General features: G+C 56.8%; 55 protein-coding genes and 1 tRNA gene (1 of these 56 only partly in view). 21 read left to right on the top strand and 35 right to left on the bottom strand.

Annotated elements, in window-relative coordinates:
- Window positions 1–515 precede the first annotated feature (515 nt).
- Entirely contained in the window at window positions 516–989 is a 474-nt protein-coding gene (locus CU102_RS20620; protein WP_106713072.1) for a hypothetical protein, read from the top strand.
- Between the two features lie 95 nt (window positions 990–1084).
- On the opposite strand, the gene CU102_RS29465 is transcribed toward CU102_RS20620, so the two are convergent.
- Window positions 1085–1249, bottom strand: coding sequence for a DUF1127 domain-containing protein (locus CU102_RS29465; RefSeq protein ID WP_133624622.1), 165 nt, complete (start codon window positions 1247–1249; stop codon window positions 1085–1087).
- Window positions 1250–1296: 47 nt separating this feature from the next.
- On the opposite strand from CU102_RS29465, the gene CU102_RS20625 reads away from it, so the two are divergent.
- Window positions 1297–2154: a GNAT family N-acetyltransferase gene (locus CU102_RS20625; protein WP_106712988.1), complete on the top strand. Its 858-nt coding sequence runs from the start codon at window positions 1297–1299 to the stop codon at window positions 2152–2154.
- Window positions 2155–2681: 527 nt separating this feature from the next.
- Here the strand turns inward: CU102_RS20625 and lepA are convergent.
- Window positions 2682–4490: a translation elongation factor 4 gene (gene lepA, locus CU102_RS20635; protein ID WP_106713073.1), complete on the bottom strand. Its 1809-nt coding sequence runs from the start codon at window positions 4488–4490 to the stop codon at window positions 2682–2684.
- 144 nt (window positions 4491–4634) lie between these two features.
- Here lepA and CU102_RS20640 point away from each other — a divergent pair, with 144 nt between their 5' ends.
- Entirely contained in the window at window positions 4635–5195 is a 561-nt protein-coding gene (locus tag CU102_RS20640) for a DUF2239 family protein (protein ID WP_106712990.1), read from the top strand.
- Window positions 5196–5259: 64 nt separating this feature from the next.
- Here CU102_RS20640 and CU102_RS20645 read toward each other — a convergent pair whose 3' ends face one another.
- From CU102_RS20645 to pgi, 5 genes are all read right to left on the bottom strand, one after another.
- Window positions 5260–7242, bottom strand: coding sequence for a PhoX family protein (locus CU102_RS20645; RefSeq protein ID WP_106712991.1), 1983 nt, complete (start codon window positions 7240–7242; stop codon window positions 5260–5262).
- 130 nt (window positions 7243–7372) lie between these two features.
- Complete coding sequence (locus CU102_RS20650; protein ID WP_106712992.1) at window positions 7373–8362, bottom strand: threonine/serine dehydratase family protein; 990 nt, start codon at window positions 8360–8362, stop codon at window positions 7373–7375.
- 154 nt (window positions 8363–8516) lie between these two features.
- Window positions 8517–9242 (bottom strand): HAD family hydrolase, encoded by a 726-nt coding sequence (locus CU102_RS20655; RefSeq protein WP_106712993.1) that lies wholly within the window; start codon window positions 9240–9242, stop codon window positions 8517–8519.
- A complete protein-coding gene (locus tag CU102_RS20660) occupies window positions 9242–10294 on the bottom strand; it encodes a M14 family metallopeptidase (RefSeq protein ID WP_106713074.1) in 1053 nt (350 codons plus the stop codon). Before CU102_RS20660 ends, CU102_RS20655 begins: the two co-directional genes overlap by 1 nt.
- 37 nt (window positions 10295–10331) lie before the next feature.
- On the bottom strand, window positions 10332–11984 hold the full coding sequence (gene pgi, locus CU102_RS20665) for a glucose-6-phosphate isomerase (protein ID WP_106712994.1): 1653 nt from the start codon (window positions 11982–11984) through the stop codon (window positions 10332–10334).
- Between the two features lie 199 nt (window positions 11985–12183).
- Here pgi and CU102_RS20670 point away from each other — a divergent pair, with 199 nt between their 5' ends.
- Together CU102_RS20670 and CU102_RS20675 are read left to right on the top strand one after the other, a co-directional pair.
- On the top strand, window positions 12184–12627 hold the full coding sequence (locus tag CU102_RS20670; RefSeq protein WP_106712995.1) for an SRPBCC family protein: 444 nt from the start codon (window positions 12184–12186) through the stop codon (window positions 12625–12627).
- Window positions 12628–12744: 117 nt separating this feature from the next.
- Complete coding sequence (locus CU102_RS20675; protein WP_106713075.1) at window positions 12745–14358, top strand: GMC family oxidoreductase; 1614 nt, start codon at window positions 12745–12747, stop codon at window positions 14356–14358.
- Here CU102_RS20675 and CU102_RS20680 read toward each other — a convergent pair.
- Window positions 14355–15986, bottom strand: coding sequence for a Na+/H+ antiporter (locus CU102_RS20680; RefSeq protein WP_106713076.1), 1632 nt, complete (start codon window positions 15984–15986; stop codon window positions 14355–14357). The genes CU102_RS20675 and CU102_RS20680 overlap by 4 nt on opposite strands.
- Window positions 15987–16910: 924 nt before the next feature.
- On the opposite strand from CU102_RS20680, the gene CU102_RS20685 reads away from it, so the two are divergent.
- Entirely contained in the window at window positions 16911–18605 is a 1695-nt protein-coding gene (locus CU102_RS20685; protein ID WP_425351583.1) for a long-chain fatty acid--CoA ligase, read from the top strand.
- A gap of 44 nt (window positions 18606–18649) precedes the next feature.
- Here CU102_RS20685 and CU102_RS20690 read toward each other — a convergent pair whose 3' ends face one another.
- From CU102_RS20690 to CU102_RS20700, 3 genes are all read right to left on the bottom strand, one after another.
- Complete coding sequence (locus tag CU102_RS20690; protein WP_106712997.1) at window positions 18650–19027, bottom strand: glyoxalase superfamily protein; 378 nt, start codon at window positions 19025–19027, stop codon at window positions 18650–18652.
- Window positions 19028–19175: 148 nt separating this feature from the next.
- Complete coding sequence (locus CU102_RS20695; protein ID WP_106712998.1) at window positions 19176–20765, bottom strand: peptide chain release factor 3; 1590 nt, start codon at window positions 20763–20765, stop codon at window positions 19176–19178.
- A gap of 88 nt (window positions 20766–20853) precedes the next feature.
- Window positions 20854–21657, bottom strand: coding sequence for a class II glutamine amidotransferase (locus tag CU102_RS20700; RefSeq protein WP_106712999.1), 804 nt, complete (start codon window positions 21655–21657; stop codon window positions 20854–20856).
- A 178-nt stretch (window positions 21658–21835) separates the two neighbouring features.
- On the opposite strand from CU102_RS20700, the gene dut reads away from it, so the two are divergent.
- The 6 genes from dut (at window position 21836) to CU102_RS20730 (ending at window position 25868) form a co-directional block, all read left to right on the top strand.
- On the top strand, window positions 21836–22321 hold the full coding sequence (gene dut / locus CU102_RS20705) for a dUTP diphosphatase (RefSeq protein WP_106713000.1): 486 nt from the start codon (window positions 21836–21838) through the stop codon (window positions 22319–22321).
- Window positions 22322–22345: 24 nt separating this feature from the next.
- Entirely contained in the window at window positions 22346–23164 is an 819-nt protein-coding gene (locus tag CU102_RS20710) for an isocitrate lyase/PEP mutase family protein (RefSeq protein WP_106713001.1), read from the top strand.
- Between the two features lies 1 nt (window position 23165).
- The gene (locus tag CU102_RS20715; RefSeq protein ID WP_106713002.1) at window positions 23166–23822 is read left to right on the top strand and encodes an HAD family hydrolase; all 657 of its coding nucleotides are present in this window, start codon (window positions 23166–23168) and stop codon (window positions 23820–23822) included.
- Window positions 23822–24826: a proline racemase family protein gene (locus CU102_RS20720; RefSeq protein ID WP_106713003.1), complete on the top strand. Its 1005-nt coding sequence runs from the start codon at window positions 23822–23824 to the stop codon at window positions 24824–24826. Before CU102_RS20715 ends, CU102_RS20720 begins: the two co-directional genes overlap by 1 nt.
- A 95-nt stretch (window positions 24827–24921) precedes the next feature.
- On the top strand, window positions 24922–25326 hold the full coding sequence (locus tag CU102_RS20725) for an ArsR/SmtB family transcription factor (protein ID WP_106713004.1): 405 nt from the start codon (window positions 24922–24924) through the stop codon (window positions 25324–25326).
- Window positions 25323–25868 (top strand): SRPBCC family protein, encoded by a 546-nt coding sequence (locus tag CU102_RS20730; RefSeq protein WP_106713005.1) that lies wholly within the window; start codon window positions 25323–25325, stop codon window positions 25866–25868. The genes CU102_RS20725 and CU102_RS20730 overlap by 4 nt, the downstream gene beginning before the upstream one ends.
- A gap of 66 nt (window positions 25869–25934) precedes the next feature.
- Here the strand turns inward: CU102_RS20730 and CU102_RS20735 are convergent, their stop codons facing one another.
- From CU102_RS20735 to ubiE, 4 genes are all read right to left on the bottom strand, one after another.
- Entirely contained in the window at window positions 25935–26459 is a 525-nt protein-coding gene (locus CU102_RS20735; RefSeq protein ID WP_106713006.1) for a GNAT family N-acetyltransferase, read from the bottom strand.
- Window positions 26460–26495: 36 nt separating this feature from the next.
- Entirely contained in the window at window positions 26496–27893 is a 1398-nt protein-coding gene (gene coaBC / locus CU102_RS20740; protein WP_245425453.1) for a bifunctional phosphopantothenoylcysteine decarboxylase/phosphopantothenate--cysteine ligase CoaBC, read from the bottom strand.
- Between the two features lie 67 nt (window positions 27894–27960).
- A complete protein-coding gene (ubiB, locus tag CU102_RS20745) occupies window positions 27961–29538 on the bottom strand; it encodes a 2-polyprenylphenol 6-hydroxylase (protein WP_106713007.1) in 1578 nt (525 codons plus the stop codon).
- A gap of 7 nt (window positions 29539–29545) precedes the next feature.
- Window positions 29546–30322: a bifunctional demethylmenaquinone methyltransferase/2-methoxy-6-polyprenyl-1,4-benzoquinol methylase UbiE gene (gene ubiE, locus CU102_RS20750; RefSeq protein WP_106713008.1), complete on the bottom strand. Its 777-nt coding sequence runs from the start codon at window positions 30320–30322 to the stop codon at window positions 29546–29548.
- Window positions 30323–30449: 127 nt separating this feature from the next.
- On the opposite strand from ubiE, the gene CU102_RS20755 reads away from it, so the two are divergent.
- Together CU102_RS20755 and upp are read left to right on the top strand one after the other, a co-directional pair.
- Window positions 30450–31469, top strand: a complete 1020-nt coding sequence (locus CU102_RS20755; protein WP_106713009.1) for an adenosine deaminase — start codon at window positions 30450–30452, stop codon at window positions 31467–31469.
- 33 nt (window positions 31470–31502) lie between these two features.
- Window positions 31503–32129, top strand: coding sequence for a uracil phosphoribosyltransferase (upp, locus tag CU102_RS20760; protein ID WP_106713010.1), 627 nt, complete (start codon window positions 31503–31505; stop codon window positions 32127–32129).
- A 26-nt stretch (window positions 32130–32155) separates the two neighbouring features.
- On the opposite strand, the gene deoA is transcribed toward upp, so the two are convergent.
- The 7 genes from deoA to CU102_RS20795 are packed head-to-tail and all read right to left on the bottom strand — an operon-like array spanning window position 32156 to window position 38873.
- Window positions 32156–33469, bottom strand: a complete 1314-nt coding sequence (deoA, locus tag CU102_RS20765) for a thymidine phosphorylase (RefSeq protein WP_166648508.1) — start codon at window positions 33467–33469, stop codon at window positions 32156–32158.
- A 6-nt stretch (window positions 33470–33475) separates the two neighbouring features.
- Window positions 33476–34276: a purine-nucleoside phosphorylase gene (locus CU102_RS20770; protein WP_106713012.1), complete on the bottom strand. Its 801-nt coding sequence runs from the start codon at window positions 34274–34276 to the stop codon at window positions 33476–33478.
- A complete protein-coding gene (locus CU102_RS20775; RefSeq protein ID WP_106713013.1) occupies window positions 34273–34677 on the bottom strand; it encodes a cytidine deaminase in 405 nt (134 codons plus the stop codon). Before CU102_RS20775 ends, CU102_RS20770 begins: the two co-directional genes overlap by 4 nt.
- 2 nt (window positions 34678–34679) lie before the next feature.
- Complete coding sequence (locus tag CU102_RS20780) at window positions 34680–35651, bottom strand: ABC transporter permease (protein WP_106713014.1); 972 nt, start codon at window positions 35649–35651, stop codon at window positions 34680–34682.
- Entirely contained in the window at window positions 35651–36796 is a 1146-nt protein-coding gene (locus CU102_RS20785; protein ID WP_245425455.1) for an ABC transporter permease, read from the bottom strand. Before CU102_RS20785 ends, CU102_RS20780 begins: the two co-directional genes overlap by 1 nt.
- The gene (locus tag CU102_RS20790) at window positions 36793–37344 is read right to left on the bottom strand and encodes a cysteine hydrolase family protein (protein ID WP_106713015.1); all 552 of its coding nucleotides are present in this window, start codon (window positions 37342–37344) and stop codon (window positions 36793–36795) included. The genes CU102_RS20785 and CU102_RS20790 overlap by 4 nt, the downstream gene beginning before the upstream one ends.
- A complete protein-coding gene (locus CU102_RS20795) occupies window positions 37341–38873 on the bottom strand; it encodes an ABC transporter ATP-binding protein (protein ID WP_106713016.1) in 1533 nt (510 codons plus the stop codon). The genes CU102_RS20790 and CU102_RS20795 overlap by 4 nt, the downstream gene beginning before the upstream one ends.
- Before the next feature lie 173 nt (window positions 38874–39046).
- Between CU102_RS20795 and CU102_RS20800 the strand changes: the two genes are divergently transcribed.
- Together CU102_RS20800 and CU102_RS20805 are read left to right on the top strand one after the other, a co-directional pair.
- On the top strand, window positions 39047–39259 hold the full coding sequence (locus CU102_RS20800) for a SlyX family protein (RefSeq protein ID WP_106713017.1): 213 nt from the start codon (window positions 39047–39049) through the stop codon (window positions 39257–39259).
- A gap of 1 nt (window position 39260) precedes the next feature.
- Window positions 39261–39734: a GNAT family N-acetyltransferase gene (locus tag CU102_RS20805; RefSeq protein WP_106713018.1), complete on the top strand. Its 474-nt coding sequence runs from the start codon at window positions 39261–39263 to the stop codon at window positions 39732–39734.
- On the opposite strand, the gene CU102_RS20810 is transcribed toward CU102_RS20805, so the two are convergent.
- From CU102_RS20810 to CU102_RS20830, 4 genes are all read right to left on the bottom strand, one after another.
- On the bottom strand, window positions 39718–40359 hold the full coding sequence (locus CU102_RS20810) for a LysE family translocator (protein ID WP_106713019.1): 642 nt from the start codon (window positions 40357–40359) through the stop codon (window positions 39718–39720). The genes CU102_RS20805 and CU102_RS20810 overlap by 17 nt on opposite strands.
- Window positions 40360–40458: 99 nt before the next feature.
- Window positions 40459–41454 carry a BMP family lipoprotein gene (locus CU102_RS20815; protein ID WP_106713020.1) on the bottom strand — a complete coding sequence of 332 codons (996 nt, stop codon included), beginning with the start codon at window positions 41452–41454 and terminating at the stop codon, window positions 40459–40461.
- A 212-nt stretch (window positions 41455–41666) separates the two neighbouring features.
- Window positions 41667–42341, bottom strand: a complete 675-nt coding sequence (msrA, locus tag CU102_RS20825) for a peptide-methionine (S)-S-oxide reductase MsrA (protein WP_106713022.1) — start codon at window positions 42339–42341, stop codon at window positions 41667–41669.
- Between the two features lie 37 nt (window positions 42342–42378).
- Entirely contained in the window at window positions 42379–42702 is a 324-nt protein-coding gene (locus tag CU102_RS20830; RefSeq protein WP_106713078.1) for a hypothetical protein, read from the bottom strand.
- Window positions 42703–43055: 353 nt separating this feature from the next.
- Here CU102_RS20830 and CU102_RS20835 point away from each other — a divergent pair.
- Window positions 43056–43146 (top strand) — tRNA-Ser (locus CU102_RS20835).
- Window positions 43147–43420: 274 nt separating this feature from the next.
- Here the strand turns inward: CU102_RS20835 and CU102_RS20840 are convergent.
- From CU102_RS20840 to CU102_RS20855, 4 genes are all read right to left on the bottom strand, one after another.
- Window positions 43421–43840: a terminase small subunit gene (locus tag CU102_RS20840; RefSeq protein ID WP_166648506.1), complete on the bottom strand. Its 420-nt coding sequence runs from the start codon at window positions 43838–43840 to the stop codon at window positions 43421–43423.
- Window positions 43841–44192: 352 nt separating this feature from the next.
- Complete coding sequence (locus tag CU102_RS20845; RefSeq protein ID WP_245425457.1) at window positions 44193–44903, bottom strand: hypothetical protein; 711 nt, start codon at window positions 44901–44903, stop codon at window positions 44193–44195.
- 615 nt (window positions 44904–45518) lie between these two features.
- Window positions 45519–46157, bottom strand: a complete 639-nt coding sequence (locus CU102_RS20850) for a hypothetical protein (protein ID WP_106713025.1) — start codon at window positions 46155–46157, stop codon at window positions 45519–45521.
- Between the two features lie 26 nt (window positions 46158–46183).
- Window positions 46184–46567 carry a hypothetical protein gene (locus tag CU102_RS20855; RefSeq protein ID WP_133624620.1) on the bottom strand — a complete coding sequence of 128 codons (384 nt, stop codon included), beginning with the start codon at window positions 46565–46567 and terminating at the stop codon, window positions 46184–46186.
- A gap of 450 nt (window positions 46568–47017) precedes the next feature.
- Here CU102_RS20855 and CU102_RS20860 point away from each other — a divergent pair, with 450 nt between their 5' ends.
- On the top strand, window positions 47018–47269 hold the full coding sequence (locus CU102_RS20860) for a hypothetical protein (protein WP_106713027.1): 252 nt from the start codon (window positions 47018–47020) through the stop codon (window positions 47267–47269).
- A gap of 669 nt (window positions 47270–47938) precedes the next feature.
- Here the strand turns inward: CU102_RS20860 and CU102_RS30495 are convergent.
- A complete protein-coding gene (locus CU102_RS30495) occupies window positions 47939–48412 on the bottom strand; it encodes a LysR family transcriptional regulator (protein WP_245425459.1) in 474 nt (157 codons plus the stop codon).
- 457 nt (window positions 48413–48869) lie between these two features.
- Between CU102_RS30495 and CU102_RS20880 the strand changes: the two genes are divergently transcribed.
- Window positions 48870–49862, top strand: a complete 993-nt coding sequence (locus CU102_RS20880; protein WP_106713030.1) for an ornithine cyclodeaminase family protein — start codon at window positions 48870–48872, stop codon at window positions 49860–49862.
- 180 nt (window positions 49863–50042) lie between these two features.
- On the top strand, window positions 50043–51026 hold the full coding sequence (locus CU102_RS20885; protein WP_106713031.1) for a threonine/serine dehydratase family protein: 984 nt from the start codon (window positions 50043–50045) through the stop codon (window positions 51024–51026).
- Window positions 51027–51388: 362 nt separating this feature from the next.
- Here the strand turns inward: CU102_RS20885 and CU102_RS20890 are convergent, their stop codons facing one another.
- Window positions 51389–52714: an NAD(P)/FAD-dependent oxidoreductase gene (locus CU102_RS20890; protein ID WP_106713032.1), complete on the bottom strand. Its 1326-nt coding sequence runs from the start codon at window positions 52712–52714 to the stop codon at window positions 51389–51391.
- Between the two features lie 237 nt (window positions 52715–52951).
- Between CU102_RS20890 and CU102_RS20895 the strand changes: the two genes are divergently transcribed.
- The gene (locus CU102_RS20895) at window positions 52952–53428 is read left to right on the top strand and encodes an Lrp/AsnC family transcriptional regulator (RefSeq protein WP_106713079.1); all 477 of its coding nucleotides are present in this window, start codon (window positions 52952–52954) and stop codon (window positions 53426–53428) included.
- Window positions 53429–53494: 66 nt separating this feature from the next.
- Here the strand turns inward: CU102_RS20895 and CU102_RS20900 are convergent, their stop codons facing one another.
- The 3 genes in view from CU102_RS20900 to CU102_RS20910 are tightly spaced (at most 2 nt apart) and all read right to left on the bottom strand, a layout consistent with a single transcriptional unit that may run on beyond the window.
- Window positions 53495–55156, bottom strand: coding sequence for an ABC transporter ATP-binding protein (locus CU102_RS20900; RefSeq protein ID WP_106713033.1), 1662 nt, complete (start codon window positions 55154–55156; stop codon window positions 53495–53497).
- The gene (locus CU102_RS20905; protein WP_425351582.1) at window positions 55156–56010 is read right to left on the bottom strand and encodes an ABC transporter permease; all 855 of its coding nucleotides are present in this window, start codon (window positions 56008–56010) and stop codon (window positions 55156–55158) included. Before CU102_RS20905 ends, CU102_RS20900 begins: the two co-directional genes overlap by 1 nt.
- 2 nt (window positions 56011–56012) lie before the next feature.
- Window positions 56013–56511, bottom strand: the 3' portion of a protein-coding gene (locus CU102_RS20910; RefSeq protein WP_106713081.1) for an ABC transporter permease. 452 nt of this gene lie beyond the right edge of the window; only the last 499 of its 951 coding nucleotides appear in the window; its start codon lies off the right edge, out of view; the stop codon is at window positions 56013–56015.

Genomic DNA, 56511 nt, shown 5'->3' on the forward strand with positions numbered 1-56511 from the left:
CTTTGACGTATCCATACCAATTCGGATAATCTGGTCCACGGACGGTCTCCTTCGATTGAGCTTTCAACGAACTCATTCTGGCACATTTGATGCCGTTGGGAGCCGTCCACCCCAACACGGGAAGGACGGGGATAGGATACGTCAGGTTTTGGGAACGTGGATAAATGGCACGATTATTTTCATGCAAAGGCACTGTGCGTGGTTCGACAAGTTCGGCAAACGGCCGATGCCGATTATCTTTCCCCTTGCGGGAGAGAATTGGATTTAGCCCTCGCTAAATCCTTAGAAAATCCAAGTGAGGGGGGTAATCCCGCCGCATAGAAACTTATCCCTCTCTTGTGATTTCTAGCACTCAGCTGCGATAAGGTGCTGAAATCATTTTCTCCCCTCAAGGGGGGAGAAAATGGCATCGCGAACAACTCCTCACCCTGACACCTCCTGACAGAAGGTTGTCAGGAGGCCTGCGCTATATTTATCCACGAAAGAGCGTAAGAACGGTGCGGGGAGGACAGGCCATGGACAAGATCGAGACACTGGGCAGCGCGGCGGATTTCGATTTCCTCATCGGCGAATGGAACATCCGCAATGTGCGGCTGAAGGAGCGTTTCAAGGGGTCTGACGACTGGGACATCTTTCCGGCGACGTCGAGCGTGCGCAAGATCCTCGAAGGCACGGGGAATATCGATGAAATGGACATTCCGGCCAAGGGCTTTGCCGGGCTGACGGTACGTCTGTTCAACCCGCGCGACGGCTCGTGGGCGCTGCATTGGGCCGACAGCCGCGCCAATGTCATGTTTCCGCCGGTCATCGGCCATTTCGACAGTGGCAAGGGCATTTTCTACGGCGACGACACGGATGACGGCGTGCCGGTGCGGGTGCGCTTCCTGTGGACGCCCTCGTCCGACATGCCGATCTGGGCGCAGGCCTTCTCCAAAGATGGCGGCGAGACCTGGGAAACCAACTGGATCATGGAGTTCACCCGGCGCTAGATCTGCCGGGCCACGCGCCTCATGCCGGGCCCGGTGAAACGGGCAGCATCCTCCCAAGCCTGCCCTTCCATCAGGACCCGGCTGGGGCGCAAAAATCAGCGGCGCGACATCTCGCGCGCAATGCGGGCGAAATCCGCCTGCTTGATGCCGATATCAGCGCGGTCACGCGCGCTCATGCCCTGCAGCATGGCATAAGCCTCACGATAGGCACTGTCATTGGCGCGGCGGCTGCGTGTGGCAAAATCAATCAGAAAGCTCATTGCCTGTTTCCTGGCTCTGTTTCAACAGGTACAGGATAGGCGCAGGGGTGGGGATTGTGCAGTGCAATATCTGCATGGGAGGTATGTCATGCAAGACCATTTCTTTAGAAAATACCCCTAATACTATCTCATCATTGCTGAAAAATCGGGTAAGGCCTAGCGATGCGATTTTTGACAGCATTCGCGAGGATTACGACGATTTTGATATATGGTTCGCAAAGTGCCGAACTGAAAAACGGAAATGTTGGATAATCAACGACGAATCGACGATAGCCGGCGTAGTCATTTTCAATGACGAGACGGATAAGCAGAAAGAATGGCCCTCGGCGGGTCGAAAAGTACTCAAAATATGCACTTTCAAGATTTCAGAGAAATACCGCGGCGGCCGTCTTGGAGAACAGTTTGTACGTCAAATACTTTGGTACGCGTATGAAAACCGCTACGAATCTGTCTATCTTACGGCGTTTGCCAAACAAGATATTCTTATAAACTTGATTTCATACTACGGTTTTCGTGAGGTCGGCCGATCCGCAAAGGGCGAGATCTGTTTCGAAAAAGAATGGGTTAACGTCAAAGCAATGGCCGACAGGTTTCTTGCTGCTAGATCCGATTACCCACGGCTGCCGGAATTTTCGTCAGACGCATTCCTGATTCCTATCAAATACGCCTTCTCACAACGTCTCTTTCCTGAAATTGATTCACTCTCGCACAAGGGGCAACTATCACTCTTCCAAGCAGTTGGTATTAATTCAGTTAGAGAAACATTGATCCCATCTACCAGCATTAGAAAAGCATACGTCTGCAATGCAGCGATGGATTCAATCGCAAGTGGTTCAGATCTGTACTTCTACCAAACTGTTTGCCAAAACGAAGGTATATCACAACATCTGGTCGCGCATGGATAGTTGACGATTATGTTACTGTACAATCAATCGAAGGCTTGGTCGCGGCCACAGCAAAGCGTACTGTTTACTCCAATTCGGAGCTTTTAAGGATCCTGCAGAAGAAAAATCCCAAACGAGTCATTCGATTTATTCACATGGGCTATCTAATGCCGCTAATAAATTTGGCAACGTTGAAGTCACAAGAGATTGTCAAAGGACACCTTCAATCGATCCTGAGGGTAAATGCTGTAGCTCACGCGAAACTTCGAGAATTGACACAGAACACGGTCCGAATCTCTCGACGTCCCGTCTGGCAAATTGCTTAGTTGGCCCCGACCTGCTCTTCCTGTTCCACGGTCAGCGGCTTGATGCCGGGCGTCGGTGGTTCGGGCTGGTCGCCTTGGGCGATGGGTGCCGCTGCGGGCGGGGTGCGCGGCTGGCTCGTGGTGCAGCCGGCAAGCGCCGCGCTGCACAGGATCAGGGCGAGAAGCGAGAGAGTGGCGGGGTACACAGGGCTCATCAGGCTGGGGAATTGAGGGCCGGAGCCCTCAACTATCGCCCATCTTCAGCGCCTGAATGAACGCTTCCTGCGGGATTTCGACCTTGCCGAACTGCCGCATGCGCTTCTTGCCTTCCTTCTGCTTTTCCAGAAGCTTGCGCTTGCGCGAGACGTCGCCGCCATAGCACTTGGCCGTCACGTCCTTGCGCAGGGCCGAGATGGTTTCGCGCGCGATCACCGTGCCGCCAATGGCCGCCTGGATCGGGATCTTGAACATGTGCTTGGGGATCAGGTCCTTGAGCTTTTCGCAAAGGTCGCGGCCGCGCTTTTCGGCGGCGGCGCGGTGCACCATCATCGACAGCGCGTCCACCGGCTCGCCATTCACCAGCACCGACATCTTGACCAGGTTGCCCTCGCGGTAATCCGACAGATGATAGTCGAAGGAGGCATAGCCCTGGCTGATCGACTTCAGCCGGTCATAGAAATCGAACACCACTTCGTTGAGCGGCAGGTCATAGGTGACCATGGCGCGCTTGCCGACATAGTTCAGATCGATCTGGATGCCGCGGCGGTCCTGGCAGAGTTTCAGGATCGAGCCGAGATAATCATCGGGGGTGAGGATCGTCGCGCGGATCCACGGCTCCTCGATGGTGGCGATCTTCATCACCTCCGGCATGTCGGCGGGATTGTGCAATTCGCGCTGGGTGCCGTCGGTCATGTTGAGCTTGTAGACGACGCTCGGCGCGGTGGCGATGAGATCGAGGTTGAACTCGCGCTCCAGCCGCTCCTGGATGATCTCGAGATGCAGGAGCCCGAGGAACCCGCAGCGGAAGCCGAAGCCGAGCGCGGCGGAGCTTTCCATCTCGAACGAGAAGGACGCATCGTTGAGGCGCAGGCGGCCCATGGCGGCGCGCAGATCCTCGAAATCCGCCGCATCGACGGGGAAAAGGCCGCAAAAGACCACTGGCTGTGCCGGCTTGAAACCGGGCAGGATTTCGGCGGTCGGGCGCTTGTCCTCGGTGATGGTATCGCCGACGCGGGTGTCGGCGACTTCCTTGATCGAGGCGGTGATGAAGCCGAACTCGCCGGGGCCGAGCTCATCGACGGCCAACATCTTCGGCGTGAATACGCCGGTGCGCTCGACCGGATATTTCGCGCCGGTGCCCATCATGCGGATGGTCTGGCCCTTTTTCAGGACGCCATCGATGATACGCACGAGAACGATGACGCCGAGATAGGCATCATACCAGCTGTCGACCAGCATGGCTTTCAGCGGCTTTGTGCGATCACCCTCGCGCGGCGGCGGCAGCTGGTTGACGATGGCTTCGAGCACATCCGGAATGCCGAGGCCGGTCTTGGCGGAGATGAGCACGGCCTGCGACGCATCGATGCCGATGACTTCCTCGACCTGCTCGCGGATGCGCTCCGGCTCGGCGGCGGGGAGATCGACCTTGTTCAAGACCACGACGATCTCGTGGTTGTTGTCGATGGCCTGATAGACATTGGCGAGCGTCTGCGCCTCGACGCCCTGCGAGGCATCGACGACCAGCAGCGAGCCTTCGCAGGCGGAGAGCGACCGCGACACCTCATAGGCGAAATCGACGTGGCCGGGCGTGTCGATCAGGTTGAGAACATAGGTCTCGCCATTGTTGGCCTTGTAGCTCAGCCGGACGGTCTGCGCCTTGATGGTGATGCCGCGCTCGCGCTCGATATCCATCGAGTCGAGCACCTGCTCCTTCATGTCGCGCAGCTCCAGCCCGCCGGTCGATTGGATCAGCCGGTCGGCAAGGGTGGATTTGCCATGGTCGATATGGGCGACGATGGAGAAATTACGAATGTGATCTAGTGGAGTGCTCATGCGCGCCACATAGAGCATTTCGGGCGGATTTGGAAGGGTAGCGTGCGGGTGGCCATAGAATAGCGAACAATAATTTTACCCGGGTATATTGACGAGGGTGTTTTACCCGGATAAAAATCTGCCATCCAACAGGTGAGCAGGATCATGGAAACGACAGAACAGACATGCACGGCCTTTCAGGGCATGCGGAAGATCGCGAGCGGCACGCGGGTAGAGGTGGCGCTGGCGCTGAGGCGCGCAGAGGATATCGGCGAGGCGATCCTTGTTTTCGACGATGCCACGGGAAAACAGGTGGAATTCGACCTGCGCGGCAGCGATGCGGAAATCGCTGACCGGCTGGACCAGAGCGAGCCGCGCAAGCCGGGCCGACCGAAGCTCGGCGTTACGGCACGTGAGGTAACGCTGCTGCCGCGGCAGTGGGACTGGCTCAACGCCCAGCCGGGCGGCGCTTCCGTTACGTTGCGCAAGCTGGTCGATGCGGCACGTAACGAAAATGGCGGGCGCGAAAGGAAGCGGCAGGCGCAAGGTGCAGCCGACAGCTTCATGATGGTAATGGCCGGCAACGAGCCGCACTACGAAGAGGCGGCGCGGGCGCTTTATGCCGGCAATGTGCAGCGCTTCACGGATTTGACGGAGCAGTGGCCCGCGGATGTGTGCGACCATGTTCGTATGCTGAGTGAACCAGCATTTGGCTGGGAGGATTGAGCGGAGCTTAAGACAATCTTGCCCTCATGATTCTGGGTACCATGAGGGCAAGTAAAGTTTCCGATCAAACGCCGATCTTGCCGCCACCCTTTTTGGTGATAGCGAGGACAGACGGGCGCACCGGCATGTTGTCCTTGAAGTCCGGCCAGCGGGTGGACAGGTCCTCGTAATAGGATGGGCGGCCGAAGGGCTTCCAATCCTCGCCGCCATCGCCCGGATGCTGGACAGCAACCATGAAAGTTGCCATGTCCGGCAGCATGAGCGGACCGCACATTTCCGCACCGACAGGCACTCGGAAGAACAGCTTTGACGTGGCGCGTGCCCCGCCTTCCGTATCGACTGCCCAAAGACCATCGGTGCGGCCGGTTTCCTTGGGTGAATTGCCGTCGGTGGATACCCAGAGGCGTCCATCCGCATCGACCGAGCAATTGTCCGGCATGCCGAACCAGCCGTTCTTGGTCGTGTCGGTGGAGAAGGATGCACCGACATCGGCGACTGATGGATCACCGCATTTCAGCAAGATTTCCCACTTGCCCTTAGTGGCGGCGAAGTTCCCATCTTCCTCGGCAATTTCGATGATGTGACCAAAGGCGTTCTTGGCGCGCGGGTTGGCACCGTCGACCTGCTCACCCGTGCGCTTGGTATTGTTGGTGAGCATGACATAGACCTTGCCATTGACGCCGTTCGGGCCAATATCCTCGGGGCGGTCCATCTTGGTCGCGCCAAGCAGATCGCCAGCCCTGCGGGTTTCGATCAGGACGTCGGCCTGGCTCTGGAAGCCGTTGGCTTCCGTCAGCGGTCCTTCGCCGAAGACAACCGGCAGCCAGTTGACCGAGCCGTCGACGTCGAACTTGGCGACATAGAGCGTGCCGTCATCGAGAAGATCCAGATTGGCAGCGCGGTCATCCGGGTTGAATTTTCCGGTGGTCACGAATTTATAGACATAGTCAAAACGCTCATCGTCACCGAGATAGAAGACGACACGACCATCCTTGGCAACGATGGAATCGGCGCCCTCATGCTTGAAGCGACCCATGGCAGTGCGCTTTTTGGGAATGGAATTGGGATCGTTCACATCGATCTCGACCACCCAACCAAAGCGGTTGGCCTCGTTCGGGTCCTTCGACAGATCGAAGCGGTCGTGGAAATTGCCCCAGTCGTAAACGCCTTCAGGGATACCCATGCGCTTGTAATTGGCGGCTTCCTTGCTGTCTGCCGGCAATTCACCGATGAAATAGCCATGGATGTTCTCTTCACCCGATACATAGGTGCCCCACGGCGTAACACCGCCTGAGCAATTATTGACCATGCCGAAAACTTTTTTGCCGGAAGAATCCGCATTGGTCTTGACGCGGTCATGCCCGGCAACAGGCCCAGACAGCTGCATTTCGGTGTTGGCGGTGATGCGGCGATTGAGCTTGCCATCCATCACGACCTGCCATTTGCCACCCTCCTTCTTGATCTCGACGACGCTGCCGCCGTGAGCAGCCATTTCAATGTCAACACGCTTTTGGTCAGCCGGTAAAACTTCCAGCTTGCCTTCGACGACCTTGACGATGCCGGGGAACATCAGATGCTCGTTGGTGTATTCGTGATTGACGACGAGAAGACCATGTTCCGACGAACCGTCGATCGGAATATAGCCCACATAGTCGTTGTTGTAGCCGAACTGCTTGGCCTGAGATTCCGGTGTCTGGTTCAGCGGATCAAACTCGGGCGAATCGGCAAAAATGCCATCACCCCAGCGCAGAAGGACATCCGCGTCATAACCGGCGGCGACATGGTGCGTCTCATCGATGCCGACCTCGACCTCCTCAAAAGTGAAAGCTGACTTGCTTTCGGCGCGCGCGTCATCTGCGAGCATCAGCGCCATGGGGCTAACAGTTGCGGCGATGGCGGATACCGCGAGTGAACCCTTCAGGAAGCCGCGGCGGGAGAATCGTGCTGCAATCAGTTCACCCATCGTCGCGTTGTCAGTCGGGTTGTGACCCGGACCGTCATTTTCCTCGAGCAGGCTGGTGCGGAATGTCTGAGATTGGTCGTTCATGGCGCTTACCTCTGGCTATCTGGCTGGGGAACGGATTGGAACCGTAATTCCCCGCTATGACGGCAGCGTAACAGTCTGATGACAAAACCCCATGTTTGTGCGCACGTGCGACGAAGGTCGCCACCAAAGATCACGCTGCCGCGATGAGCCCGCCATAAACATCGAGGTCGACATTACCCCCGGAGAGCACGACGGCGACCGTCTTGCCCTTGATATCCACTTCGCCAGTCGCCAAAGCGGCCAGAGCAACACATCCGCCAGGCTCGACGATCAGCTTGAGATAATTGGCCGCATCACGCATGGCGGATCTGACCGCGCCATCCGAAACGGCGACACCGCCGGCAAGATTGTGCTTGTTGATCGGAAAGGTCAGCTCACCCGGCTGCGGCGTCAGAATGGCGTCGCAGATGGAACGGTGGCCAGCTTCGTTGCTCACACGTTCACCAGCAATCAGGGAACGGCGCAGATCATCGAAATTTTCCGGCTCGACGCCCCAGATGCGGGTCTGTGGAGAGGCGGCCTTAACAGCAACGGAGATTCCGCTGATGAGACCTCCGCCTCCGCTCGGCACGAAGACTTCGTCAAGAGTCAAACCGCGTTCCCTCGCCTCAGCAACGAGCTCAAGGCCGATCGTCCCCTGCCCGGCCATGATCGAGGGATCGTCATAGGGCGGTACCAGGACCATGCCGCGTTCTTCTATGAAGGGTATCGCAACCGCTTCGCGGCTCTCCTTGTAGCGGTCAAAGAACACCACTTCGGCGCCGTAGGACCGCGTATTGGCGATCTTGGTCTGCGGTGCGTCGGCCGGCATGATGATAACGGCATTGATGCCGAAAAGCCGTGCCGAGCTGGCGACGCCCTGGGCGTGATTGCCCGAGGAGAAAGCGACAATGCCCCGTGCCCGTTCCTCTGCCGTGAACTGACTGATGCGGTTATAGGCGCCGCGAAACTTGAATGAGCCAGTGCGCTGCAGACATTCCGGTTTGAACAGGATGCGCGCGCCATACCTAGCATTCAGCGCTTCCGATTCTATGAACCGAGTGGGCATAAGATGGCCTTGAAGCCGCGATGCGGCCGCCTCGACATCGTTTATTCCAACGGCAAAACCCTGGCTGTCCATCCGGCCCTCGCTCAAACGCTTTATTTTTCGCAATTCCGGACGGAACCCGCATCGGAATTGTTTCTTGATGATATCGGATTGATAGCACTCTGATTGGCTTCAATCACTCAAATCATTGTCATGATAGCAATTGAAACGGGTTGCCCGAGACTGTTCAAGCACGACTTTTCAGATATTGCGGCAGTTCGGCAATGGAACCAAGGATTGCGTCGCTGAGCGGGCCAAGATCGTCGAGCGTGCTGTTACCGGACAATACGCCGATGGCCAGCCCGGCGCCTGCCGCATGAGCCATTTCGAGGTCATGGGCATTATCGCCGACCATGGCGATCACATCCGGCTTCAGGCCGGTTCTGGTAGCGAAAAGGTGCAGCTGGTCCGCATGCGGTTTGGCACGCGTCACTGAATCATAGCCAATGATGGCACTGAACAATGCCGTCAGGCCCAATGCCCCCGCGGTTGCCCGTGCTCCTGCCTCCGAATCATTGGTGGCGATCCCGAGCACAAAGCCCTGTGCCACCAGCGCTTCGAGCGTTTCCCGTAGTCCTTCGATGCCGACGGCGCGGCGGGAGCCTTCCCGTACCGCGTAGTCGTCGTAAGCGCGAATGCGTTCGCGCTTTTCAGCGAGCGTCAGTTCCGGATGCCACAGATCGACGATGTCGTGGATTGTGCCGGCGGCAACAACAGAGCCGCCACGGAACTTTTCCATTTCCCAGTCGTAACCGCCAGCTTCGACAAGTGCCCGCGCCCGTGCCTCATCGCCATCGGCAGCCTTGTGCGCCAGCTCCATGGTGATGCCGAACCAGGTGCGGTTGAAATCAACCAGTGTGCCATCCTTGTCGAACAGGATGCCGCGGATCTGTGATGAGCCGGCGGTTGCCATCAGGCTTCCAGCGAGCCGGGCCTGGCGTTGTCGGACCGTTTCGTGCCCAGCAATTTCATCAGGTCATCGCCGCGGCGCGTGTAGCGATGACTGCGGCGTGTGAGAATCCGCCCGGCCTGGGGAGCCGTCAGTGTGATGTCGCCGCCCGGATCACCAGGGATGGTCACTACTGTCACGAGCTTCGCACCGGCCTCTACCTCATCGCCGATGTCGGCATGGAACAGGATCATGCCTCCTTGTGGGGCGCGAATCATTTCGACATTCTCGAGCGGGGTGACAGGACCGTTGAAATCGACCTTCAATTCGACGCTGCTGTCACTGATGACACCGCGATGGACGAGGAAGCGATAGAGGCCTTCGGCATCGGATTTGCCCGTTTCGATGTCGACGTCGTTCAGGCCGCGGAATTCCACCGTGGTGACGGCGCGCGCCTTGCGCTGCGCCTCCGGCAGCTGGAGAACAGGATGGGTGCAGGCTTCCTCGAATGCTGCATCGGCCGTGCTGTCCCAGGACAGGATGGCCGTCGATCCGAGAGCGGAAGCGAGGTCGTACATCTCCGGCAGGAAAGCCTTGTGGACATAGAGATAGCTTTCGCTTTCGTCATCGCAATGCAGATCGAGCACGATCTCATGCGGCAAGGCCAGACGCAGAAGCTGTGCCTTCAGCCGCTCGGCGAGGGATTTCGGCGCATCGATCGCCGGGAGTGCCGCAGTGTCGAAGGTTTCAAGCAGCGGGAAGGAGCGGTTGAAGTTGACGTTGGAGAAGAATTCGAAACGGCCAAGGTGGTGATGCGCCAGCCACTGCGCAGAGCCGATTGGATTGGCCTGCGGCACCACGGTGATATTGCCGGCGACGCGGCCCTCCTTCTCGGCCTTTTCAAGCATGGGAATGAGAAAATGCAGCGCGGCCTGCCCCGGCAATTCCGAACCGTGCAAGGAGGATTGCAGATAGGCCGCCACGGCCATTTCATTCCTGCCTTCGAAGCGCAGCACGCGCAATTCGATTGAGTTGCCCGGCACATCGCCGGCCAGCGTGATCGTTTCCGTCTTCATCATTCTCTTCCCGATAACCCCGTCTGTAACCTTGGCCTTATTTATCGCGACGCTTGCGCAGGTGCGCGACAAGCCCTTGCGTGGAAGCGTCCTTGTCCTTCGGCTTGACCTCGCCGGAAACGACCGGCAGCAGTTCGGTCGCCAGCTCCTTGCCAAGTTCCACGCCCCACTGATCGAAGGCGTTGATGCCGAAAAGCTGCGCCTCGACAAAGACGCGATGCTCGTAGAGCGCTATGAGGCGCCCGAGCGTGTAAGGATCGAGCTTGTCGTGGATGATGGTGATCGACGGCCGGTTGCCGGTGAAGACCCGGTGCGGCGCGATCCGCTTCACTTCCGACTTCGGCAGGTTCTTGGCCTTGAGCTGCGCTTTGGCTTCTTCCAATGTGCGGCCCTTCATTAGGGCTTCGGACTGGGCGAGGCAGTTGGCGAGCAGCATCTCATGCTGATTGTCGAGGTGCGGCTCGTGTCCCTTGGCGGCGACGATGAATTCGACCGGGATAGTATCAGTGCCCTGGTGCAGAAGCTGGAAGAAGGCGTGCTGGCCGTTGGTGCCGGGCTCGCCCCATACGACTGGGCCTGTTGGGCCGGAAACCGGCTTGCCATCGACTGTGACACCCTTGCCGTTCGATTCCATGTCGAGCTGCTGCAGATAGGCGGGAAGCCTGGAGAGGCGCTGATCGTAAGGGATGACAGCGCGGCTGGTATAGCCGGAAATGGCGCGGTGCCAATAGCCGACGAGACCGAGCATCATCGGTAGGTTCTTGGACAGTGCTGCCTTGCGGAAATGCTCGTCCATTGAATGGGCGCCGTCGAGGAAGCGGCCGAAATTCTCCGGGCCGATGGCGATCATCAGCGGCAGGCCGATGGCTGACCAGATCGAATAGCGGCCGCCGACCCAATCCCAAAAGCCGAAGATGCGGTCTGCAGGAATGCCGAAGGCGTCGATCTTGTCGAGCGCCGTCGAGACAGCAGCGAAATGCTGCCCGACGGCCGTTTCGCCCAGCGCGTCGGCGATCCATTTGCGTGCCGCCTTGGCGTTGGTCATGGTCTCGATGGTGGTGAATGTCTTCGACGCAACGATGACCAGTGTCGTCGCGGGATCAAGCCCGGCGAGCGTATCGGCGATGTGCGCGCCGTCGACATTGGAAACAAAATGGGCCTTCGGGCCATCATGGTATGGTGACATGGCGAGCGTCGCCATGGCAGGTCCGAGATCGGAACCGCCGATGCCGATATTGACGATGTCGGTGATCGGCTTGCCTTTCGAACCCTTGATCTCGCCTGACCGCAAGCCATTGGCAAAGGCGGACATGCGATCAAGCACATCCTTGACACCCGGCATGACATCCTCGCCATCGACCTTGATCGGTTTGCCGGAGCGATTGCGCAGGGCTATGTGCAGGACGGCGCGGCCTTCCGTATTGTTGATTGGTTTGCCGGCAAACATTGCGTCGCGGCGTTCTTCGACCTTGGCTGCTTTCGACAGATCGCCAAGCAGCGACAGTGCTTCGTCGTCGACGAGGCATTTCGACCAGTCGAGGAGCAGATCATCGAGCTGGAGTGAGTAGCGGGAAAAGCGCTTCGGATCATCGGCGAAGGCCACGCGCATATCTTTCGGCGCGCCCTTTTTCCAATGTGCTTTCAATGCCTGAACCGACCGCTTGAGGTCGTTCGCTTGTCCTGACGCCATATCTGTCTCCTGAAATCACGCTTGATGGTGGGCAAACTGCCACCGGAATCATTTTAGTTCAATCGACCGAAGGAAGAATCTCCGGCCTTTCCATTATACGGCAAGTCTGAGCTGCAAAAGCAGGCGGAACTGCGGCGCCGGGGCGCTTCTATTTATCTGAATATTATTCTAAATTTGCTCCAAAAGGGAGGGTCTCAGCATGGATTTGTCGGGAGAAGAACGGATTGCAGCTTCGCGTGATGCCGTATGGAAGGCCTTGAATGATACGGAGATCTTGAAGGCATGCATACCCGGTTGCGAAAGCCTTGAAAGAGTTTCGGATACGGAACTGGATGCTGTGGTCGGCGTCAAGATCGGGCCGGTCAAGGCGCGCTTCAACGGCAAGGTCGAACTGACCAATCTCAATCCGCCACTGTCCTACACGATCTCTGGTGAAGGCAAAGGTGGCGTTGCCGGATTTGCCAAGGGCGGTGCCGACGTGACCTTGACAGAGGAGGGCGCCGAAACAGTGCTGGCCTATGTGGTGAATGCGGATGTGGGCGGCAAGATCGCCCAGGTTGGCAGCCGGTTGATATCATCGACATCGAAGAAGCTGGCGACGCAGTTCTTTGAAAACCTAAATGCGGCCGTCAGCGGAAGCTAGAGCGAATTCCCCTGCCCTGTCGCAATTTCCATAAGCCATGGCGGAAAGCCGTTTGGGTTTGTGGCGCTGAAGCCGGATATCCTGACCGCACGCGATTTCGCACCGGGTAAGGTATTCATGCGCACTTTTGATTTTGTCATCGTCGGATCTGGATCGGCCGGTTCGGTCGTGGCGGAACGACTGTCCGCAGATGGGCGGTATTCGGTACTGGTTCTGGAAGCGGGCGGCAGCGACCGGCGATTCTTCGTGTCCATGCCACTTGGCTATGGCAAGACGTTCTACGACAAATCGGTCAACTGGATGTATCGCGCTGAACCTGATCCAGGTCTCGGCGGCACTGCTGACTACTGGCCGCGCGGCAAGGTGCTCGGCGGATCAAGTTCAATCAATGCGATGGTCTATGTCCGCGGCGCGGCGGAAGACTTTGACGAGTGGCGCGACCGCGGGAATCCAGGCTGGGGCGCTTCCGACGTTTTGCCAGTCTTCCGCTCGCTTGAAAATCACGAAGGGCCATCGAACAGCCTTGGACGTGGTGGGCCGCTTGAAGTCACCGATTGCTCGGAGCTGTTCCATCCGCTGGCAAATCAACTGATCAAGGCCGCCCAGGAAGCCGGGCTTGCCTATAATCCCGACTTCAACGGGGCGACGCAGGAGGGTGTCGGCGCGTTCCAGCTAACGACCAAGGGCGGACGGCGCATGTCCGCCGCTCGGGCATTCCTGCGGCCAGCGATGAAGCGACCAAACGTGACGGTCCTCACTGATGCCATGGTGACCCGGATCACTTTCGACGGAGTGCGAGCGACCGGCGTCGAGTACGTGCGCCACGGCAAACGGGAGGCGGTCAAGGCGGGTCGGGAGGTTATCCTGTCCGGTGGGACGATCAATACGCCCCAATTGCTCGAGCTGTCTGGCGTCGGCGATGCAGCGCGTTTGCGTGGGCTTGGCATTCCCGTTGTGCAGCATAACGCCCAGGTTGGCGAAAACCTGCAGGATCACCTCGGCATCAACTATACCTACAAAGCCAACGTTCCTACGCTCAATCAGGTGCTCCGTCCATGGTGGGGCAAGGCGCTTGCTGGAATCGAGTATCTGCTGTTGCGGACCGGCCCGTTGTCGATCAGCATGAACCAGGGTGGCGGGTTCTTCCGCACCGACCCCTCGCGCAAGCGCGCCAACATGCAGCTCTATTTCCAGGCGTTCTCTACCGTGGTGCCCAAAGCCGGGGAGCGGCCGATTTTGACTCCAGATCCCTGGCCGGGCTTCTCGATCGGCCTTTCCAATTGTCGTCCGACAAGCGTCGGTTCGATTCATGTTCGCTCCGGCAATCCGCTGGAACAGCCGAGAATTGTGCCCAATGCATTTTCGACCGATCACGATGTCGCGGAGGTGCTGGACGCCGTAAAATTCCTGCGCAAGGTCGCTGCAACGCCCACCATGTCCAGGCTGATCATCGAGGAACTTCTGCCGGGTCCTTGCTGTCAGAGCGACGCGGAATTGATCGCGGATTTCAGGAAGCGCAGCGGCACCGTGTACCACCCGGTTTCGACTTGCAGGATGGATCCGGATCCCTCGCAATCAGTCGTCGATCCGCGGCTTCGCGTGCATGGCATCGACCGGTTGCGCATCATCGACTGCTCGGTGTTTCCAAACATCATATCGGGCAATACCAACGCCGCGGCCATGATGGTCGGCGCAAAGGGGGCTGAGCTCGTGCTGGAGGATCAGAGCTAGCCGTACCTGGCTTCGAGGAGATCAATGTCACGGACCATCTTCGTGGCCATGGTGCTCTCGAGCCGCCTCGCCCGGACGAGCCGGTAGATTTCCTGCCGCTCCGCCTTCAGCGCAGTAATGTGCAGCAACTTCCCGATTTCCTCGCTGCGCGCAGCTTGCTCGCGCTCCTCACCAAGGTGCATGCGTTCATCGATACGCTTGCGGTAAAGCTCCATGATCTGCGCGGCCACATCGGCATAGGTATCCGCGTCGGCGCGCCCTGCCGCAAGATCGTGCTGCGCTCGTTCGACCGCCATGATAGCTGCCTCGGCAGCCGCAATGCGCGCATAATCCTCTTGCTTTTGATGGGAATCCTCGATGGGCAAGTCAATGTTCTTGAGCAGGCGGGGAAGACAAATGCTCGCCATGATCAACGACAGGATGATCACGCCCGTTGCCAGGAAAATGACGAGATCGCGGGCGGGAAATAGGCTTCCGTCGGCAAGGAACAGAGGCAGTGTCAAAATGCCAGCAAGGGTAATTGCGCCGCGAACACCAGCAAACGACATGGTGGCGATGAGCCGCCAGGTAGGACGCACCACGGCCTGCCGTTCGCTCGCCGGACGCGCCAAGGCGATGCGCCACGATGCCCAGATCCAGAGGAAGCGCAATGCGCCCAATGCGGAGTATATGATCACGACATAGAATAGCAGCCACCAGGGACTCGAACTCTCCGCCTGGACGTTCTCAACTGCACCAGAAAATATGCCCGGCAGCTGTTCACCCAGGAGCACGAAGATAGTGCCATTGGCGGCGAACTGCACGGTGTCCCAAACGGCCGTGCGCCGAACTCTTGTCAATGCGAGGGACTGGGCGGTGATTTCGGAATAGCTCATGGTGATACCGGCAGCGACGGCAGCGAGAATGCCCGATGCATGGACATACTCGGCAAGAAGATAAGCGCCGAAAGGAATGAGCAGGCTGATGAGGATCTGCGAGCCACTCTCTTCGCCAAGATGCCGGGTCAGAAAGGCCTTGCCTCGAGTAACGCCGACTGTGACGCCAACCCCGATAGCGATACCGGCGAAAGCAAGCCAGAGGAAAGTAAGGAAGGCCTCGGATAATGAGAAAGACCCGGTGAGCATGGCCGCTACGGCAAAACGCATGCAGACGAGGCCGGACGCATCATTGAGTAGCGACTCGCCTTCAAGGATGTGCATCATACGCGACGGGATCGGCACGCGGGCAGCGATGGATGAGACGGCGATCGGGTCGGTCGGTGAGACGATTGCTGCCAGCGCAAAGGCCACCGGAAGCGGAACAGACGGGATCATCCAGTGAACGAGAAAGCCGAGGCCGACCACTGTTAGGATGACAAGGCCAAGCGCCATCTCCAGAATGATGCCCTTGTCGCGGAACAGACCTTCCTTGGGGATGCGCCAGCCATCGAGGAACAGCAGCGGCGGCAGAAACAGCAGAAAAAAGATGTCCGGATCCAGCTCCACCCGAATGGTGGTCACCGAGGCAATTGCCGCGCCAAGCCCGATCTGCACCAGCGGCAGCGGCACCGGCACAGGCAACATGCGGATGATGGAATCACTGACCACAACGGCCAGCAACATCAGCAGGACAACTGTTATTGTTTCCACGGCGAATCCAGTATCGGTCAATAGAGCAAGATGAAGGAGGAGCACCTGCTTTGTCGAGGCGAACCGTGGCAACTTTGCGCCCGGATAATGCTCTTTGGGTGAATTGCACGAAACAATTACACAACCATTTTTACGTTTACGTTAATGTAAATACTTGCGCAGGCGACACCTCTCGCAATAGATAGAATTGTTGAGTAGCATGTGCGGGGTTTTGGGGAACCGTACGGCTTCAAGAAAGCTAACTGGGAGGTTAATGTGGCCAAAGAGACAACACCGGCAAAAGCGCCGAAGCGCGCGCCGGCGCAACCGGCATCCGACAAGGCGGCAAAGACCGCTGCACCTGCTTCAAAGAGACCAACCGGTAGTGTCAAAACAACCGCGAGCAACAGTAGTTCCGGAACAACGCCAAACGCTGCCAAGGTTGTCAAGGCACGGGCCAAAGTACCCGCGTCGAAGGCGACGGCCAAGCCCGCAAAAGTAGCGGACACTGCGGAAGTGGTGAGCGCTGTAAAGGCATCCGCGAAGACAACTAAAACGGCTGTGTCGCCTGCGAAGGCTCCGGCCAAAACACCAGCGCCCACAAAAGCGGCCGCCAAGCCTGCAGTCCAGGCATCCGCCTCAAAGGCTAAGGCCAAGTCGGCGAACGCAGCGGACACCGCGGAAGCGGTAACCACGGCAAAGGCACCTGCGAAAGTGACTAGAACTGCAGTGTCGCCTGCGAAGGCTCCGGCCAAAACGCCAGCTCCCGCAAAAGCGGCCGCCAGGCCTGCCAAAGCAGCGGATACCGCGGAAGCGGTAGCCGCGGCAAAGGCACCTGCAAAGGTGACTGCCAAGGCCCCTGGCAAGACGCCCGCGCCAGCAAAAACCGGGGCAAAGGCTGCACCAAAAGCCGAGACATGGGCGCCGAAAGCAGAGGCGCAAACAGTGAAGGCCGCAGAAAAGGCCACCAGCAAGGCGCCCAAGCCATGGGTAAAGCATTATCCCGATGGCGTTCCTGCCGACATCGCTCCGTTACAGTATGAGTCGGTCGGCGATTTGTTCGCCATGACCTTCAGAGAGTATAGCAACCGGCCGGCATTCAGTTGCATGGGCAAGACCATCACCTATGCCGAGCTTGATCGCCACTCCAAATCCATGGCCGCATGGTTTCAGTCGCGCGGACTTGTCAAAGGCGATCGCGTCGCGGTGATGATGCCCAATGTGCTGCAATATCCGATCACGATTGCCGCAATCCTTCGGGCTGGTCTGACCGTCGTCAACGTCAATCCGCTTTATACGCCGCGAGAGCTTGAGTACCAGTTGAAGGACAGCGGCGCGAAGGCCATTGTCATCCTGGAGAACTTCGCTGCAACGCTGGCGAAGGTCGTCACCAAGACACCAGTCCAACACATCGTCGTCGCGGCGATGGGAGACATGATGGGTGTCAAGGGTCATCTGGTGAATCTCGTGGTGCGGCGGGTCAAGAAAATGGTTCCCGCCTGGTCATTGCCGGGGCACACACCATTCAAGACGGCCTTGGTCAAGGGTGCAGCTCAGACCTTGAAACCCGTTGAAGTCAAAGGGCAGGATATCGCCTTCCTGCAATATACTGGCGGCACCACCGGCGTTTCCAAAGGTGCGATCCTGACGCACAGCAACATTGTTTCCAATGTCGCGCAGATGCGACTGTGGTGCGACGTCGCTTACCGCATCAAGCCACGTCCGAACGACCTGACGTTCATCTGCGCCTTGCCGCTCTATCATATCTTCGCTTTGACGGTGAACGCGATGATGGGCATGGAACAGGGTGCGCTGAACGTGCTTATTCCAAACCCGCGCGACATTCCGGGCTTCGTGAAGGAACTGCAGAAGCACAAGATGCACATTTTCCCGGGCCTGAACACGCTGTTCAACGGCCTTCTGAACAATGACGATTTCCGCAAGCTCAACTTCACTGGGCTGATCCTGTCGCTTGGCGGCGGTATGGCGGTACAGAAGCCAGTGGCCGATCGGTGGAAGGAAGTGACAGGCTGCCTGATTACCGAAGGCTACGGCCTGTCGGAAACATCACCCGTCGCATCGGCTAACAGGCTCGACGCTGCGGAATTTTCGGGGACGATCGGGTTGCCCCTGCCCTCAACGGATTTTTCCATCCGCGACGATGATGGCAAAGAGCTTCCCTTCACGGAAGTGGGCGAAATCTGCATACGCGGACCGCAGGTGATGGCGGGCTACTGGAACCGCCCGGACGAGACGGAGAAGGTGATGACCGCCGACGGGTTCTTCCGATCCGGTGACATGGGCTATATGGACGAGCGCGGCTACACCAAGATCGTCGATCGCAAGAAGGACATGATCCTGGTCTCCGGTTTCAATGTCTATCCGAACGAGATCGAAGAAGTCGCCATGGAGCATCCCGGCGTTCGCGAGGCAGCGGCTATCGGTGTTCCCAACGACAATTCCGGCGAGACGGTGAAGCTCTTTGTCGTGCGCAAAGATCCAGCACTGACCGAGGAGGCAGTCAAAGCTTTCTGCTCTGAACGGTTGACCAACTACAAACGTCCGCGCACCGTCGAGTTCCGCGACGAACTACCGAAAAGCAATGTCGGCAAGATATTGCGCCGGGAATTGCGGAGCTAGGACAGGTCCGGGGAGGGCTCGATCCCTCCCCGCCCATTTCGCGGTTAGATTGGCTGACCGACGTCGATGCGGTTTCCGTCCGCATCTTCGAATACGAAGGCCCTGAGCCCATAGTCTTTGTCACGCAGCCCCTTGATGATGCGCAGGCCCTGGCGCTGGCAGATGGTGTACAGCGCATCAACGTCGTCCACCATCATGTGGATTACATTGAAAGGAGCGGCCTTGTGATCCTTCTGCAAGGTCAGATGCAATTCGGCCTTGTCGCGCTTCAGGATCATGAACCCGACCGGATCTCCGTTCTGAAAGGTCTTGGTGAAACCTAGCACGTTTGCGTAGAAATCGTGGGCGCGGACGATATCCTTGACGGGCAGCATAGCCGCTATGCGTCCAAACTGGATCGAATTGGCAAGATTGTCATTCATGTCATAACCTCATGGTTTGGAAGACAGCGACGGGTTCAACGCACAGTGGCGTCAAGGCATCGATGCATTTCCCCGGAAAGATCATGAGACGGTGCCCACACCCTCCCCTATAGCGGGAGGGTGAGCCTCGGCAAAGTGCTTATAGCTGTCAGGCAGCCTTTTCGCGAACCTGATAATCCTTGATCGCAGCGAAGCGGATCGCCTTCCAGCGTTCTGCTTCGTAGGACAGCGAGAAGGAATTCTGCGCCAGGAATACCGGATCATTGTCGAGATCGTGGGCGATGTCAGCGCGGTGCGCGTTGATGAAGCGCTGCAGCTCCGCCGGGTCGTCCGCCGAAATCCAGCGGGCAACGGTGAAGCGCGCTGGCTCGAAGCCGACTGGCAGCGTGTATTCGACCTTCAGCCGTTCGGTGAGGACGTCGATCTGCAGTGCGCCGACCACGCCGACAATGGCGGGCGAACCGTCATCGGGCAGGAAGAGCTGCACAACGCCTTCTTCCGCCATTTGCTGCAGTGCTTCGCGCAGCTTCTTGGCCTTCATGGCATCGTCAAGCCGCACGCGGCGCAGGATTTCCGGCGCGAAGTTCGGGACGCCGCGGAAGAGCAGATCTTCGCCCTCCGTCAGCGTATCGCCAATGCGCAAGGTGCCATGGTTGGGAATGCCTACCACGTCACCCGCCCAGGCCTCGTCGGCAATCTGGCGGCTGCGGGCAAAGAAGAACTGCGGAGCCGACAGCCCCATTGGCTTGCCGGTGCGTACCAACTTGGCTTTCATGCCGCGCGACAGCTTACCAGAACAGACGCGCAGAAAGGCGATACGGTCGCGATGATTGGGATCCATGTTGGCCTGGATCTTGAATACGAAGCCGGTCATCTTGTCTTCCGTCGCTTCAACCTTGCGGGTATCGGCGTCCTGGGCACGCGGGCTTGGACCATAGTCACAGAAGGCCTCGATCAGATCGCGGACGCCATAGTTGCGCAACGCCGACCCGAAATAGACCGGTGTCATGTGTCCTTCCCGGAAAGACTGCAGATCGAAGGGATTGCAGGCATCACGGGCGAGCGTCACCTCATCGATCCAGGCCTGGCGCTCGTTTTCCGGTAAAAGGCCCGATGCCGCGGCGGCCTCAGGGCCGTTGACCGGTGTCGGCACTTCTTCCTCGTCGCGCCGCCGCACCGTATTCGTTTGCAGATTATAGGTGCCGGCGAAGCTCTTGCCGCGTCCGATCGGCCAGGTAATGGGGGCCGTGTCCAGCGCCAGCTTCTGCTCGATCTCGTCGAGAATGTCGTAAGGATCGCGGCTTTCCCGGTCCATCTTGTTGACGAAGGTGACAATCGGGATATCGCGCATGCGGCAGACTTCAAAAAGCTTGAGCGTGCGCGACTCGATGCCCTTGGCGGCGTCGATAACCATGACTGCACTGTCGACGGCGGTCAGCGTGCGGTAGGTATCGTCGGCAAAGTCTTCGTGGCCGGGCGTATCGAGCAGGTTGAAGATGCAGTCCTTGTATTCGAAGGTCATCACCGATGTGACAACCGAGATGCCGCGATCGCGCTCGATGTTCATCCAGTCGGAACGGGTCTGGATACGGTCCTTCTTGGCCTTGACTTCACCGGCAAGCTGGATCGCTCCGCCGAACAGCAGCAGCTTTTCGGTCAGTGTGGTTTTACCGGCGTCGGGATGCGCGATGATCGCAAAGGTACGGCGCTTGGTGACAGGATGGTCGGCAGAAGACATAGAGACGGCTCAAACTCGATAAAGGAATGGTTGCGCGCCTTCTATCAGTCGGAGCCCGTGCCGTCGACTGTCATTTCTGAATAGCAGATCAGGCGGTTTCGGCGACCTGCTTCGTTTCTTCGGTCAGGAAGGGCTCGATAGCGATGCGCTTGCTGCTTTTGACCGTCACGAAACTGTTTGGCGGGACCGGCATCCAGTTTCCGGCCTCGCCATCGAGAGGCTCCGACACCACACAAAGACCAGCGCTTGCAAGACTGGCGGTATATAGCGAAGGGGCAAAACGATCGGTTGCGTAGCGAACCGCATAGAGCTGCTTGCCGTCGGAGAATGCGGCGGTGAGCCGGATGAACGCCGGCACATTGGAGCGTTCGGCTTCGGCCACGATGGCCGCAACGGTATCAGCCAAAGCCTGCGCCGGATCATCGTCAAGTCCGTGCTGCAGCATCAGCAGGAAAATCAGTTCGGAGTCGGTCGATCCGAGCTTCTGGGCGTATAGCGCATCGTCGAGGCGAGCTTCCAATCCGCGCCGCAACCGGTCGAAATGGCCGATCTGGCCATTGTGCATGAAGCTCCATCTGCCGGACACGAAGGGGTGACAGTTCGTGCGGCTGGTCGCGCCGCCGGTCGATGCCCGGACATGGGCGAGGAAGAGGTGCGAGCGTATCTGCCGCGACAGGCTCTTCAAGTTCTGGTCGGACCAGGCGGGCAGGATATCCCGGTAAAGGCCGGGCTCATCCCTTTCGCCGTACCAGGCAACGCCAAAGCCATCGCCATTGGTGCGGGTCTTGGCCTCATGCGCATCATGGCTCTGGGCGATCAGCGAATGACAGGGAGAGGCAATAACATCTTCAAGATAGAGCTGCGGTCCAAGATAGGCTGCCCAACGACACATGAATCACCTGGTTTTGATCACAATAACTGACAATACCGCGCAAAGACGCTCTTGGGAATCGCCCGGATGGGGTAGGTTCCTGACCTTGGGCCTGTTAGAAGGAGATGGTGTGCAAAGAATGGATGCATCAAATCTTGTGAGTTGACGGTTCGCGCCGACTGGTGAAAAAGGTCTGTTCATGTCTCAAGAAACCGATTCCGCCCATCCAAGAAATCCCGCGCTCGGCATCGTTCGCTTGCCGCATGGCGAGGGTGTTGAATTACCCTCTTACGAAACCTCCGGGGCAGCCGGCATGGATCTTCGCGCTGCCGTGCCGGAGGATCGGCCATTGCTGCTTCTTCCCGGGCGCAGGGCACTGGTGCCGACAGGTCTGATCTTTGAAATTCCAAAGGGTTTCGAAGCGCAGATCCGGCCGCGTTCGGGCCTTGCGCTCAAGAACGGAATTACCTGCCTCAACACACCCGGAACGATTGATTCCGACTATCGTGGTGAGGTAAAAGTAATCCTGATTAACCTCGGCGACGATGACTTCTATGTGACACGCGGCATGCGTATTGCGCAGGTCGTTCTGGCGCCCGTTGTCCAGCTCGCTATTGAAGAGCGGCAACATGCCAGCGACACTGCCCGCGGCGCCGGGGGGTTCGGGTCAACGGGCACGTCTTGATTGAATTTCGACTAGGAGGTCGTCATGGACAAGGGCAAGGTTTTCCGTCAGCTGCATGAGCGACCTGAAATCTTTCTCATGCCCAATCCATGGGATCCTGGGACGACAAAGTTTCTCACCTCCCTGGGTTTCAAGGCACTTGCGACCAGCAGCGCCGGCTTTGCGTTCTCGCGCGGACTGCCGGATGGCGGAATCACGTTCGATGTGATGATGCAGCATTGCCGTGATCTGGTCGCGGCAACGGATCTGCCCATTTCCGGTGATCTGGAAAAGGGCAAGGGCGACAGTGCCGACAGTGCCGCGGAAACGATCTTCGCGGCCGAGGCGGCCGGTCTCGCCGGCTGTTCGATCGAGGATTATTCCGGTGATCCCGACAGTCCGATCTATGACTTTTCGCTTGCTGTCGAACGGGTTGCCGCCGCTGCCGAGGCCGCGCGCGCTCTCAAGTCCGACTTCGTGTTCACTGCGCGGACCGAGAATTATCTTCACGGCCGGACCGATTTCGACGATACGATCAAGCGGTTGCAGGCCTTTGAAAAGGCCGGTGCCGACGTGCTCTTTGCACCCGGCATTTCCGACCTTGAGCACATCAAGACGATTTGCGCCTCGGTTTCGAAGCCGGTGAGCGTCATGGCACCGGCGTCGCTGACGGTCGGCGAACTTGCCTCGATCGGCGTGCGGCGCATTTCGCTTGGACCACGCCTGACAACGGCGGCCTTTACCGCCATTCGCGACGCAGCGCGCGAAATTCTTGACAAAGGCACCTTCGAGTTTAGCAAGACAGGCGTACCATTCAGCGATCTGCAGCAGCTCTTTTCGCAGGGCGCAGACAAGGACAGATGAAATGACACGCCCCGACCTGGTGATTTTCGACTGCGACGGAGTTCTGGTCGATACGGAAACACTCTCCAATCACCATCTCGTCAAGATGCTCGGCGCATCCGGTTACCCAATCACATTCGAAGAGGCCCGCCGAAACCTTTGTGGCATGCCGATGCGGGCAGTGAAGGAAAAAGTCGAGGCGGAAGGCTATGTTCTTGGCGAGGATTTTGTCGACCGCTGGTATCAGGCGATCCCCATCATCTTTGAAGATGGCGTCGAAGCTATCCCTTATATCGAGTATGTGATCTCAGCAGTGAAGAAGGCGGAGCTTCCCTATTGTGTCGCCTCGTCGGCCAATGTCGAGAAGATGCACATCACGCTCGGCAAGACGGGTCTCATCGGACATTTCCAGGATGTTCTTTATAGTGCCTCGATGGTCGCGCGCGGGAAGCCGTTTCCGGATCTGTTCCTGCATGCCGCCAAGGAGATGGGCCATGAGCCCTCGCAGGCGGTCGTCATCGAAGACAGTGTTGCCGGAACGAAGGCCGGCACGGCTGCTGGCATGCGCGTCTTCTCGTACTGTGGTGACGACCATGCGGATCGGGAGGGGCTCACCGCGGCCGGAGGCGTTCTCTTCGACGACATGCGCAAGCTGCCCGCATTGCTGGGAATAGCCTGATGGAGAACCCCCTGAAGGTCATCGATATGCACACCGGCGGCGAACCGTTGCGTATCATCACCAGCGGCTACCCGAAATTGCCGAAGGGTACGATCCTTGAAAAGCGCGCTTATGTTCGCGACAGTCATGATCATTTGCGCAGAATCCTGATGTTTGAGCCGCGCGGCCATTTCGACATGTATGGCGCGCTGCTGGTGGAACCGAACCTGCCCGGCGCCGATCTTGCCGTGCTGTTCATGCACAATGAAGGCTATTCCACCATGTGCGGTCACGCGATCATAGCGCTCGGCCGCTATGCCGTGGATTACGGTATCGTGCCCAAAGTAGAACCGGTGACGACGGTTCACATCGAATGTCCATGCGGCATGGTCGTCGCATCAGTCGAGGTCAGGGAGGGCAAATCCGGCGGTGTCTCGTTTGAAAGTGTGCCCGCCTTCCTGTTTGCGAGCGATCAGACCATTGACCTGCCCTTCTATGGCAAAATTACATTCGATGTCTCTTATGGCGGGGCCTTTTATGCACTGGCGGACTGCCGTCAATTCGGCCTCGAATTCGGGCGCGATCCCGCACAGAAGTTCATCGAAGCAGCAACCACTCTGACGGAAGCTGTCAAGGAGGCGGTACCGCTCGACCATCCCGACCATAAGGATCTGGCATTCCTTTACGGCTCGATCCTGACGGACGGCGCTGATGGCTGGAACGAAGGTCCGACAAAGAATGTCTGTATCTTCGCCGATGCGCAGCTTGACCGCTCTCCGACCGGTTCGGGCGTGACTGCAAGGCTCGCCGCGATGCATGCCAAGGGACAGATACGCGAAGGCCATGCCCGGATCTTTGAGAGCATTGTCGGATCACGCTTTGCCGGATTTGTTGCGGCGCAGACCAAAGCCGGGGTTTTTGACGCTATCACCGCCCGCGTTTCGGGGCACGCCTATTATAGCGGCAAGGCCGAATACATCGTCGAGGACGACGACCCGCTTGGCGAGGGATTTCTGGTTATCTAAACCGAAATTTCTCTGGGCTTCCGCACACCTACAACTCGTTTGAAAATATTCAACCGAATGGTTGACTGTTGTTTGCCGCGATGATATTAAACCACATGGTTGAATTTCAAACACCTCATCTCGACGCCGTTTTCCATGCTCTCTCCGATCCAACACGGAGAGCCATCCTGCATCGGCTCACCGAAGGCGAACGCACCGTGAGCGAGCTTGCGACGCCCTTCAACATGTCGCTCGCAGGCGCGTCGAAACATATCAGGGTGCTGGAAGGAGCCGGATTGGTGCGCCGCCATGTCCAGGGCCGGACGCATTTTTGCCAGCTGGAGGCGGCCCGCCTCGCCGAAGCGCAGGAATGGCTGCGGACATATGAGCGGTTCTGGACAGCGCGTCTCGACGATCTCGAGGAAATCCTGCGCGAGGAAGATCGCGCGTCGGCTCGATCAAGAGAACAGTTGCCGTCGAGCCCGGCGAAATCTGAAAAAACGTCAAGGAGTACGAAATGAACGAGCATGTCGGAAATGATCGTCTCGGCGTAGTAACAGCGCCTCGCACGATTCGCATCGAACGTATCCTTCCCGGTCCAATAGAACGGGTCTGGACCTATCTCACTGAATCGGACAAGCGGAAGAAGTGGCTGGCCGAGGGGCCGATGGCCAATTATGTCGGCGGTGACGTCGAACTGACCTTTTACCATTCGCAGTTGTCGAACGAACCCGCACCGGCCGACTACCAGAAATATGAGGGGCACACGAACAAGGGCAAGGTCACCCGCTACGAGCCGCCGACGCTGCTCAGCTTCACCTGGCCGGAATCCACGGGCGAACCTTCCGAAGTCACCTTCGACCTTACCGCCTCGGGATCCGACACATTGCTCAGGGTCACGCACACACGGCTTGCCGGCAAAGACTCGATGGTGAATGTCGCCAGCGGCTGGCACACACATCTGGGTGTCCTCATCGACCATCTCAACGGCGAACAGACCAGAGGCTTCTGGGACAAATTCAGCCGGCTTGAGAAGGAATACACGCAGATCATCACAGGCTGATATTGCGTAAGATATTTCTTACATAAGGGTATTGGCCGGCATTATCTGCCGGCCGCTACCTAGCTGCTAACGTCGAAAACGCCTCTCGAACATCCAGACCGGCTCTTCCGTATAGGTCGTTTCGGCGATCTTCCGAAAACCATTCTTTTTAGCGATCCGCTGGGATGCTGCGTTTTCCGGAGATATGATGCAGAGCGCCCGATCATGCTTGAAGAATGCGTCGCCCCAAGCCACGACCTTGGACAAGGCCTCACTTCCAAAGCCCATGCCGTGCACTTCCGGCGAGAGAACCCAGCCCATCTCAGGAGCGTCCCCGAACGGCGGATCGATCTGGCGCTCGAAATTGGCAAAGCCAAGCTCGCCGACAAATTGCCTGCTTGCCCTTTCCTCCACAGCCCAGAAGCCGTATCCGATGAGAGGCCACAGTCCAGCATAGCGCAAGAGACGCGCCCATGACTGTTCGCGGGTGGATGGCTTTCCGGTGATCTGCATATAGATCTCGGGACGCTGCCACATGGCATGAACCGATTCAAAGTCCTCGCGATTATGAGGGCGCAGAATAAGGCGTTCGGTCTCAAGGATGGGAATCATGAATGGCACTCCGTGGTCACAACGGTCGGCTTCAAACTAGACATCGACCGTCTGCAAAGCTTCTGCAATCTTTGACGCCAGACGTTCGGCAACCTCGTCCTTACTCATGTCCGGCCACTCCTCGACCCCGGAGCGGGTGACGATGCGCACGGCATTGCGATCCCCGCCCATGACGCCTGTCGCGTGGCTGACATCGTTGGCAACGATCCAGTCAGCGCCTTTCTTGTCAAGCTTTTTGCGGGCATTGGCCAATAGATCCTGTGTTTCGGCGGCAAAGCCAACCACAAGGCGTGGTCGCAACGTGCTATGCCCGACCCCAGCAAGGATATCGGGATTTTCAACCATTTGCAGCGCCGGAGCCTTCTTGCCCGGCTGCTTCTTGATCTTTTCGCCAGCCTCGTTTGCGGTGCGCCAATCGGCAACGGCAGCGACCATGACGGCAGCATCGGCAGGCAGCAACTGCTCCACCGCGTCGCGCATCTCACACGCCGATTCGACATGGATGACGTCGACGCCTTCAGGATCGGGGATGGTCACAGGCCCAGACACGAGCCGTACCGTTGCACCAAGCCTGACCAATGCGGCGGCAATGGCATGGCCCTGTTTCCCTGACGAACGATTGGCGATGTAACGCACCGGATCGATGGCCTCATGGGTTGGGCCCGAGGTCATGACGATGGTCTTGCCGGCAAGAGGTTTCGGCCTGTGGTCAAGGAGATTTTCGATCTCAGCAACAATCTCCAGCGGCTCTGCCATACGGCCTGTTCCGCTTTCACCACTCTCCGCCATCTCACCCCTGCTTGGCCCAACAAATCGAATGCCATCCTTTTCCAACGTCGCGCGGTTGCGTTTCGTCGCCGGGTAGTCCCACATTCTGGGGTTCATTGCCGGTGCAATCAACACGCGCTTGTCAGTCGCCATCAGCACCGCGGATGCAAGGTCGTTGGCAAGCCCGTTGGCCATTTTCGCCATAAGATCAGCCGTCGCAGGAGCGACAACGACCAAATCGGCTTCGCGTGACAAGCGGATATGGCCGACATCATGTTCGTCCTCCCGCGAGAACAGCTCGGTGAAGACCTTATCGGCGGCGATGGCGCCAACGGCAAGCGGCGTGACGAACTCTTCGGCTGCCTTGGTCAGGATCGGCCGCACACGGGCGCCGCGTTCACGCAGCCGCCGAATGAGGTCAAGACATTTATAGGCGGCGATACCACCACCGATGATCAGGAGAACCCTTCGGCCAGAGAGGGATCCGGATCCAACTGGCCGTGACGTGGGCGCTGGCGTCGAACCTGTCTGCACAGGCACGACATCGCCAAGTCCGGCAAGAAGCAGCCGAACTTCTTCTTCCATGGAACGGCCATGCGCCGCTGCCCGCAGGCGCAGCTTTTCCTTGGTGGCGTCATCAAGGTTACGAATCGTGATGCTGGCCATTTGATTGCACTTTCACAGAGAATTGCCGCAAATTGCAATCATTGCTATCACATGAGCACTCAAGTCTTCAAGCAACAAGCTTGTAGGTGATGACAACAAGACAAATTGCAATCACCCAAAGGGCCACGCGACCGGACCGTGTGTGGCGCGCCTCGGCTTTGCCGATGGCCTTGGCCGTCTGCTCATCGAAACGGAGGCCGTTTTCCGCCATCAGATCAAGCTCCTGTGACAGGCGATCGGCGCGTGCCACCAGTTCGGGCGCCTGGCGCGCCAAATGGAGGACCGCATGAGCGCCGTCGCGGGCATCGATGAGGATACCCTGAGGGCCGAGATTACGGCGTATCCAGCCGCCAACCACCGGCTCCGAGGCCTTCCACATGTTGAAATGCGCATCGAGCGTGCGTGAAACACCCTCCACCACCACCATGGTTTTCTGCAGCATGACCAGTTCCGGCCGCGTCTCCATATCGAAGAGTTCGGTGACTTCGAACAGCAATGTCAGCAGTTTCGCCATGGAAATGGTTTCGGCAGGCTGACCATGGATCGGCTCGCCGATGGCGCGGATCGCCTGGGCAAAGCTTGATACGTCATGGTGGTGCGGCACGTAGCCAGCCTCGAAATGAACTTCGGCGACGCGCGCATAGTCACGCGTGATGAAGCCATACAGTATCTCGGCGAGGAACCGCCGTTCCTTCTTGCCGAGGCGTCCGGTAATGCCGAAATCCACTGCAACAATATGGCCTTCGGAATCGACGAAGAGGTTGCCGGGATGCATGTCGGCATGGAAGAAGCCATCGCGCAACGTGTGGCGCAGGAAGGACTGGATGAGCGTTTCGGCGAGTTTGATCAGGTTGTGTCCCGCCGCACGCAGGCCCTCTATGTCCGACATTTTCACGCCGTCGATCCATTCGAGCGTCAGGACATCCCGGCCAGTGCGCTCCCAGTCGACCATAGGGACGCGAAAGCCCGGATCGTCCTTGGTGTTCTCGCCGATTTCCGAAAGGGCAGCGGCTTCGAGGCGCAGATCCATCTCGATGCGCGTTGTCTGCGCCAGGGTGCGCGTAACTTCAATCGGCCGCAGGCGGCGCGTGGCGGGCACATAGCGCTCCTGCCATTTTGCCACCAGGAAGAAACTCTCAAGATCGTTGTTGAAGCGCTGACGCACGCCAGGCCGCACCACCTTGACCGCGACCTTCTTGATCTCGCCATTGCTCCTGACAAAAGCAGGGTGGACCTGCGCAATCGATGCCGCTGCGATTGGTTCGTCAAAGCTTACATATAGATCGAGAAGTGCGCGCCCCAGCGAGCCCTCAATCGCCTTGACCGACGCTTCCATCGGAAAGAAATCGAGCTGGTCCTGCAGGAGCGCCAGGTCATCGGCAACTTCGGTGCCAACCACATCGGGCCGGGTTGCCAGGAACTGGCCGAGCTTGACGTAGGACGGTCCGAGCTTGTTGATGGCGCGCGACATGCGTTCGGAGCGCCGCGCGGTCATGGCGCGGCGACGGGCCAGGAGCCCGGCGATACGGTGACCAAAGGCGGGAAGACCGCTCAACCCCTCGGCCGGTAGCGCGGATATGACGCCTTCGCGAGTCATGATCCATCCGGCCCGCATAAGGCGAAATGTTGCTGCAACCTTACTCATTCAGGCTTCACAGCCTCCAGCCGGAATGCAGCGCGGCGATACCGCCGCTAAAATTCCGCCAGCTCACCCGCTCGAAGCCGGCCTTGCGGATCATCTCGGCGAAATCGGCCTGGCGCGGAAACTTGCGGATCGATTCGACCAGATATTGATAGCTGTCGGCATCGCCGGTCACGGCCTTGCCAATCTTGGGAATGGCATTGAACGACCAGGCATCATAGACCTTGTCGAGGATGGGCAATTCCACCTCGGAGAACTCTAGGCAGAGGAACCGACCGCCCGGCTTCAGAACACGAAACGCTTCCGACAAGGCACGATCGATATGCGGCACGTTGCGGATGCCGAAAGCAATTGTGTAGGCGTCAAAACTCGCGTCCGCGAAAGGAAGTTCCTCGGCATTGGCCTCAACGAATTCGGTATTGTCGGCAAGGCCTTTCTTTTCGGCGCGATCACGGCCGACACCAAGCATTGAACCGTTGATGTCGAGCACGGTCGCGTGGGCATTGCGGTTTGACGCCTCAATGATCCTGAAGGCGATGTCGCCGGTACCGCCAGCAACATCAAGTACCTTCCAATTGGCCGTCTTCGATGGCGAGAGCCAGGCGATCATCGAATCCTTCCAAACGCGATGCAGCCCGCCAGACATTAGATCATTCATCACGTCATAACGCTTGGCGACACGGTGGAAGACGTCGTTGACGCGCGCCTGCTTTTCCCCATCGCCGACATCCTGAAAGCCGAAGGATGTTTCCATGCCGCCATGGGCACCGGTGCGTTGCTGGTTCATTGTCTTACCTGCTGATTTCTGTTGCGGCGAACCATAGAAGATTGAAACACATAAGGCTATTGTCCTGTAGCGCGATCAAGCGCCGCGTCGGTTATTTTGTTTGTTTTGTCACGTTGGGATCGCCGGAATGGTTTTGAAAGCCGAATTGCATTGCCATGTCGAAGGGGCCGCCTCACCTCGCCTGGTCGAGAAAAAGGCCGCCAAATATGGCGCGGACGTTTCCGCAATCATTCAAGGCGGGAAATTCGTTTGGCATGACTTCACGTCGTTCCTCCATGCCTATGATCAGGCATCCATGCTGTTCCGCACCGAAGAGGACTATGCCGACCTTGCCGAGGACTATCTCCTGTCATTAAGCCGGCAGGACGCGATTTATTCGGAACTGTTCATCTCGACGGATCATGCCATCAGCGCCGGGCTTGACCCGCGAGCCTATATTGAGGGCCTTGCCGAGGGCATGCGCCGCGCCAAAGCAGCGACTGGCATAGAGGGCCGGCTGATCGCGACGGGCCTGCGTCACAAGGGACCCGAGGCTGTCATGGCGGCTGCAAGGTATATCGTGGAAAACCCTCATCCACTGGTCACCGGCTTCGGCATGGCGGGAGATGAGAGGATGCATAACCCAAAGGATTTCTCCGCTGCCTTCGAACTGGCGCGCGATGCGGGACTTGGCATTACGGTGCATGCCGGCGAACTGTCGGGCTGGAAAAGTGTGTCTGATGCGCTCGATGCGCTCAAGCCTTCGCGTATAGGCCACGGTGTTCGTGCCATAGAGAACCCCGATCTCGTCAGGCGGCTGGCGGATGAGCAGATCCTGCTCGAGTGCTGCCCCGGATCGAACATTGCGCTCAGCGTCTATGGCGATTTTGCAGCGCATCCGTTCGCCAATCTTGCGAGGGCCGGCGTGCCGATGACGCTTAACTCCGACGACCCGCCCTACTTTCATACCGACCTTGCGCAAGAGTATGAAATCGCGGCGACTTATTTCGGTTATGATGACGAAATGCTCAAAGCGGTAACGCACACTGCGCTCAAGGCCGCGTTCGTCGACGAAGCGACGCGAACAGCGCTGCTCGAACGTCTTTATCCGGACAAAACTGTGCGTGTGGCAGATGAGCTCTTTGCGGGATCGTTGTCCAGCAGCTAAGGTCTTGTCGATTTTGAATGAAGGGGGTTTCCCATGGGCGTGACCATCGTTTCCCATCCGCTTGTCCAGCACAAGCTTACAATCATGCGCGACAAGGACACGTCGACGGCAGGATTCCGGCGTTTGCTCAAGGAAATCTCGCTGCTGCTCTGTTATGAGGTGACCCGCGACCTGCAACTGACCAACATCCGGATACAGACGCCTTTGATGGAGATGGATGCGCCAGTGATCGAGGGAAAGAAGCTGGTCTTCGCCTCAATCCTGCGCGCTGGCAATGGCTTGCTCGAAGGCATGCTTGATCTCGTGCCGGCGGCGCGCGTCGCCCATATCGGCCTTTACCGCGATCATGAAACATTGCTGCCGGTTGAATATTACTTCAAAGCACCGGAAGATATCGTCAACCGGCTTATTATCGTCGTTGACCCGATGCTGGCAACTGCCAATTCGGCCATTGCGGCAATCCAGAAGCTGAAGGATCGCGGCGCGAGCAATATCCGCTTTCTTTGCCTCCTCGCGGCACCGGAAGGTATCGAACGCTTCACCAAGGCGCACCCGGACGTTCAGGTCTTCACTGCGGCAATCGATGATCATTTGAATGAGAAGGGCTATATTGTCCCGGGTCTTGGCGATGCGGGAGACCGCATGTACGGAACGAAATAGGCGAGCCCGACCATACTGCGCAGTAATTAAGCTCCGATTCGGCGAAATACCGGGTTGATAGTGCGTGGTTTGCGCTCAGAAAATCCATAGGCCGCTTCGATGACCTGTACCGCCGCCACGGCGTCATCGTGGCTGCGGGCGTGGACGAGAGCAATCGGCTCACCCTCCTCCATTCTGGCACCAATCGGCTGAAGGGCGGTTACACCTACCGCATGATCGATCGGATCTTGCGGGCGTATGCGGCCGCCGCCCAGTGTGACTATCGCAACGCCAATCGCACGCGTATCGACCGAAGCGACATGCCCGGTCTGCGGTGCTTTCACTTCGTGGATGACCGGGGCGGTTGGCAGATGATGGCCGGCGCGGGAGACAAAATCCGTGGGCCCGCCAAGCCCTGCCACCATACGCCCGAATGTCTCGGCAGCCTTGCCACTATGGAGCGCGTCACGTGCCTTTTCCAGCGCTGCCTTGTGGTTTGACGCGAGCTTGGCCGATACCAGCATTTCGGCGACCAGCGCCAATGTGACCGCTTCAAGACGGACGTCGCGCTTGTCGCCAGTCAGGAAATCGACCGCGTTCTTGACCTCAACCGCATTGCCGGCGGCCAAAGCCAGAGGCTCGTTCATGTCGGTCAACAACGCAGTGGTCGTCAAACCCGCGCCTTGAGCGACTGCCACAATGCTCTCCGCCAGGGCGACTGCATCGCGGTTTCTGGCCATGAATGCGCCGTTACCCGACTTCACATCCAGAACAAGCGCATTGAGACCCGCCGACAGTTTCTTCGACAGGATCGAAGCAGTGATCAGCGGGATGGACTCTACCGTCGCGGTCACATCACGAATGGAATAAAAGCGCTTGTCCGCAGGGGCGAGATTCGCCGTCTGACCAATGATGGCGCAACCAACCTCGCGTACCACTTTGCGAAACAACGCATTGTCCGGCTGGCTGCGATAGCCCGGGATGGAATCCATCTTGTCGAGCGTACCGCCCGTGTGGCCGAGCCCGCGACCCGATATCATTGGCACGTATGCCCCGCAGGCGGCCGCGATCGGCGCAAGCATTAGTGAGACATTATCGCCCACACCGCCGGTCGAATGCTTGTCGACCGCAGGACCAGGCAAGTCGGACCAATCGAGAATATCGCCGGAGTCGCGCATGGCGAGCGTCAGGGCTACTGCCTCGTCGCGCTTCATGCCATTGAAATAGACTGCCATCGCGAATGCGGCAATCTGACCGTCAGTGATCGCGCCCGAGCTCATGGCATTGACGAACGCGGTTATGTCCGCGGCATCCAGCGTGTGACCGTCGCGTTTGCGTCGGATGATTTCCTGCGGCAACAACATCGCTTAGCCGATCTCCCGCACCAGCGCCCGGATGATTTTCTGCAGGCGTGCGCCCCCCTTCGGTGCGACGTCCTTGGTTTCGTCGTGCGAGAGCTCTGCACCGGTCATGCCCGCCCCGTAATTGGTGATGACCGAGCAAGCAGCTACGCGCAGCCCAAAGAAACGCGCCAGGATGACCTCCGGCACTGTCGACATGCCGACCGCGTCGGCACCCAGCGTGCGCGCCATGCGAATTTCGGCCGGCGTTTCGAATGAAGGTCCCGAAAACCACATGTAAACACCGGGTGACACCTTTTCGCCGACTTCGTCCGCAGCGATGACGAGAGCATCCTTCAGCTTGGTGTCATAGGCAGTGGTCATGCCGACGAAGCGCCGGTCGGACGGCTCGCCAATCAGCGGATTGAGACCGGAATAATTGATATGATCATCAATCAGCATGACGCTGCCCGGAGCCAGATCGTGGCGCACCGAACCGGCGGCATTGGTGAGGATCAGCATCTCGATGCCAAGGTCAGCCAGCGCCGCGATGACCGGACGCATGACCGCAGCATCGCCCTTTTCATAATAGTGGGCACGACCGGCCAGCATCAGCACCGGTTTGCCGGAAAGGTAGCCAGCGACGACCTCGCCCGCATGGCCGGAAACGCCGCTGTGCGGGAAGCCCGGAAGGTCGGCATAGGGGATGCGGACAGCATTCTCCACCGCATCGACCAGCGAACCCAGGCCAGACCCGAGAACCAGCGCAACGCGCGGCGCAAGCCCATTCAGCTTTTGTATCAGTGTTCCTGTGGCAGGCGCGATCATGCGGCACCCTTGCCGAGCACTTCCGCCTCGAAGCCGTAGGGGAATATATCCTTCATGGTCAATGTTTCGACGATGCCGTCATTGTCGCAAAGATGCAGGAGTGCGTCAGGCCCGGCAAATTCTGCCAGGCGCTGGCGGCATCCGCCGCAGGGTGTGCATTTGGCTTTCTTTTCGGCGACTACTGCGATTTCGGTAATTGTGCCGCCACCGCCCATGACGAAATGCGACAACGCCGTCGTTTCGGCACACCAGCCTTCCGGATACGAAATAACCTCGATGTTGCAGCCGGAGAAGATGCGCCCGTCGCTTGTACGAATGGCCGCTCCCACGGGAAACTGGGAATAGGGCGAATGCGTTTTCTGCATTGCCGCGAAGGCCGCATCAAACAGGTCCTTGCTCATTTCTATCTTTCCTTCACATAGGCAACGCCGCCTGCCTTCGGGGGAATGGCCTTGCCAATGAACCCAGCCAGGAGGACGACGGTAAGGATATAGGGCAAGGCCTGCATGAATTGCACGGGTACCTCGCCGATGAGAGGCAGCGGATGCCCCTGCATGCGTATCGCCACCGCATCGAGAAAGCCAAAGAGCAGGCAGGCGAACATTGCCTGCACCGGACGCCACTTAGCGAAGATCAGCGCCGCAAGTGCTATGTAGCCCTTGCCCGCAGTCATATCCTTGACGAAGCCTGCGCCCTGGGCTGTCGCCAGATAGGCGCCGGCCACGCCGCACAGGACACCGCAACAGATCACCGCGCGATAACGCAGCCATGGCACCGAGACGCCGGCCGTATCCACAGCCGCAGGATTTTCGCCTACGGCGCGCAGGCGCAGGCCAAAACGCGTGCGGTAAAGCGCCCACCAGGTGAAAGGCACCATGGCAAAGGCCAGGTAAACGAGAATCGAATGGCCGGAGATCAATTCGAAATAGATCGGGCCGATGATTGGCACGTCCTTCAATGCGCTTGCGCCCGGAAGGTTGATCGGATTGAAGCGCGCCGCGTTGGGCAGCGACGGCGTCCGCCCGCCCTGGCTGAACCACGCCTGACCAAGGATGACAGTCGTACCTGCAGCGATGAAGTTGATCGCAACCCCGGAGACGATCTGGTTGCCGCGATGGGTGATCGAGGCAAACCCGTGTACGAGCCCGAGCGCTACGGATACAAGAACGGCAGCGAGCAGTGCCAGATGGGCCGAACCGAACCAGGTTGCGGCCGCACCGGCCGCGAAGGCGCCCGCCAGCATCTTGCCCTCAAGGCCGATGTCGAAGATGCCGGCGCGCTCGGAGTACAGGCCAGCCAAGCAGGCGAGCAGCAGGGGAGCAGAGAGCCGGATTGTCGAATCGAACAGCTGAAGGATCGTGGTGAACGATTCCATTATTGGCCTCCTCCCGCGATGACGGCAGGCGCTGGCTCGCGTTTGGCGCGGCCAAACCGTTGGAAAATGCGCTGCAGCGAGGGCCGGAACATGTGCTCCAGCGCGCCGGCAAACAGAATGACCAGACCCTGGATGATAACGATCATGTCGCGCGAGATGTTCGGCATGTCGAATGCTATTTCGGCGCCACCCTGATAGAGCATGCCGAAAAGGATGGCGGCAAGCACGATGCCCGCTGGATGGGACCTGCCCATCAACGCGACTGCGATCCCGACGAATCCAGCGCCCGCGACGAAATCCAGCTGGACACGGTGTTGCGCGCCCATGATCGGGTTAAGCGCCATCATTCCCGCCAGCGCGCCTGAAATCATCATGGTGATGATGATAATCCGCAGTTCACTGATGCCAGCGTAGCGGGCGGCCTTGGGGCTAAACCCCATGGTGCGGATTTCGTAACCGAGCTTGGTTCGCCAGATCAGCACCCACACCAGAAATGCCGCCAGCAACGCCAGTAGGAAACTGATGTTGAGCGGCGCCGAGCGCATATTCAGGCCCACCACATTAAGCAACCAGCCAAGGCCAGGCAGTTGCCCGCCTTCACCGAAGACGCGGGTTTCCGGCGCTTGACTGCCCATCGTTTTGAGCGGACCGACCAGAAGATAGACCATGATGCTGGCGGCAATGAAGTTGAACATAATGGTGGTGATGACGACGTGCGATCCGCGCTTGGCCTGCAGCCAGGCCGGTATCAGTGCCCACAGGGCACCGAAAATTGCCGACGCAATGATTGCCAGCGGAAATGCCAGCCACCAGGGCAGGACATTGCCAAGTCCAAGCCCGATGAGCGCAACACCCAGGCCGCCGATGTAGGCCTGACCCTCGCCACCAATATTAAACAGGCCGCAATGAAAGGCGACCGCGACACATAGACCGGTGAAGATGAAATTCGTCGCATAAAAGAGCGTGTAACCGACACCATCTCCCGAACCGAACGCACCTTTCACCATCAGGATGGCTGCATCGATCGGGCTTTCACCGACGAGCAGAACGACAAGACCGGCCACGAGAAAGGCCACGATCAGGTTGATCAGAGGCAGGAGACCATAATCGGCCCAGGCAGGCAATTTGGCAAAAGGCTGGCTCATGGTAAGGTCTCGATAATGGCTGCAGAGGTTGAGATACGGGCATATTCGCCATCGAGAATGGAAAGCGCCAAGGCATGCACATCCTCGGCCGCCCAATGCTTGCCGCGACGATCCTTGCGATCGATGCTGGCGACGGCATCCTCCGCAACGATCACCTCAAAGCCAAGATTGGCCGCCATACGAACGGTAGCGTCGACGGAATTTTCGAGCAGAACGCCCGTGATGACGAGACTGCGCACCTGCAACTCGTCCAGAACATCCATGAGGTCTGTGCCTATGAAAGCGTTGTTGGTGCGTTTATCGATGACAGGCTCGCCCATTTGCGGCGAGACTTCCGCCTTGAATTCGTTGCCCTCGGTGCCAGGCCTGTAGGGAGACTTGGGATCTGTGGAATCGTGCCGGACGTGGATAACCGGCAGCCGACGCTCACGCCACGCTGCAAGCAGACTGGCGATTGCGGCCTCGGCTTCCGGTTGGCCGCGCCGCCCCCATTGCGGATCGTCGATGGCGTTCTGCACATCGATGACAACAAGTGCCTGCGTCGTCATTCCGCCGCCTCCTGCTGTTCCACGCCGGCCATGAGCAATCCAAGCTCACCTTCGCTGGCATCGGAGTCGCGTTCGCCGACAATGCGACCCGCGAACATCACCAGAATGCGGTCGGACAGCGAGCGAATTTCATCAAGCTCCACCGAGACGAGGAGCACTGCCTTGCCCGCGTCACGCATTTCGATGATGCGCCGGTGGATGAATTCGATTGCGCCCACATCGACGCCGCGGGTTGGCTGGCCAATAATCAGAACGCCGGGATCGCGCTCCATCTCGCGTGCGAGGACGATCTTCTGCTGGTTGCCGCCGGAGAAATTGGCAGTCTTCAGTCGCGGATCACCGGGGCGAATATCATACTTCTCGATCTTCTTGCGCGCGTCGGCCTGGATTGCATCAAGGTCGAGAAACGGTCCGTTGAGATAAAGCGGATCATCGTGGTAGCCGAGGATTGAGTTTTCGTATTCTTCGAAAGCCAGAACGAGACCCATATGATGCCGGTCTTCAGGCACATGGGCGAGGCCCCTATCGCGCAACTCGCCGGGATCTGCCGCACCCGTAATATCGATGAGTTGCCCATCGAGGAGAACGCGGCCCGAAACGGCAGTGCGGATACCGGCAATCGTCTCGATGAGCTGTGATTGGCCATTTCCGGCCACGCCGGCAATACCGACGATCTCACCGCCGCGGACGGTGAAGGAGGCATTGTCCACCATCACCACGCCGCGGCTGTCGCGCACGGTCAGATCTTCGACGGAAAGCTTGATCTCGCCCGGCTTCGCCTCGCCTTTCTGCACCCGCAGAAGCACGCGGCGGCCGACCATCAGCTCGGCCAATTCTTCAACCGTCGTTTCCTCGGTTTTACGTGTTGCAACGACGGCGCCCTGGCGCATGACGGAAACGTTGTCCGTCACCGCCATGATCTCGCGCAGCTTGTGTGTGATGAGGACGATCGTCTTGCCTTGGTCCTTCAACTGTTCAAGGATGCGGAAAAGATGGTTTGCCTCCGCCGGCGTCAGCACGCCGGTAGGCTCATCAAGCACCAGGATTTCCGCGCCGCGATAGAGCGCTTTCAGGATTTCCACACGCTGCTGCAACCCGACAGGCAGTTCCTCGATCAGCGCATCGGGATCAACATCGAGCTGGTACTCCCGCTCCAGCCGCTTCAGTTCGGCACGTGCTTTGGCAATGCCATTCTTCAGAAGCGGCGCACCCTCAACGCCGAGCATGACGTTTTCGAGCACAGTGAAGTTTTCGACCAGCATGAAATGCTGGTGCACCATGCCGATGCCGAGCGCAATCGCGGCATTGGGATCAGGAATCTTGACAGCTGAACCGTCGATGCGGATTTCGCCATTATCGGCTTGATAGAAGCCGTAGAGAATGGACATCAAAGTGGATTTTCCGGCTCCATTTTCACCGATAATGCCGTGTATCGTGCCCTTCTCAACCCGCAAATGAATGTCGCGATTGGCATGAACGGCACCAAAACGCTTATCAATTCCAACAAGTTCAATCGCCGGTTCGGCCATGTCCCCATCCGCTGTTGTTCAGCTTTTGTCGTCTTTTCGAAATTTGACCCTAACACGGGATTTTTTTCTTTCCAGTCAAGAAACGCAAGATTCAACAGCCATCAAAGGCTCGCAAACTTGAATGGGGATCGATCCCGGACTAGGAAGAAGGCTGAACGTAGAGGAGACGAGCAATGACAGCCGATAATACGGACCGTTTGACCCGCCTCGAAATTCTGGTGACCGAGCAGGAAAAGACCATCGAGGAGCTCTCCGGTCAGGTCGCCGAGCAGTGGAAGGTCATCGAAGCGATGCGCCGCAAGCTGGACGCGCTGACTGACCGCTTTCTCGTCCTTGAAGAACAGGCGACACCCGATATCCCCGTAACCAAACCACCGCACTATTAAGATGATGATCAGGGTTGAACCGCTGGAAAAACACCCAGAGCTTGTGCCGCTCTGCGCGCGCTGGAATTTCCAGGAATGGGGCCAGTCTGCCGGGCGTACCAGGGAACAGACAATCGAAGCATTTCTCGGATTTATCGATCCATCAAGCCGGCAGAAAGCTTTTGTCGGCTTCACGTCCGGATTGCCTGTGGGGCTGGTCCTGCTGATCGATAATGACCTCGAAACCCACATGCATTTGAAACCATGGCTGGCCAGTCTCTATGTGATCCCCGAAATGCGGGGCAACGGGTTAGGTAAAGCCTTGGTCCAGGCGGCCGAAAACGCGGCCCGCAATCAGGGCCGCTCGGACCTTTATCTCTACACGAGTGAGGCCGATTATTATCAGCGGCTCGGCTGGCAGAAGTTTGAAGCCCTTGCCGGTGACAATGCCGGTTTTGTTGTCATGGCGAGACGGTTGGTCAAGCTCGCGTCTTGAACGCTTCGACCATCAGCTTCAACCCCAGCGCACCCATGACTGCCCCTGCACCGCGATCGATCCAAAGCTTCAGGCGGCCATAGATCAGCCGGGCGCGTGAACCCGAGAATGCGAAGGCAACAACGGCATACCAGCCAGCCTCCACACAGAACAGCATAGGCGGCAGAGCAAGGAGGAGCCACAGCGGCGGCGATGGCGGCATCAAAGCAGCGAAAATGCTGGCATAGACGATCGATGTCTTCGGATTGCTGAGCTGCGTGATCAAGCCAAGCAGAAAGGCGCGGGAAACGCTGATCCCGCTCGCCGTTTCGATGCTACCGGACAATGCCAGAGGTTCAGATGCACCACGCCATATGCGGATGGCGATGTAGACGAGATAGGCACCGCCAAGCAGTTTCAACAGCAGATACAGCCATTCGAACTGCATCAACAGTGCCGTCAGGCCCAACACCGCCAGCGCGGCGAACAATGCGCCGCCAACGCCCATGCCCAGAGCGGAAGCAAGACCATGGGTCCGCGACGACGCGACCGCAATGCGGGAAACGAGAACAAAGCTTGGACCAGGACTGATCGCACCGATCGAGATGGCGGCCAGGATACTGAGAAGAACGGCGAAGGCAGTCATGGGTTATTCTCCTTGAGCTGGCTCGATGTTACTGCAGTCCGAAAGACAAAGCCGCCGGATGAATCAACCGGCGGCTTGTGAGCATCGAAAAATCAATGCTTATTTGTATGGGCAGGCATTGTCCGTATTGTAGTTATGGACCTTGATCTTGCCGGAAATGATATCGGCCTTGGCAGACTCCACGGCTTTCTTGACATCATCCGTCAGCAGCTTGGCGTTGTTGTCGTCAGCGGCGTAATCAACGCCGGCTTCCTTGACGCCAAGAACGTTGACCCCTGCGGTGAACTTACCGTCGGCGGCGTCCTTGAAGGCATTATAGGTTGCGACGTCAACGCGCTTGAGCATCGATGTCAAAACCTTGCCCGGATGCAGGCCGTTCTGGTTGGAATCAACGCCGATGGCGAGCTTGTCGGCGTCGGCAGCGGCCTGCAGCACGCCAATGCCCGTTCCGCCCGCGGCCGCGAAGATGACATCCGAACCCTGGTCCATCTGCGACTTGGCAATTTCGCCACCCTTCGCCGGATCGTTCCAGGCAGCCGGAGTATCGCCGGTCATGTTCTGGATTACCTTGGCTTCCGGATTGGTGGCCTTGACGCCGCCGACATAGCCGCATGCAAAATTGCGGATGAGCGGGACATCCATACCGCCGATGAAGCTGACCGTACCGGTTTTCGACGATTTGGCGGCAATCACGCCAACGAGGTAGGAGCCTTCATTGTCATTGAAGACCACCGAGCGCACATTGGGCTTTTCCACGACCGCATCGATGATGACGAATTTGGTGTCCGGAAACTCTGCCGCGACTTTTTCGATTGCCGCGGCGGCGGAGAAGCCGGCGATCACGATTGGCGAATTGCCATCCGATGCGAACTTGCGCAATGCCTGCTCGCGCTGGGCCTCATTCTGGATTTCGAATTCGCGATATTTGACGCCCGAGTCAGCCGTATATTTCTCGGCGCCATTGAACGCGGCTTCATTGAAGGATTTGTCGAATTTTCCGCCAAGATCGTAAATGACGGCTGGCTTGTCATCCGCAGCAAAGGCCGAGACGGACAATGCAGTGGCAGCCAGGAGACCAAGAACAATACGCTTCATTTGATACCAACCCTCTGGATTTTGTTGAGCAGGATCAACTTGCCGTTGATTCCTGAAACCGTTGCGGCAACGTCCGATGGTGGCCGCCCCGAAACCAATCTTGCACGCCGGAAAGCAAAATTCACGCGAAAATTTTGCCTGATGGTCAAATATCGCGTGCGGCAACGCCCGCCACCCACTCCGGAGATGCAAAATCCAGTCAAATCAGGCCGTTATGTAATTTGGAGCGTCGCTCCTGCCTGTGGTATCGGACATGAAACACCGGTGCCCCGCAGTCCACAGTAACCGGCCGGATTCTTGGCCAGGTACTGCTGATGATAGTCCTCGGCATAATAGAATTCCGGTACCTCCAGAATTTCCGTGGTGATCTTGCCACGTCCCGCAGCGGTCAGTGCCTGCTGGTAGGCCACACGGCTTGCCTCCGCGGCAGCCCCCTGCTCCGGCGTGAACGTATAGATACCGGAACGGTAGGTCGTGCCAATATCGTTGCCTTGGCGCATGCCTTGCGTTGGATCATGCTCTTCCCAGAACAGCGTCAACAACTCCTCATAGCTGATTATCGCTGGGTCAAAAACCACGAGCACCACTTCATTGTGTCCAGTCAGGCCGGTACAGGTTTCCTGGTAGGTCGGATTCGGTGTGATGCCTCCGGTATAGCCTGCGGCGGTGACATAGACGCCGGGAACCTCCCAGAGCAGGCGTTCTACACCCCAGAAGCAACCCATGCCGAACATGGCGGCCTCGAGATTGTCTGGCCAAGGGCCTTTCAGAGGCCGGCCGTTGACGAAGTGCAACTCGGCGGTAGGAATTGGAGCGACACGCCCCGGAAGAGCTTCCGCTGCATTGGGCATTTTGGTTTTCTTGTTGAACATGTCGATGATGAACATCGGGATACCTCCAGGAAAGGCGCGGTCCCAAGGCAACTCAGCGCGCTGCGAAGCGCCCTACCCTGTTTTGGCGCCTGTAACCCATGGCGTAAAGCAGAAAGGCGAGCAGGGCGAAAACGATGAAGGTTGGTGTCTCGAGCACCCAGAGCATAATCGGGTCCCATAGGATGGGGTAAATATGGGTTCTGATGCTGGCTTCGGCAAGGGCGAGCGACGACGCCGAGATGGACTGCCAACTGTCCCGCAACGAGGTCATGATCAAATGCGACGCGCCGACCGAACGGGCGGCGTCAAGAACGGCGGCAATGATCGCCAGACTGAGGGCAATGTAGGCAAGGAGCCTGAAAAGCGATCGGATCACGTCTGTCTCCAACAAATAACTGCACGAACGGCATTCTAGTGCCTGACAGCAGCCGAATGAATTCAATTCTGCCGGTATTTTGATGGCACGAGGTGGATTATACGAGAAAATTCCCAACAAATTCAGCCAGGAACTGGCGAAATTACGGCAAAGCACAATTATGTTGAAATAGGAGTTGAACAAGCGACTGTTCTGACTATAGTGCGCGCCGCACGGGGTCGCTGTCGGCTAACCATCGGCAAGCGTTGCGTGCCCATCCAAGATTGAGTGACCGATGGTTGACGGTGCTCTCGAAGCCGGAGCTTTCCGGCTGAGAAAATTTGACCCATCCGGCCAAATGCCGGATGTGAGACGGAGAGGTGGCCGAGTGGTTGAAGGCGCACGCCTGGAAAGTGTGTTTACGTCAAAAGCGTAACGCGGGTTCGAATCCCGCTCTCTCCGCCAGCATACGTTAGTACAGCGTTGATTTTCCGATGTTTTTAGAACCAAGTGAAAATCATCCTGCACCTTTTCCTGCACCTTGGCGGCGCACTGCCAGCTAATTTTCGCTGTCAATCGCTGCCTTTCGTTCTATCCCGATCACCCTTTCCACGCGATTTTTACCGGCGGTGGCGCTCTCCGGCGGCGCGCTCCATTCTCCACTGTACGATGACCTCGACCAGCCCGCGAAGAGACGGCGGTCTCAGTTCGGTGTCGGTCCGTCGTCGCTGTGTGGCGATCACGGGGAGAACTGTGCCCGCCATTCCTCCTCACTCAACTCGAACAGCTTCGTCGGCAATGGTGCTGGCCGGTGCATAACCACCTGCTCGGAGCGGTCGATCAGGAAGCCGTGCATTTTTGCGATGAGCTCCAGCGCGCTGACAGCGGCCGCATATTTCCCATCTATCATTGCTTGCCGTTTGATCTCGAACAGGTCGCGGGTCAAGCCTTCAACAGTAACCATGGTCTTGGCCTGCACCTCGTTCTGCAATTCTGCTACCCTAGCCGCCACCTGAGTATTTCTGAGCAGCTTCGCGGCATTCACCTCGGCGGAATTGCCCGTGGCGCGATAGGCCCTGCTGTAAGCACGCGAGGCCGGGCCGCCCTGAACAACGGCCTGTGCGAACGCCTCCCACTTGAGGTTTGACAGTGCTGGCATGGAAAAGATTACCATTTTCCGCGCAGTCGTCTAAAGCAAATACTGAGGCTTCGGAAGGGACGCGCTGTCGATAGGACGGTCGCGTTGTTAATAACATCAAAAATTCTTATGAATTCTTCCGGCCGCAACCATCAAGTATGTCCACGTCAGGCGTACGGCGTGTAAAGACTACGATCGTTGTCACAGTGTTATGGCGGTTTAAATGTCTTTAAGGTCCATGAATGAACGGTATGCTCGCTTCTTAGATCATGGTTTTTTGCACCTGAGCTGCCCCCATGCTTCTCGACGCATAGTTTTGGAGCTATGGCATGCACCACCTATCGTCCTTCTCTCGACGGTACGTGCGTTTTGATCAATGAGTTGTTGAGTCGAGCAATTTTGTTCGCTCGGATAGGAAACGGTCGATATTCGATTTCCCTTTTGTAGTCCAAAATGCAGCATCGGCTTGATACGAGTATCCCATGAGCTTCGCAGGGATGTCGAACGTCGAGAAGTCCCAAAAACGGCTAGTTGCAATCGTACAGATGTAGTGTGGCAGTATCTGATCAATATGATATCTGGGCCTACTTTTGAATGTCACTGCGAGACTACGTGCAAGAGTGTCAGCAAGACGCATTGAACCCGCAGAAGAATGAAAAAACACAGCAGATGCGAGTACCTTGCGAGTTGGGCGATTCATATGTGGGCGAAAGATAAATCCTCCACTATGCTTGAGAGAGGTTCGATCAAATAGCCCCCAAGGCGAAAAGTTCATTACCGCATCAACGTCAATTATCAAAAGGCGGTCGATGCCTCTGGCGAGTATCGATGGTGCTAACAAAAAACGGGCCGAAGTGTAATAAATCGCGCGGTTGTTTACCGAAGCAGCAAGGGCGCATTGATCAACTGTATAAGTTAGCTTTACCCAAATAAGTTTTCTTTTCAGCTCTTCGGCCTTTTGGATGACCGCATCGGACGGTTCAAGAAGGTGTAGGTGCAGCGAATGTGTGCTTTCTATCCGCTCCATTGAACGGATCAGATCAATTGCGAATGTGTAAAAGTACGCATCATTACAGGCAGCCAAAATTAGGTCCGAACTCTCTGTTCGGGAGTCGGTAGATCGCCCCATATGCTGTTTGCAAACGCCGTGATTTCCGACTTGCCAAAAGTTGTCGATGTCAGTGCTCGTCGCGCATTCCTGCGAAGTAATAATTTAACTAGCGGGGAATGACGACTTGTGGCCTTGTCGACTATTCTCGTAATTATGGCCATCCAAGATGCAGCTTTCTTATGGCAAGCCTTAAAGGCGATAAAGAGATGGAAATCAAAGAAGGATGAGTAGGTCAGCTCCTTGGAAAGTTTAATAAAATTCACCACTGGCGAAGTCAAGGCTCGGCGCCTTGGAGCTTTGGGGATGCATCTAGCGGGATGCCTGCTCTTGGTGAACGCCTTCTCTTCAGACCTACCATAGTCACCATCAAGCATCCCCAGTCCACCGCGGATACAGCAGCGAGGTGGACTTCGATCTGCTTCAACCACTTCCCTCCCTCACAGGGTCTCTGGCCCGCCTGCGCCGCCAGTCAGGTATGACTTCAGACCACAACCACAACAATGAGCTGACTGATCGACATCTAGAGTTCCGGGATAGGCTTGTCTCGACAACCAAATTTCCCGCCGGTCCCGCTATTCTTGGATTAAGTCAGCGGCACCAGTCCTTGACGCGCTCGCCTTTCCTGTTGACGAAGGCGATGTAGGGCTGTGGATTGGTGGAGTGGAATACAGCCACGTAATGCCCATACTTGGTGCGGCCCTTGGCGAGGTAGGAACCAGCGCCGTTCTTCGCGAAGTGCCCATCATCGACACTGTACATGTTCTTGCCGATGGCAATGGTGCCGTTGTTGTAGATGCTCACCCCGTACAACGATCCTGTTGCCGTCGACTGGCAGGTCATCGACCAGTCGTTGTAGTTGGGCGCATAGGATGGGGCTGGCGTTGGCTGCACGGGCGTGGGTGTTGGCGCATAGCTGAGCGGCGGCACGTATTGAGGCACCGCCGCTGTCGTCTGTGGTGGCTCATCGCCGGGTGTGATCACGGTCGAGAAGCCTTCGGCCGCGAGCTCGTTGGACTTGAGCCAGCTGATATTATCGTGCGGCGCGGTAATCATCTTGCCAATGATACTGTCGGGCGTACCGTAGCGCTTGAACTCGCGGGCGATGTTGGTGTTGTCGGCCTTGGCACTGTCGTCCTCGAACGACCGGTTGACGTTTGGGTAATAGCTGCCAAGCGAATGGACTGATTTGGGTTCCGGATAAAAGATTGAGGCCCAAGCTCCAAGCACGGTCGCTTTTCCAGAAGATTCGCAATTTACCCACAGAGGCGTACAATCATCACATCGTCGGGTACGTTAGAGGCCCATCGGCGCTTGAGAGATGAGATGTGCTCCCGCCAGAGGATGAGCACCTCATGCCATTTTTCACGTTTGACCACGATTACACTCAAGAGGAACTGCGCATCTTGGGAAGGGCGCACCGTCGGGCTTGTCAATTCCTTGGCCGCGACCCGCTTCTGCATCCACTGGCTGAACGTGTCGCCCTCACGGTCATGATTTTCTTTGAGCGCGGTGAACGTGACTTTGGTCGACTGGCCGGCATGGCGGTCAAGCGCGAACTCTACTTGTTGAGTCTCGACACTAGCGATCCACACAAGCTGAATTGAAGCACATGAGTGGCTCGAGGCTGGGGCTGTCATGCTGATATCTTCGCATACTGATCAAGTTCATCCTGGTACAACCGCTCAGCCATCCATTTATGGAGGAGGCCATCAATCTGGTTTTCCGGTACGCCCTCTGTAACGAAGCTTGTCTCTGCCTTCCTCTGGGCTTGATAGTGGATCTAGTGGGTATTCAGAAACATCTACCTCTCGCGTATGCGTAGGCACTAAACCAGGGGAGTGCAGCGGGTAATTAATTGGACTTAGGCCACGACTAAACAATACTAGAATCATGACCGCCTGACGCTACGGGTATATTCTGATCCGGCTAACCGCGAAGCGCGACCCCAGACCCCCAATACCCCGCCTTTGCGGTGTGGCCTTGGGAGGAGTGGAGACAACACGACAGGGTCCCCACCCGCGGCTTCTTGCTCCTCCCCTTTTTGGCGCACATAGCGGGGACTGGGCGATTAAATCGGGGGTATCGATATGGTCAAGCAGGATTTAGATGAACCGGCGACACTGTATTTCCCGCCAAAGTCTGGCGAGGGTGTCGCGGCCGATCGCGAAACGAAGCCCTTTGATGCCTTGCACAAGGCGCTTCTATTCGCCGTTGACGGGATTGAAGATCCTCGCAAGGATTTGACGTATATCGTGACGGGCTCGGGTTCACGGTTTGGATGGGATGAAATCAAGGTTCTCTATGAACACGTCCTCATAGCACAAACGCAGAGCAAGTAGGCGCCGTCATCATCTTTCCAGAGGACAACACTCAGTTGGCGGAGATCAGGGAAATGGACAACGTTGCTCATGCCACTTCCCGCTCCAACACGATGATTTGCCTCCACCCTTCGACCGTGGGATCTGATAGACCGTTTCGAGCGCCGCACGCTTTATCAACGCCGGCATGGCATCGATGACGTTCAATGGCCTGTTCTCTCCCCAGGCAAGAAGATCAAGCTGTATCATGCGATGCCTCGCTCTTCCGCTTGCCAGTCGTCAATGTCGGATTGGTATAGGCATCCTGACATCAATCGTTTGAGCGCATCGCTCGTGCGGTGGGCGGGTATTCCCCTTCTTTGGAGAAACGATCGTCCCGCTTCGATACTGGACGGTTTGGAGAACGGCTCTTGAGGTTGGTCGTCTCTCGCGTGTGTATGCGTAGACACTAACCCTTCTTTCTCCAAAGCCCGACTTTCATCTGACGGTGACGCTGAGTCTGAATATGAAGGTGATTGTGATTGTGAAGGTGATTGCTTTCCATCGGCTTTAGCCTGATCGATGAGCACGCGCGCCGAGACAAAGGAGTTCCATGATATGAATGGGCCTTCGTTGAGTTCTGCGGGACCAAGCTGCGAGCGGTCAGCGAAAGGATGGTCTTTTGGAACCGCGGCTATATACGGACTACTACTAAATATCTCGGTGCGAAATCCGGACCGGCGCCTCCGCGAGCCCGAAATCGATCTGTTGGGCAGCGGCCCACTCCTCGATTTTGACGGACAATCGCACAAGTAGAGTAACCTTCGTCTTGGGCCAGTCGATCCTGAAGCGAGCCAAAAGCTGAGGGATAATGCTGATACCCAATGCCGGCATTGCTGCAACGCTTATTTGTCCTCCCTCACCTTGAGCCAGCCGTTCGGAAAAGGTGCGCAAAGCCTCCAACGAAACGTACGCACGTTCAATCTCGTCAAGGAGCAATTGTGCCGTTGGAGTGGGAGTGATAAGGCCTTTGCGCCTTTCAAACAAAGAGACTCCAAGTTCATATTCCAACTTGTCGATCAACCTGCTCACCGCGGGCTGACTTCGTCCGAGGATTTCCGCCGCACCACTGATTGTCCCCGTCAACATGACCGATCTGAACGCCGCCAAGTAAAGAAAATTCATTCCAGTCCAATCGCCTCAAGGTACCGTCATGCCGATTCTGAGTTTGGCAATCTGAAGAATCCGGTTTAACTCCATCAGTTTGTGTGCGAAGCGGCTCGAGCCGGCCCGCCGACGAAATGACTGCGGCATCATGTTAGCAAGAGGGCCGTAGCAATAGCTTTCGCAGACGGAGCTGGAAACCAATGCAAAGTGTGCATTTGGGGAGAACTCGACATTTTCTGCTGCGTACCCGATGCAATAATGCTCGCACGTATTCAGGTAATGCATTCTGGGAGACGTCTAACAAACATAAGCATCAGATCCCATTTTATCATCGTGATCACGTTTGTGTCGATCCTGACGGCCCAAGCTCAACATGTCCTACTTTTGAACATGCGCCTTCTATCTGAAGAGTGTCAAGCTTTCGGCCGCAAGCATATGGCGTTCGGCCTGAACTTAAAAAATAGAGAGATAATGCATGAAAACGCTGCTGCTTAAAAAAGAGGAAGTTAGCAGATTAATCTGCGTTAGCGAAGTCATCTGTACGGTGGAAGAGGCATACAAAGCCTTTAACAGTGATCAGGTGGAACAACCTGACTATATTGGGATACATCTCCCCTCGCCTCGTGGGGAAATTGATTTCAAGGTTGGTTATGACAAAGCCAACGAAGTAATCTCCATGAAAGCGTCCTCTGGAGGGTTCATCAACAACCCAACAGCACACGGCCTGCCTAGTGGCATGGGGACCATTTTGCTGCTTGATGCCAGGAGTTGTGCGTTAATTTGCGTTATGGATGGAAGTTTGATCACGGGTCTCAGAACCGGAGCGTCTGGGGCCGTTTCCGTAAAAGCACTGGCAAGGAAAAATGCAAAAAAAATTACGTCGATCGGGACGGGAAATCAGGCAAGAATGCAAATCCGGATGATCAACGAGACTATGAAAATTGAAGAGATTCACGCATGGGACCGTAACCCGCATACGCTCTCCAAATACAAGACGGATATCGAAAGCGAATTTGGCATTCCTGTAATCATGGCAAACTCCAAAAAAGAAGCCGTTGAGCAGGCCGATATCTTGATTACGACGACCCGCGGAAAAGGGTCGCTTGTGGAACCAGAATGGGTGAAACCCGGTACACACATTGTTGCAATCGGTACAGATCAGCAAGGTAAACAAGAACTAGGTCCAGAGATTTTTAGGAATGCAAAAGTAGTCGTTGACTCAATTGCGCAGTGCACCGAAAAGGGCGAAACGTGGCATCCATTAAATAAAAATATCATCACAAAAGACGATATCCATGGAGAAATCGGCGAGATATTGCTGGGTAAAAAGCCAGGAAGAGAAAATGATGATGAAGTAACCATTTTCGACTCCACAGGAATGGCCATACAGGACAATGTAACGTCGATCAAAATTTATCGAAATGCAATAGAAAGAGACATTGGAACTTTCTTCGAGTTCTTTGAATAATGATTTTAGAGACTTCGCACAGTAAAGTTGCTTTTAAAATTCCCGCCAAGAGGGCCGTGCGTGTGCGGTACACTGCGAGCAAATGCGAGGATTGGTCCCAAAAATAAAATCAACATCGATCAAAGCTTCCTCTTATGTTCAGAGGAACGTAATTCTTGAAGTTGAAAGGCGACAGGGAATATGCGCAACTACCCAACAATGCAGGACATTCGGGAAGCCCAGAAAAGGCTGGCACCCCACATCAGGCATACGCCGTTGTTGCGAGCAGAAAAAATAGAGGAAGCTGTTGGTTGTCAGCTATATCTTAAACCTGAAACCTTGCAAATTACTGGCGCGTTTAAAATTCGCGGCGCTCTCAACAAGGCACTTTCGCTCCCAAGAAAAGAGATCGCAAACGGCATCATTGCCTCTTCGTCGGGCAATCATGCCCAAGGGCTTTCTTATGCGGCAAGGATGCTGGGCGTAAAAGTGATATTGGTACTCCCGGTTACTACGCCAAAAATTAAAATTGCCAATACAAAAGCCCTTGGTGCAGAAGTCATTCTCTTTGATGGGGATACTGCTGCCAGATGGAAGAGGGTCTATGAAATCGCTGAAGAAAACAAATATGCGACTATTCACGGTTTTGAGGACCCCATGGTAATGGCTGGCCAGGGAACAATAGGGTGCGAAATACTGGAGGACTTGGAAGATGTGGATACGGTCATTATTCCCGTCGGCGGCGGAGGCCTTATCTCGGGAATCGCGACGGCTATCAAGGAAACGAAACCATCAGTGCGCGTTATAGGCGCAGAACCTGCCTTAACACCGAAGTATTTTCACAGCCGGATAAATAAAGAACGTACGTCGTTTCCCTTAAAAGAAACCATTGCGGATGGCTTGAGAATAAGTGTTCCGGGTAGAAACCCGTATCCTATTATTGAAACGTATGTGGATGAGATTATTCTCGTTAACGACGAACATATCATCGCAGGTATGCGTACTCTTGCCAAAGATGCGAAATTGATCGCTGAACCGGCCGCCTCGATTGGTGTTGGTGCTTTGTTGGCCGGCTCCATAAAAGTCAAACCGGACGAAAAGGTTTGCGCGGTGTTGACTGGAGGGAACTGGGACTTATGCGACCTTGCTGAGATATACAAAGGCGCTGAGAGTAAAGAAAGATGAAGACTGGACAGATGGGCATGCGCTCGTGGTGACATGCCATGCCAGCGCGCCGGTCCGCCCGGTGCGCCATCTGACACGAAAAGAGCCGCCCCATCGTCGACGGCTTCGCATCATGGCTAGTCAAGGAACGGATTCCCTAGGCAGAAGACTAAGCTTGCAGTCGCGGGCGTTAAGTAACACACCGTGCAAGAGGACTTATTTAATCTTCGATCTTCCGCCGATCCCTAGGCTGGTAGCCGCACTACTCGCTCTGCAAGTAGGGCGGTGTCGCAACAATGCTGTACTGTGATTTTGGGCCTCTCGTTCGCTGAAAATCCGCTCTGATGCATCTAAATGGGACGAGTAGTAATCGCGAACCATGTCTAGAAATCAGCGACATTTCCCCATGCGCTGCGGTTTAAGCGCTCTGGCTTGTAGGGATTTGGATCGACTAGCGGTGAACGGCCTGTGATTAGGTCGGCTATCATATGACCGGCACCGGGGCCGATCCCAAAACCATGCCCGCTGAATCCAGCCGCAAGAATAAAGCCTGGTACAGCCTCTATTTCCCCGATCGCCGGGACACCATCCGGCGTACTATCAATATATCCGGCCCAGCGGTTGGCAATCGGAAATTTGGCTAATTCCGGTAATAGTTTCTTCGCTCTTTGATAGGTAAGGCGGATCTGTCCTTCATCAGGCTTCGGGTCAAGAATACGATTCTTTTCCATCGGAGTGATGTCATCGAGTGACCACTTTTTCAACGTTTCATGTCCCTCACACCAGCCGCCAAGCCCACCGGGGGCAAGGCTGCGCCAGCGGCGTATGAACATGGGAATGAACTCGCGGCTGAACCGCAATTGCTGCGGTGTTGTATCTACTCGCGCGCGCCCGCTGATCGCCAGAGTATATCCTCCATCCATGCGGCGAGTTATCGATACTTGCGATGTGTGTAATGCATCCGGCAAGTCCATCGCTCCGGGCGCGACAGAAAGAATAGAAGCACGAACGGCCGCCTGTGGAAACCGAATGCCCACCTGGTTGCAGAAGGACGAGGCCCACGCGCCACCAGCCATTACCACCGTCTTGGTGCGGATCACTCCGGCTTCTGTGACCACTCCGGTCACCCGACCTGCACTCAGTTCCAAACCACGTGCCGCGCAATTCTGATGCACTGTGCCTCCAGCCGCCATGATGCCCCTTGCAATAACCGGAACGGCTCTCGACGGATCAGCGACTCCGTCAGTTGGCGAGAAGACACCACCTTTCCATAAGTATGTCGTTGCGGTGCCGCGTTCGGCAGCTTCTGCCGCGCTCAGCATATGTGTCTCTACACCAACGGTTTTTGCAAAATCACGCCATTTCGCCCAGCTGGCTATTTCAGCTTCATCCTGCGAAAGATAGAGCAATCCGCATCTGCGAAAACCCGCATCCTCGCCGGTTTCCTCAGCAACCTTATCCCACAACTCAAGACTTCTAGTGGCCATCGGCAGTTCCCGCGCATCGCGGTTCTGTTGACGACACCAGCCCCAGTTGCGGCTCGACTGCTCGGCGGCAACTCGCCCTTTTTCTAAGAGGGCAACCTTCACACCGCTGCGGGCGAGGTAATAGGCTGTAAATACACCAACAACGCCGCCTCCTATGACGACAACATCCGCCTCGTCGGGTAAAGTCGGGCTGGTTTCAATATGCAATAGGGGCGCAGGCATGGGTACAACTCCCGGTGTTTCTGCATCCTAACGCGGTGAGCGCCGAGTCATGCTTCGGAGTTTGATCTTACACAGAATTTCCTGTGGTTTGCCGTGCCTTTAGCAGGCGATTATTGCATCCAATCAAGGTCTGCATCGCACCTGAACTGAATATCATCAACACGGTCTGAAGCGATTGCAGCATAGAATGAAAAAGACGATATTCTTTTTTCACAGTACTAAATGATTGGTATTTCCATGAAGCTGGACAAAATAGATATTAAAATTCTATCCCAGATGCAAAAGAACGGACGGATAACCAATGTCGAGCTTGCCGAACTCGTCAATCTTTCTCCCAGTCCCTGCCTGATGCGGGTAAAGAGGCTCCAGTCAGAAGGCTATATCACAGGTTATTCAGCGCAGATCGACGTTTCAAAACTTGGTCAGACACTGACGGTATTCACCGAGATCACGCTAAAGAACCATCGCCAGACCGACTTTGCACGGTTTCTTACCACCGTCGGAAAGGTCGATTCGGTCATCGAGTGTCACTTGGTTTCCGGTGGTTACGATTATCTTATGAAATTCGTCACCCCAGGGATTGTTGAATATCAGACCATTATGGAACGTCTCATCGACATGGATATCGGCATAGACAAATATTTCAGTTTTGTCGTGCTCAAATCCCCTATCGTGAAAGCTCATCTTCCCTTGGATGTGATCTTCACTGAGTAGATGGAAAACGTCAGAAGGCCGCTATTGCAGCACCGCTTTCCCTTGGTCGAAATCTGCCACGGTATATCAGGTTCTCGTAAACTCACGCACCAGGTCAGGATCCTGTTCCAGACTGTCCAACCAGCGCGGGTCGAGCTTAGGTACTGAAGAAAACAGGAGCCGCGAATAAGGATGGCTCGCCGTGCTGCCCATCATGCCGGGGCTCAGCTGTTCGACCTTCCTCCCCGCATACATGACCACGACTTCATCGCAAATGGCCCGGACGGTGGAAAGATCGTGGCTGATAAAAAGATAGGATAAATTAAGTTCACGCTGCAATTCCTTCAGGAGATCGATGATCGCTGCTGCAACAACGGTGTCGAGGGCGGATGTGATTTCATCGCAAAGGATAAGTTTGGGATCCGCCGCCAGCGCTCGCGCCAAGTTGATACGCTGCTTTTGACCACCCGATAATTCGCCTGGACGCCGATAACGCAGAGTTCGTGGCAGGCGCACCATATCGAGAAGCTGATCAATTCGCGCTTCACGGCTTTTGCTGTCCATCTCATGATAGAACGACAGCGGACGAGCCAGGATTTCAGCAATGGATTTGAACGGATTAAGCGCTGTATCCGCAGACTGGAAAACAATCTGTAGTTCGCGCAACTGATCGCGGCTGCGCCTGCGCAAGTCGCTCGGCATCTCCGCACCGTCAAAGCGTATCTGGCCGCGAGCAGCAGGCAAAATGCCCGCGATGACGCGTGCAAGCGTAGATTTTCCGCAGCCGGATTCACCAATAATGCCCAGGTTCCTGCCTCGCGCGAGTTGCAGGCTGACATTATCGACGGCGATCATCGCTGGATCACCTGAACCTCCAACCATGCCATAGCCCGCAACGACATTGTCGACTACCAGAAGTGGTGCTGGCTTCTCGGCCTCGACCATTTTCGGGCGAGCATACAAGGCTGGTTCAAATGCGGCTACAAGTTCCTTGGTATAAGGGTGCTGCGGGTTGTGGAGAATATCCTGCGTACTGCCGGCTTCCTGCACTTCGCCGTTTTTCAGAACGACAATGCGGTCGGCAATTTGGGCAACAACCGCCAGATCGTGGGATACGTATACACCGGAAATGCCGTGCTCTTTCATGACTGACTTGAACGCGCGCAGAACCTCAATCTGGGTCGTCACGTCAAGTGCCGTTGTTGGCTCGTCAAAAATCACGAGCCTCGGGTCACCGATCAGCGCCATCGCCGCTGAAAGCCTCTGCAGTTGCCCACCTGATACCTGATGGGGATACCGATCACCAATCGTATCAGGGTTTGGCAGTGCAAGCGCCTTGAATAGGGTAATCGCCTTCTTGCGTGCCTGGTTCACCGGCATAAGGCGATGGATTTTCGCCACTTCGATGACCTGCTCCATGATCCGATGCGCGGGATTGAAGGACGCCGCCGCACTTTGAGGAACGTAGGAGACTTCCGTGCCACGCTTTCGTGCTCTTTTCCGCTCCGAAAGATTTACGATATCCTGTCCGCCTATAGCTATATTGCCGCTCACGATTCGACAGCCGGGTCGCGTGTAGCCCATCAGGGAGAGCGCAATCGTCGTTTTGCCGGAACCGCTCTCGCCGATAAGCGCTACGATTTCGCCTTCTGCAATATCAAAACTTACATCCCTGATGATTTCCACTTTGCGCCCGGAATCAGTCTTTGCATCCACGCGCAGATTGCTAACCTCTACAATATTGCCCATTACTCACTCCGATCGCGGATCTTCTGAGGAAGATTATCGATCAGCAGATTGACGCTGATCGTAAGGCTCGCAATGGCAATAGAGGGCAACACCACGGCGGGTGCTGCAAAGGTTAGCCCACCGATATTTTCCTTGACCAAAGCACCCCAGTCAGCAAAAGGCGGTTGCACGCCCAGTCCCAGGAAAGACATGCTTGACAGAAGCAGGACGATGAAGACAAAACGCAAGCCAAAATCGGCGAGCACAGGACGAATAATCCCGGGCAGGATTTCCGAGCGGATCAGATAGCCCATCTTTTCGCCACGCGCTCTTGCAACGGTAATGTAGTCCATCGCATTGATGTTGATTGCCAATGCACGCGCAAACCGATAACTGCCAGGCGTGTAAATGACAGCCATAGTCGCGATCAAAATCGGAATGGACGAACCCACGCCGGCAACAATTACCAAAGCCAGAATCTTGCTTGGGATTGAGGTCAGCGCATCCAGAAAGCGGCTGAGGGCAGAATCGAACCAACCACCGACCACGGCTGCCATCATCCCCAAAAAGACGCCACCAAAGCAGGCCAGAAAAACAGCCGCAAGTGAAATCCCGACCGTGAAACGTGCACCGTAGATAATGCGCGAGAGCATGTCTCGTCCAAGATAGTCGGTGCCGAGTGGGAACTGCGCGCTTGTGGGGCCGAAGAAATCGAAATCGACAATCTCACCAACCGGATGCGGCGCAATCCATGGAGCGAATACGGCGACAAGGGCCCAGGCCAGAACGACGAGGAAAGAAATGGCGCCAACCAGATTGATCCGGTATCCGAAGGACGCAGACTTAGTTTCCTGCTGATTTGTCATGGGGGACATTACTATCGAAGCCTCGGGTTGGAGACGATGGCAATCAGATCCGCTATCGTGATAAGCAGGAGATAACCAAAGCAAAAGATCATCGCGCAGGTTTGAATCAAGGGCAGATCGCGCGTTGCAACTGCATCGAGCATCAGCTTGGCAATGCCGGGATAGTTGAAGATGGTTTCCACAATGATGACGCCGCCAAGCAGGTAGGAAAGCGAAAGCGCCACGGCGTTGACGATAGGCCCCAGCGCATTGGGCAGCGCATGGACGATTACCATCCGGAACCGCGAGGCGCCTTTGAGCAAGGCCATTTCCACATAGGACGTATCCAGCGTTTCCAAAACTGCGGCGCGCGTCATGCGGATCATCTGCGCAGAAATCACAAAACTCAGTGTGATGACTGGCATGGCGAATACCTTCAACAGGCCGGAAAGCGACGTGACCTCATTGGCCATGGAGAGTGCGGGTAGCCAGCCGAGATAGACCGCAAAAACAATGACTGCGATTGTTGCA

The sequence above is a fragment of the Phyllobacterium brassicacearum genome (genome assembly GCF_003010955.1).
In the GTDB taxonomy this organism is placed as follows: domain Bacteria; phylum Pseudomonadota; class Alphaproteobacteria; order Rhizobiales; family Rhizobiaceae; genus Phyllobacterium; species Phyllobacterium brassicacearum.

What these genes read in the sequence shown, in the direction of transcription:
- CU102_RS20620 (WP_106713072.1), top strand. Translation starts at nt 516, where the DNA reads ATGGACAAGATCGAGACACTGGGCAGCGCGGCGGATTTCGATTTCCTC.
- CU102_RS29465 (WP_133624622.1), bottom strand. Translation starts at nt 1,249, where the DNA reads ATGAGCTTTCTGATTGATTTTGCCACACGCAGCCGCCGCGCCAATGAC.
- lepA (WP_106713073.1), bottom strand. Translation starts at nt 4,490, where the DNA reads ATGAGCACTCCACTAGATCACATTCGTAATTTCTCCATCGTCGCCCAT.
- CU102_RS20640 (WP_106712990.1), top strand. Translation starts at nt 4,635, where the DNA reads ATGGAAACGACAGAACAGACATGCACGGCCTTTCAGGGCATGCGGAAG.
- CU102_RS20645 (WP_106712991.1), bottom strand. Translation starts at nt 7,242, where the DNA reads ATGAACGACCAATCTCAGACATTCCGCACCAGCCTGCTCGAGGAAAAT.
- CU102_RS20650 (WP_106712992.1), bottom strand. Translation starts at nt 8,362, where the DNA reads ATGGACAGCCAGGGTTTTGCCGTTGGAATAAACGATGTCGAGGCGGCC.
- CU102_RS20655 (WP_106712993.1), bottom strand. Translation starts at nt 9,242, where the DNA reads ATGGCAACCGCCGGCTCATCACAGATCCGCGGCATCCTGTTCGACAAG.
- CU102_RS20660 (WP_106713074.1), bottom strand. Translation starts at nt 10,294, where the DNA reads ATGAAGACGGAAACGATCACGCTGGCCGGCGATGTGCCGGGCAACTCA.
- pgi (WP_106712994.1), bottom strand. Translation starts at nt 11,984, where the DNA reads ATGGCGTCAGGACAAGCGAACGACCTCAAGCGGTCGGTTCAGGCATTG.
- CU102_RS20670 (WP_106712995.1), top strand. Translation starts at nt 12,184, where the DNA reads ATGGATTTGTCGGGAGAAGAACGGATTGCAGCTTCGCGTGATGCCGTA.
- CU102_RS20675 (WP_106713075.1), top strand. Translation starts at nt 12,745, where the DNA reads ATGCGCACTTTTGATTTTGTCATCGTCGGATCTGGATCGGCCGGTTCG.
- CU102_RS20690 (WP_106712997.1), bottom strand. Translation starts at nt 19,027, where the DNA reads ATGAATGACAATCTTGCCAATTCGATCCAGTTTGGACGCATAGCGGCT.
- CU102_RS20695 (WP_106712998.1), bottom strand. Translation starts at nt 20,765, where the DNA reads ATGTCTTCTGCCGACCATCCTGTCACCAAGCGCCGTACCTTTGCGATC.
- CU102_RS20700 (WP_106712999.1), bottom strand. Translation starts at nt 21,657, where the DNA reads ATGTGTCGTTGGGCAGCCTATCTTGGACCGCAGCTCTATCTTGAAGAT.
- dut (WP_106713000.1), top strand. Translation starts at nt 21,836, where the DNA reads ATGTCTCAAGAAACCGATTCCGCCCATCCAAGAAATCCCGCGCTCGGC.
- CU102_RS20710 (WP_106713001.1), top strand. Translation starts at nt 22,346, where the DNA reads ATGGACAAGGGCAAGGTTTTCCGTCAGCTGCATGAGCGACCTGAAATC.
- CU102_RS20715 (WP_106713002.1), top strand. Translation starts at nt 23,166, where the DNA reads ATGACACGCCCCGACCTGGTGATTTTCGACTGCGACGGAGTTCTGGTC.
- CU102_RS20720 (WP_106713003.1), top strand. Translation starts at nt 23,822, where the DNA reads ATGGAGAACCCCCTGAAGGTCATCGATATGCACACCGGCGGCGAACCG.
- CU102_RS20725 (WP_106713004.1), top strand. Translation starts at nt 24,922, where the DNA reads ATGGTTGAATTTCAAACACCTCATCTCGACGCCGTTTTCCATGCTCTC.
- CU102_RS20730 (WP_106713005.1), top strand. Translation starts at nt 25,323, where the DNA reads ATGAACGAGCATGTCGGAAATGATCGTCTCGGCGTAGTAACAGCGCCT.
- CU102_RS20735 (WP_106713006.1), bottom strand. Translation starts at nt 26,459, where the DNA reads ATGATTCCCATCCTTGAGACCGAACGCCTTATTCTGCGCCCTCATAAT.
- coaBC (WP_245425453.1), bottom strand. Translation starts at nt 27,893, where the DNA reads ATGGCCAGCATCACGATTCGTAACCTTGATGACGCCACCAAGGAAAAG.
- ubiB (WP_106713007.1), bottom strand. Translation starts at nt 29,538, where the DNA reads ATGAGTAAGGTTGCAGCAACATTTCGCCTTATGCGGGCCGGATGGATC.
- ubiE (WP_106713008.1), bottom strand. Translation starts at nt 30,322, where the DNA reads ATGAACCAGCAACGCACCGGTGCCCATGGCGGCATGGAAACATCCTTC.
- CU102_RS20755 (WP_106713009.1), top strand. Translation starts at nt 30,450, where the DNA reads ATGGTTTTGAAAGCCGAATTGCATTGCCATGTCGAAGGGGCCGCCTCA.
- upp (WP_106713010.1), top strand. Translation starts at nt 31,503, where the DNA reads ATGGGCGTGACCATCGTTTCCCATCCGCTTGTCCAGCACAAGCTTACA.
- CU102_RS20770 (WP_106713012.1), bottom strand. Translation starts at nt 34,276, where the DNA reads ATGATCGCGCCTGCCACAGGAACACTGATACAAAAGCTGAATGGGCTT.
- CU102_RS20775 (WP_106713013.1), bottom strand. Translation starts at nt 34,677, where the DNA reads ATGAGCAAGGACCTGTTTGATGCGGCCTTCGCGGCAATGCAGAAAACG.
- CU102_RS20780 (WP_106713014.1), bottom strand. Translation starts at nt 35,651, where the DNA reads ATGGAATCGTTCACCACGATCCTTCAGCTGTTCGATTCGACAATCCGG.
- CU102_RS20785 (WP_245425455.1), bottom strand. Translation starts at nt 36,796, where the DNA reads ATGAGCCAGCCTTTTGCCAAATTGCCTGCCTGGGCCGATTATGGTCTC.
- CU102_RS20790 (WP_106713015.1), bottom strand. Translation starts at nt 37,344, where the DNA reads ATGACGACGCAGGCACTTGTTGTCATCGATGTGCAGAACGCCATCGAC.
- CU102_RS20795 (WP_106713016.1), bottom strand. Translation starts at nt 38,873, where the DNA reads ATGGCCGAACCGGCGATTGAACTTGTTGGAATTGATAAGCGTTTTGGT.
- CU102_RS20800 (WP_106713017.1), top strand. Translation starts at nt 39,047, where the DNA reads ATGACAGCCGATAATACGGACCGTTTGACCCGCCTCGAAATTCTGGTG.
- CU102_RS20805 (WP_106713018.1), top strand. Translation starts at nt 39,261, where the DNA reads ATGATGATCAGGGTTGAACCGCTGGAAAAACACCCAGAGCTTGTGCCG.
- CU102_RS20810 (WP_106713019.1), bottom strand. Translation starts at nt 40,359, where the DNA reads ATGACTGCCTTCGCCGTTCTTCTCAGTATCCTGGCCGCCATCTCGATC.
- CU102_RS20815 (WP_106713020.1), bottom strand. Translation starts at nt 41,454, where the DNA reads ATGAAGCGTATTGTTCTTGGTCTCCTGGCTGCCACTGCATTGTCCGTC.
- msrA (WP_106713022.1), bottom strand. Translation starts at nt 42,341, where the DNA reads ATGTTCATCATCGACATGTTCAACAAGAAAACCAAAATGCCCAATGCA.
- CU102_RS20840 (WP_166648506.1), bottom strand. Translation starts at nt 43,840, where the DNA reads ATGCCAGCACTGTCAAACCTCAAGTGGGAGGCGTTCGCACAGGCCGTT.
- CU102_RS20855 (WP_133624620.1), bottom strand. Translation starts at nt 46,567, where the DNA reads ATGACAGCCCCAGCCTCGAGCCACTCATGTGCTTCAATTCAGCTTGTG.
- CU102_RS20860 (WP_106713027.1), top strand. Translation starts at nt 47,018, where the DNA reads ATGGTCAAGCAGGATTTAGATGAACCGGCGACACTGTATTTCCCGCCA.
- CU102_RS30495 (WP_245425459.1), bottom strand. Translation starts at nt 48,412, where the DNA reads ATGAATTTTCTTTACTTGGCGGCGTTCAGATCGGTCATGTTGACGGGG.
- CU102_RS20880 (WP_106713030.1), top strand. Translation starts at nt 48,870, where the DNA reads ATGAAAACGCTGCTGCTTAAAAAAGAGGAAGTTAGCAGATTAATCTGC.
- CU102_RS20885 (WP_106713031.1), top strand. Translation starts at nt 50,043, where the DNA reads ATGCGCAACTACCCAACAATGCAGGACATTCGGGAAGCCCAGAAAAGG.
- CU102_RS20890 (WP_106713032.1), bottom strand. Translation starts at nt 52,714, where the DNA reads ATGCCTGCGCCCCTATTGCATATTGAAACCAGCCCGACTTTACCCGAC.
- CU102_RS20895 (WP_106713079.1), top strand. Translation starts at nt 52,952, where the DNA reads ATGAAGCTGGACAAAATAGATATTAAAATTCTATCCCAGATGCAAAAG.
- CU102_RS20900 (WP_106713033.1), bottom strand. Translation starts at nt 55,156, where the DNA reads ATGGGCAATATTGTAGAGGTTAGCAATCTGCGCGTGGATGCAAAGACT.
- CU102_RS20905 (WP_425351582.1), bottom strand. Translation starts at nt 56,010, where the DNA reads ATGTCCCCCATGACAAATCAGCAGGAAACTAAGTCTGCGTCCTTCGGA.